Consider the following 43326-nt stretch of genomic DNA (forward strand, 5'->3'; position numbering starts at 1 on the left):
GTGGCGGCCTCTCGTGGGGTGTCAGACACTTGGCGCCAACGGGTGTCAGGCAGTTCGTGCCAAGGTTGTGTCTGACACCCGGGCGGCAATATCGCAAGCAGTGGCAGCCTCTCGTGGGGTGTCAGACACTTGGTGCCAACGGGTGTCAGGCAGTTCGTGCCAAGGTTGTGTCTGACACCCGGGCGGCAATATCGCAAGCCTTGGCGGCCTCTCGTGGGGTGTCAGACACTTGGTGCCAACGGGTGTCAGACACTAGGATGCCAGACGCTCCCGCAAATCAATCCTGTACCGCGGCGGCCTCTTCCGTCAGCATCCTGACGCCGGGCAGCTCGCAAGCGTAGACCGCTTGCGCCAAGGCCTCGATGGCGGCCAGGCGCGGGAAGCTGCGGCGCCACGCCAGGACCACGCGGCGTTCCGGCACCTGGCCTTCGAACGGCAGGTAGCGCAGCAGGCTGTTGGCGGGGGGATGTTCGGGCACGGCGGTCACGGGCAGGACGGTGACGCCGATGCCCGCCGCCACCATGTGGCGGATGGTTTCAAGCGAGGAGCCCTCGAACGTGCGCTGAATGCCGTCACTGGCGGCCGAGAAGCGCGACAGTTCGGGACAGACTTCAAGCACCTGGTCGCGGAAGCAATGGCCGCTGCCGAGCAGCAGCATGGTCTGCTGCTTCAGGTCCTGCGCGTCGATCGCCTGGCGGCGGGCCAGTTCGTGGTCGTTGGGGACGGCCACGACGAAGGGCTCGTCGTACAGCGGCTGCATCACCAGGCCGGCTTCGGGCAGCGGCAAGGCCATGATGGCGCAATCGATTTCGCCTTGGCGCAACAGCTCCACCAGGCGGACGGTGAAGTTTTCCTGCAGCAGCAGCGGCATCTGCGGCGTGCGGCCGATCTGCACGGGAACCAGCTTGGGCAGCAGGTACGGGCCGATGGTGTGGATGACGCCGACGCGCAGCGGCCCCGCCAGCGGATCGTGCCCCTGGCGCGCGATTTCCTTGATGCTGGCGCTTTCTTCCAGCACCTTCTGGGCCTGGGCCACGATGCGCTGCCCGATGGGCGTGACGCCCACTTCGGCGCCGCCGCGCTCGAACAGGGTTACGCCCAATTCGTCTTCCAGCTTGCGTATCGCGACCGAGAGCGTGGGCTGGCTGACGAAACAGGCCTCGGCCGCGCGGCCGAAGTGCCGCTCGCGCGCGACCGCGACGATGTACTTGAGTTCGGTGAGAGTCATGGTGGACTACGCCCCCGCGGGTTGCGCGCCGGCAAGATCGCCGGCGCTCGATAGATGGAAGTTCATGGCTGGCCGCATGCTCATGTGCGCAGGAAATCCTCGCGCCCGCGCATCCAGCGCGCCAGATGGGCCTCGACGGCCGCCGGATGCTCGGCGCGCAGCCAGACGGCCGCGTCGCGCGCGTCCTCGGCGATGGCGGCGTCCGTTTCCAGGTCGGCGAAGCGCAGCAGCGCCATGCCCGATTGGCGGGTGCCCAGGAATTCGCCCGGGCCGCGCTGTTCCAGGTCGCGCCGGGCGATCTCGAAGCCGTCGGAAGTTTCGAACATGGCCCGCAGGCGTTCGCGGGCCACCTGCGACAACGGCGTCTGATACAGCAACACGCAGACCGATTCGGCGGTGCCGCGCCCTACCCGCCCGCGCAGCTGGTGCAACTGGGCCAGCCCGAAACGCTCGGCGTGCTCGATCACCATGAGCGAGGCGTTCGGCACGTCGACGCCGACCTCGATGACGGTGGTGGCCACCAAAAGGTCCACTTCGCCGTCGCGGAACGCCTGCATCACGGCGGCTTTCTCGGCCTGCGGCAAGCGGCCATGCACCAATCCGATGCGCAGATCGGGCAGGTCCGCCTGCATGCCTTCATAGGTGTCTACGGCCGTCTGGAGTTCCAGCGCCTCGCTTTCCTCGACCAGCGGACAGACCCAATAGGCCTGTTGCCCGCCACGCGCGGCCTGGGCGATATGGGCAATGACTTCTTCGCGCCGCGCATCCGACACCAGCTTGGTCACGACCGGCGTGCGCCCCGGCGGCAGTTCGTCGATGACGGACACGTCCAGGTCGGCGAAGAAGGTCATGGCCAGCGTGCGGGGAATCGGCGTGGCGCTCATGTTGAGCTGGTGCGGCACGATACGGCCGCGCACGGTCTCGCCCTTGCGCGTGAGGGCCAGGCGCTGCCCCACGCCAAAGCGGTGCTGTTCATCGACGATGGACAGGCCCAGCCGGTGGAATTCGACGTGATCCTGGATCAGCGCCTGCGTGCCCACGACCAGCTGCACGCTGCCGTCGGCGGCCGCGGCGGCGGCTTCGCGACGCGCCTTGGCGCTCAGGCTGCCGCTCAGCCAGGCCACGTTCACGCCCAATGGCTGCAGCCACGAGACCAGCTTGCGGAAATGCTGTTCCGCCAGGATCTCGGTGGGCGCCATCAGCGCAACCTGGGCGCCGCCGGCGATGGCCTGCGCCGCGGCGATCGCCGCCACCACGGTCTTGCCGCTGCCGACGTCGCCTTGCAGCAGGCGATGCATGGGATATGGCTTGGCGAGGTCAGCGGAAACTTCCCGGACCACCCGCTCCTGCGCCCCCGTGAGCTTGAACGGCAACGCCTCATACAGCCTGGCGACCAGCCCGCCGGGTTCGTTGCGCACCGGCAGGGGCTCCGCCTCTTTGATCCGGCGCGCCGCCCGCGCCGCCGCCAGGGACAGCTGCTGGGCCAGCAGCTCGTCGAATTTGATGCGGCGCCAGGCGGGATGCACGCGGTCCAGCAGGGCCGCTTCGGATTCCCCCTGAGCGGGCGTGTGCAGGGCGCGGATCGCGGGTTCGAATGGAGGCAGATCGTAACGCGCGCGCGCTTCGTCGGGCAGGGTGTCGGACAGGTCCGCGCGATCCAGCGCCTGGGCGATGGCGCGGCGCAAGGTCAGCTGCGGCAGCCCTTCGGTGCTGGGATACACGGGAGTGAGCGCGGTGGGCAGCGGCGCATCCGCGTTCGTCATGCGGGGGTGGACCATTTCGCGGCCGAAAAGCCCCCCGCGGACCTCGCCGCGCGCGCGCAGGCGCTTGCCCACGCTGACCTGCTTCTGCTGGCTGGGATAGAAATTCAGCCAGCGCAATTGGAGTTCGCCGCTATCGTCCGCCAAGGTGGCAGTGAGCTGGCGCCGAGGCCGGTACAGCACCTCGGATTTGGTGATTTCGCCTTCGACCTGGGCGGCGAAGCCCGGCCTCAGCGAGCTGATGGGCACGACACGGGTTTCGTCTTCGTAGCGCAGCGGCAGGTGCAGCACGAAATCCTCGGGCAGCACCAGACCCAGGTTACGGAGCTTGCGCTCCGTATCCGTCATGGCCTTGCCGGCGCCTTTGGTGTCGGCGCCGGATCGCTTGGAAGCCGCGGCCGCGGCCGGCATGAAAGAACGAACCCCTGGTTCGAAACGTCCCGGGTACGCCCTAGAGGACCAGGATGGCCTCGACCTCGAACTGGGCGCCCTTGGGCAGGCTGGCCACGCCGATCGTGGAGCGCGCCGGGAACGGCTGGGGAATGATCTCCGCCATGATGGCGTTGGCCGCCGTGAACTTGCCGAGGTCGGTCAGGAACAGCGTCAGCTTGACGACGTTGTCCAGCGTGCCGCCCGCGGCGGTGATGACTTCCTGCATGTTGGCGAACGCCTGGCGCACCTGGGCGTCGAAATTCTCGGAAACCAGGTCGCCGGTGCCCGGCTCCAGGCCGATCTGGCCCGAAAGGTAGACAGTCTTGGTGCCGCTTGCGGCAACCGCTTGCGAGTAAGGGCCGACCGCGGCGGGCGCGGTGTCGGTGTGGATGATTTGCTTGCTCATGGGCGGAATCCTTCAGATGACGGATAGAAGCTACAACTATCGAAGTTTAATCAGCAATAGACATTTGCGAAAGTACCGGGAAGCCGTAGGACGGATGCTGGATTGCTGGGTGGGGCCGGACTGACGATTCAGGGTGTCAGACACCCTTGTGGCGGTGGTTGGCGGTGACGGGGATTGGACGGGTGTCAGACACTAGCTGTGGGCCCGCGTCAGACACTGGCTGTGGGCCGGTGCCAGACACTGGCTGTGGGCCGGTGCCAGACGGTACGTTGACGCCGCCCGGCCTGTCGATATCTCCCCGGTGTTCCCGCAGCAGGTCATACAGGGCCTGGGCGGCGACGGACAGCGTGCGGCCCTTGCGCTGCACCAGGTAGAGCGGGCGGGTCAGGGCCTTGCCGGCCAAAGGCACGATGCGCAGGTCCGGGCCGCCGAAATGGAACAGCGTCATCGCGGGCACCACCGAAATGCCCAGCCCCGCCCGCACCAGCCCGGTTGCCGTGGCCAGGTGTTCCACCTCGAACACCGGCGCCGGCGCATCCGCGCCGAACGCTTCGTCCAGATGCTTGCGCACGCTGCTGCCGCGCGCAAGCTGGATCACAGGATAGCGCAGGATATCGCGCAGCCGGACCTTGCCCGCGCCGGCCAGGGGATGGTCGGCGCGGCACACCAGGAAGTAGCGGTCCGCGTGCAGGAATTCGCTGTCCAGCTCGCTCATGTCCGGGCGCCGGGACGCCACCGCGAAGTCCACCTGCCCCCCATGCACCATGTCCAGGCAGGGATCCAGCAAGGCATCCCGCAGGTCGACCGCGATTCCAGGGTGGGCGTCGCGGAAACGGGCCAAAAGCTCCGGCAGCCAGCCCGCGGCCAATGAAGGCAAGGCCGCAAGCGCCACCCGCCCGCGCCTGCGGGCCGCATGGTCGCGCAGATCGCCCATGACGAGCTCCATGTCGGCCAGCAGCCGGCGGGCCGTGGCGTCCAGGACCCGGCCCTCGGCCGTCAGCTCCACGTGCCGGGTGTTGCGGTCGAACAGCCGCAGGCCGGCGCTGTCTTCCAGCTGCCGGATCAAGGCGCTGAAGGCGGGCTGCGTGAGATGGCAGCGCTGGGCTGCCCGGGTGAAGTGTTTCTCATCGGCCAGGGCAACGAAGGCGCGCAGTTGGCGGGCAGACAGATTCATTGGTTTTATCTATGAATTGATCCGATCTTTCTATTTTACTGATCATCTACCCGTGCCTATAGTGATTCCGGACACCTCTTCACGCACAGACCCAGGCCCCTCATGCCCCAATCCCCCCTGCTCATCGGCTGCGCCTCCGGCTTCTCCGGAGACCGCAGCGACGGCGCCGCGGCCGTGGTGCGCACGCTGGCCGCCCGCGGCGGCGGCGCGCTGATCTTCGAAACGCTGGCCGAGCGCACGCTGGCGCTGGCGCAACTGGCCCGCAACGAGGATCCGGCGCGCGGCTATGAGCCGCTGCTGGACGAATTGGTCGGGCCGGTGCTGGGCGACTGCCTGCGCCACGGCATCAGCATCGTCGGCAACTTCGGCGCAGCCAATCCTTCCGGCGCCGCCCGGCGCATTGCCGAACTCGCCCGCCAACAGGGCCTGCCCCCTCCCCGCATCGCGGTGGTCCATGGCGATGCGCTGGCCAGCGCGTCGCAACGGGACCTGCTGCGCCAGCGCCTGGGCGGCGCGCTGGACGGGCTGGACGTGGTCAGCGCCAACGCCTATCTGGGCGCGGCCGAGATCGCGCAGGCCCTGTCCGCCGGCGCCCAGATCGTGGTGGCGGGCCGCGTGGCGGACCCCTCGCTGACGCTGGGCCCTGCGCTTGCCCACTTCGGCTGGAGCCTGGACGATTGGCCCCGCCTGGGCCGGGCCACGATGGCCGGCCACATGCTGGAATGCGGCCTGCAGGTGACGGGCGGCTATTTCTGCGTGCCGGGCCTGAAGGACGTGCCGGACGTGCACGCCGCCGGCTTTCCCATCGCCGAGATCCACGAAGACGGCGAATTCGTCATCGGCAAGGCCGACGGCACCGGCGGCATGGTCGATGCGCGCACCGTCAAGGAACAGCTGCTGTATGAAGTGCATGACCCCGCGCGCTATCTGACGCCCGACGTGGTCGCGGACCTCAGCCGGGCCAGCGTGGCCGAGCTGGGCGCGGACCGCGTGGCGGTGCGCGGCGTTACGGGCCATGCGCGCCCGGACGAGCTCAAGGTCAATGTCTGCTACCGCGGAGGCTGGCTGGCGGAAGCCGAAATCTCCTATGCGGGAGTGCAGGCCGAGGCGCGCGCCCGCCTGGCGGCCGACATCGTGCGCAAGCGCGTGGACCCGGCGCTGCGCCTGCGGGCCGACCTGATCGGCGCCATCAGCATCCTTGCCGACGATGCGGGCGAGATGCGCCGCGCCCTGCCCGAAGGCCTTGCGCGCGACGTGCGGCTGCGCATCGCCACGGAACACCAGGACCGCAAGCTGGCCGAGAGCGTGCTGCGCGAAGTCAATGCGCTTTACACCTGCGGCCCGGCCGGCGGCGGCGGCGTGCGCACCGCGCTGCGGCCTCGCCTGAACATGATGTCCTGCACCCTGCCCCGCGCCGCCGTGCCCAGCGGCTGGACCTTCCTGGAGGAGGCCGCGCAATGAGCCCCCGATCGATTTCCGTTCCCCTCTACCGCCTCGGCCACAGCCGCTCCGGAGACAAGGGCGACATCTCGAATCTCAGCCTCATCGCCTGGGATCCGGAGTGCTACGAAGTGCTGGCGGCGCAAGTGACCGAGGAGCGCGTCGCGGCCTGGTTCGCCTACCGCCATCCCCGGCGCGTGACACGCTACGCGCTGCCGATGCTGCATGCGATGAACTTCGTGCTCGAGGGCGTGCTGGACGGCGGCGTCAACGACGCCCTGAACCTAGACACGCACGGCAAGAGCCTGTCCTTCAGATTGCTGGACATGACGGTGGAGGTCAGCCCCGCGCTGGCCAGCCGGCTGCCAGACATACCCGGCGACCGTCCCGCGGCCGCCTGATTTCAGTTCCCCATAAAAACACCACAGGAGACACACATGCGCATCGCTTTCAAGGGCCGCCTGGCCCTGCTGGTGGCCGCGGCCCTTCCCTTGCCGGCGCTGGCCCAGTTCCCCACGAAGCCCATCACCTTCATCGTGCCCTTCGCGGCCGGCAGCGCCACCGACCAGATCGGGCGCGCGATCGGACAAGGCGTCACCGAACAGACCGGCCAGGCCGTGGTCATCGAAAACAAGCCCGGCGCCAGCGCCATGATCGGCGCGGCCGCGGGCGCCCGCGCGGCTCCGGACGGCTACACGGTGCTGATCACCACCAACACCACGCACGCCGCCAACGAACATCTGTACAAGAGCCTCACGTACGACCCCGTCAAGGACTACGCGCCGCTGACGCTGCTGGGCAAAGGCGGCCAGATCATGGTGGTCAATCCCAATTCGCCCGCCAAGACCGTCGGTGAATTCCTGGCGCAGGCCAAGCAGCAGCCGGGCAAGCTGAGTTTCGGCAGCGGCAGCTCCAGCAGCCGCATTGCCGGGGAACTGCTGCAGCAGATGGCGAACATCCAGTTGCTGCACGTGCCGTACAAGAGCAATCCGCTGGCGATCACCGACCTGCTGGGCGGCCAGATCGACATGATGATCACCGACACCGCCACCGGCCTGCCCCAGGTCAAGTCGGGCAAGCTGCGCGCCCTGGGCGTGACCGGCCAGGCACGGTCCGCGCTGGCGCCGGACGTCCCCACCATCGCCGAATCGGGCGTGCCGGGCTACGAGATGGGTTACTGGTTTGCCGCCTACGCGCCCGCCGGCACGCCGCCCGACGTGGTCAAGCGCCTGAACGAATTGCTGGTGAAAGCCACGCAGACCGCGCCCGCCAAGCAGTTCTATACACAGACGGGCACGGACCCCGCCACCTCCACGCCCACCGAACTCGCGCAGTTCCAGCAAGCGGAATCGAAGAAATGGGGCGGCATCATTAAGAAAGCGGGCATCCAGCCCGAGTAAGCGGCGGCCCCGGGAGGCCAGGGCGCCGCTACAGCGCGTCGCTGGCCGACAGCATGGGGCTGCCGGCGATGCGCTGCGTGATGGAGCGGCAGGCCTCCAGCAGCGGCGCGACATAGGCCGAAGCGGTATCGGGCTTCTGGCGGAAACGCAGCGTGCTGACGCTGATGGCCGCCACCGGCATGCCGTTCTGTCCGTAGATGGGCGCGCCGAAGCAATGGATCCCGGCCTCGTTCTCTTCTTCGTCCGCGGCCCAGCCCCGTTCGCGCACGCGCTCCAGCTGCAGGCGCAGGTCCGCCATGTTTTTCACCGTATTGGGCGGGTGCAGCGCAAAGGGCTGCGGCAGCAGCTCCAGCGCGGCCTGCAGCCCCGCCTCGTCCAGCATGGCCAGATAGGCCTTGCCTACCGCCGTCGAGTGCATGGAGACGTTGGTGCCGATGCGTGAATTCATCTGCACCACGCTGGGGCTTTCCAGCTTCTCTATATAGACCATGTGCGGCCCGTTGGGCACGGCCAGGTGCACGGTTTCGCCGGTAACGTCGCGCAGGCGCTTCAGGTCCTCGACTGCGGCGAGGCGCATCTCGGACCGCCCCCAGCTGCGGCTGGCCAGCTGGATCAGGCGCGGGCCCAGCGTGAGCTTGCCTGTGCCGGGATGTTCGGCCAGCAGCCGCTCGGCGACCAGCGCGGCCACGGTGCGGTAGACGGTGGGCCGCGGGTAGCCGCTGACCTTGCTGAGTTCGGCCACCGTCATGGATTCGGGCGTGTCCGCCACCACCTGCAATACATGCATGAACTTCGAGAAGGCGGCTGTCCCCGCCACCTGCGCGGCGGGCGGCCTGGAAACGGACTGGGATTCTGGCATGGCGGAAAGCGTGGCGTAGTCTGACGGACTGGATAAGCGAGGCCGCGCCGCGCTGGCGGGCGACTTCGCCATTATCCCCGCAAACGCCGGCCGGCGTGCATGAAGGCCGTCAGGCCGCCAGGTAGCCGCCGTCGATCGGAAGGATCACGCCCGTCATGAAAGCGGCCGCGGGCGCGCACAGGAATGCAACGCCGTCCGCCACGTCCTCCGGCCGGCCCCAGCGCCCGAGCGGAGTGCGCTGCAGGATGGGCCCCGAACGCTGGGGGTCGTCCTGCAATGCCTGGGTCAGCGGCGTCGCGATCCATCCCGGCGCCACGGCATTGACGCGGACGCCGTCCGCGGCATAGGCCAGCGCCAGCGACTTGGTCAATTGCGCCACGCCGCCCTTGCTGGCGGCATAGGCCGGCACGAGCGAGCCGCCGAAGAAACTCAGCATGGAGGCCGTGTTCACAATGCAGCCCGCGCGCCGCGCCAGGCGGTCGCGCGCGGCGCTGCATACGCGCATGGTGCCGGTCAGGTTGACGGCCACCACCTGCTCGAACACCGCCGGGTCGTGCTCCGCCCCGCGGCGGATCACGCCGGCGCAGTTGACCACGATGTCCAGCTCGTCCAGGCCCTCGAGCAGCCGCTCGACGTCGTCCGCGCGGCTCACGTCGCCGAACCGAGCTTCGATGCCTGGGTTCAACTCATCGGCCTGCGATGGCAGGCCCGCGGCGATGGTGCGCGCCCCCAGCGAGGCGAGCCGGTTGGCGACCGCCGCGCCGATGCCCTGAGTGGCGCCGGTGACCAGCGCCGTCTTGCCTGCGAATAGATCCGCTTTGAACGTCATGCCTGCTCGCTCAGAAAGTACCGGGATAGGCGCCGCCATCGGCCAGCACGTTCTGGCCCGTGACGTACGCCGCGTGCACGCTGCACAGGAAGGCACAGATGGCGCCGAACTCTTCGGCGTTGCCGAAGCGCTTGGCGGGAATGGCGGCCTCGCGCGCAGCGCGCAGCGCGTCGACGCCCTGCCCCGCCTTGGCCGCCGAGGCCGCCAGGCTCGACGCCAGGCGGTCGGTCGCGAAAGCGCCGGGCAGCAGGTTGTTGATGGTCACCCCGCGGGCCGCGATACTGCTGCGCGCCACCCCCGCCACGAAGCCGGTCAAGCCGCTGCGCGCGCCGTTGGACAGGCCCAGGATGTCGATGGGCGATTTCACCGAGCTGGACGTGATGTTGACGATGCGCCCGAAGCCGCGCGCGGCCATGCCGTCCACCGTGGCCTTGATGAGTTCGATAGGCGTGAGCATGTTCGCCTCGACCGCGCTCAACCAGGCTTGCCGGTCCCAGTCGCGGAAGTCGCCGGGCGGCGGCCCGCCCGCGTTGGTGACCACGATGTCATAGTCGCGATGCGCCGCGAAGACCGCGTCGCGGCCCTGCGGCGTGGTGATGTCCGCGGCCACGGCTTTCACGAAGCCGCCGCTGCGTGAACGCTCCTCCAGCAGGCGCTCGCGCGCGGCCTCCAGAGCCTCGGCGCCGCGGGCGACGATCACCACGTTCACCCCTTCGCGCACCAGCGCCAGCGCGCAGCCATAGCCCAAGCCCTTGCTGGCGCCCCCAACCAGGGCGGTCCTGCCTTCGATACCCAGATCCATCTTCTGCTCCTTGTGGTGTGGCGGGCGATCTATGGACGCATGCCGAACTTTTCGATCAACCCCTTGAAGGTCGCATTATCCCGCTCCATCAGCGCGGTGAAGGTCTGCTGGTCCGCCACCACGTACCCCAGGTTCTGTTCGGCCATGAATCGCTTCAGGCTGCCTTCCGCGGCGGCCTTGCGAAAGGCGGCGCCCAGCGTGTCCAGCACGGGCTGCGGCGTGCCCTTGGGCGCGGCGATGCCGCGCCAGGTGCCGATGGACAGATCTATATTGCGTTCCTTCAGCGTGGGCACGTTCTCGAACCCCGGCACGCGTTCATCGGCCATGACCGCCAGGGGCTTGAGCTTGCCGGCCTTCACGTACTGCATGACTTCGGCGGGGCTGACGGCCACCGCGTCGATGTGGCCGCCAAGCAGGGCCAGCACCGCAGGATTGCCGCCGTTGAACGGGATGTGATTGAACCTGGCCCCCGTCTTGTCCTCCAGCGCGGCCGCGGCCAGGTGCCAGATCGAGCCGATGCCCGCATTGCCCATCTGCAGGCTTTCCGGCTTGGCGCGCGCCGCGGCCAGGAACTCCTCGATGGTGTTGTACGGAGAATCGGCGCTGACCGTGATCGCCGACGGATCGGCGTTGAGCTGGATGATGGGCGTGAATTTCTCGTAGGTCGTCTTGGTCAGGCCCAGGTGCGGGATGATCACCATGTCCGCCGTCACCAGCGCCAGCTTGTAGCCGTCGGGGCTGCTGTTGGCCACTTCCGTCAACCCGATGCCGCCGGCGGCGCCTGGCTTGTTGAGCACCACGATGGGCTGCGACAGGTGCGTGCGCGAGGCATCGCTCATGGCCCGCGCCATCGCGTCGGTGCCCCCGCCCGCGGCAAAGGGCACGACGAGCTCGATGGCCCGGCCGGGAAAGTTCTGGGCGCTGGCCGCCGGAATGGCGGCCAGCGCGGCGGCGCCGCCGATGAGCGCAGAGAGAATGCAGCGATTGAACGCGCGACGTTTCATTGTGTCTCCGGTATGGTTTTTTTGCTGCGGGTGGGTGGCGGAAACCGCTGTCGGGGCCGCTACGGCCCCCCACGGTCAGCGGATGAATTGCTTCACGTAGTCTTCGCCCAGACCGACGTCGATGAAGTGCTTGCGGCACATGTCGATCTTGGTGAAGACGTCTTCGTATCCCATGCCCTTGCCCCAGGGGTCGGTGTAGTACATGACGCCGTTCACCTGGAAATACGTGATCATTTCCTCGACGTCCGGCGGCACGTACAGCGTGTGCGTCTCGCCCGGCGGCTCGAATACATAGCTGCCTTCGATCGCTTCCCAGTCATGCTCCAGGTACCGCCAGCGGCCTTTCAGCACAAAGCCATGCACGGCCTGCGGATGGCGATGGCGGCTGAGGACACCCGACTTGCGCACCCGCAGCAGATTCGTCCAGTAGCCCTGGCTGGCGTTCAGACAGAGCGGGCGGAACCACACGTTTTCGGCCTGCGGCACCCACAGCCTTTCGTCGGCAGGCACCGCCTGCGGGATCACGATCTCGGGCGAGGCTTCCGGAGGATTCGGGTACTGGTACGGGGTCAAGGGTTCAGCGTCAGGCCGGTCGATTGGCATCTCTGTTCATCCTTCCATATTGTGGACATATTGTTTATGTTATGGACGGATTATAGGAACAGGCTTCAGGCCGGCGACAGCAGGGGCTAACCCTTAGCTGCATCACAGCATGGGAGGTTTCGCGCCCCCAAACAAAAAACCCATCGCATGGCGATGGGTTTTCGTTCGAGCGAAGCGGCGCTGCGGCTTATTTGTCCACGAACGCCCGTTCCACGACGTAGTCGCCCGGCTGGCCTACGCCCGGAGACACCGTGAAGCCGCGCTTGTCCAGCATGGCGCTGATGTCGGCCAGCATATGCGGGCTGCCGCAGATCATCGCGCGGTCGGTTTCGGGATTGATCTGGGGAATGCCGATGTCTGCGCAGAGCTTGCCGTTTTCCATCAGTTCCGTGATGCGGCCCTGGTTGCGGAACGGCTCGCGCGTGACCGTCGGGTAGTACACGAGCTTCTCGCGGACCACGTCGCCGAAGAATTCGTTGTTCGGCAGTTCCTTCTCGATGAAGTCGGCGTAGGCCAGTTCGCTGACCCAGCGCACGCCGTGCACCAGGATGACCTTCTCGAAGCGTTCGTAGACGTCCGGATCCTTGATGATGCTCATGAACGGCGCCAGGCCGGTGCCGGTGCCGAACAGGAACAGGTGCTTGCCGGGCTTCAGGTCGTCCACGACCAGGGTGCCCACGGGCTTGCGGCTGACCAGGATGGTGTCGCCTTCCTTCAGGTGCTGCAGGCGCGACGTCAGCGGGCCGTTCTGCACCTTGATGCTGAGGAATTCGAGATTTTCTTCGTAGTTCGCGCTGGCGATGCTGTAGGCCCGCAGCAGGGGCTTGCCTTCGACTTCCAGGCCGATCATCACGAAGTGGCCGTTGTGGAACCGCAAGGCCGCGTCACGCGTCGTGGTAAAGGAAAACAGGGTGTCGTTCCAGTGGTGCACGCTCAATACGCGCTCAGTGTTGAAAGCAGCCATGTTGTATGAAGTAAGGGCGAGACAGAGTCGGACGGGTCTGGTTTCCAGGCGGGGCCGGCTTCGCATCGCGAGGTCGTTCCGCACCGCAAAAAAGGCGCGGGCGGCATTAGGGTTGACCCTATTCTACAAGGTCTCGTTGATAACTGCTCTCATTATTCCGTAATACCCTTATGCCGTATTGATGGGGATCAAGGGCAAGAACCCTAGACTTACTAGTAGTTGAACGGCGCAAGGCTTCCTGTTATCGTCGCATGCCAATTTGATAATCATTTTCGTTAGCAGACCGCTTTTTAAGCAGCGGAACCCGCGCCCCGCCGCGCTTTTCCGCTGCAGCCCTAGCCGGAGCACTTCGTCATGACCAAGCGTCCCCAATTGAATTCGCTGCTGCGCGCCCTGGCGCTGGCTGGCGCCGCCGCCTTCGCCGTGCCGGCCCACGCCGCCGAGGAAGTCAGCCTGTACACGACCCGCGAGCCCAAGCTGATCCAACCCCTGCTCGACGCCTTCACGAAGGAAAGCGGCATCAAGGTCAACACGGTCTTCGTCAAGGACGGCCTGCTGGAACGCGTCAAGGCCGAAGGCGCCAAATCGCCCGCCGACGTGCTCATGACCGTGGACATCGGCAACCTGCTGGACCTGGTGGACGGCGGCGTGACCCAATCCATCAAGTCGCAGACCCTGGAGTCGGTCATCCCCGCCAACCTGCGCGGCGCCGATGGCAAGTGGTACGCCCTGTCGCTGCGCGACCGCGTGCTGTACGTGGAAAAGGACCTGAAGCTCGAAAGCTTCCGCTACGAAGACCTGGCCGACCCGAAATGGAAGGGCAAGGTCTGCATCCGCTCCGGCCAGCACCCCTACAACACCGCGCTGGTCGCCTCCATGATCGCGCATGACGGCGCGGAAGCCACCGAGAAGTGGCTACGCGGCGTCAAGGCCAACCTGGCCCGCAAGGCCGCCGGCGGCGACCGCGACGTGGCTCGCGACATCCTGGGCGGCATCTGCGACATCGGCCTGGCCAACGCTTACTACGTCGGTCACATGAAGAACGCCGAGCCCGGCACCGACGCCCGCAAGTGGGGCGACGCCATCAAGGTCATCCGCCCGACCTTCGCCAATGCCAAGAGCGGCGGCACGCACGTGAACGTCAGCGGCGCCGCCGTTGCGGCCCACGCGCCCAACAAGGCCAACGCGGTGAAGCTGCTGGACTTCCTGGTGTCCGAACCCGCCCAGGCCCTGTACGCGCAGGCCAACTACGAATACCCCGTCCGCAAGGGCGTGAAGCTCGACCCCGTGATCGCCAGCTTCGGCGAACTGAAGGTGGACCCGCTGCCCCTGACCGAGATCGCCAAGCACCGCAAGCAGGCCAGCGAACTGGTGGACAAGGTCGGTTTCGACAACTGATAAGCCCATGGGCCGCGGCGCATTGCGGCGCGGTCACGCCATGCGGCAGTGACAAACGCGCGGATGATCTTGAGATCCGCGCGCAGGGCCTGCTTCCTGCTTTCCGGGGAAGCAGGCCTTGCCATTGATGCAATCGACTTTGAAGCATGCACACAGATTCCTTGCCCCGGCCGCTGCGTCTGCGCTGGACTGAACGCGGGGCCGGCTGGCTGGCCGGCGCCGCCCTGATCGCGCTGGCCGTATTGGCGCCCGTCCTGACGCTGGGCTGGTGGGCGCTGGGCGGCGAACTCGCCCACTGGCAGCATCTTGCCAGCTACGTCCTGCCCCAGGCGCTGGCGAATACCGCCATGCTGCTGGCCGGCGTCGGGGTGCTGGTCACGCTGCTGGGCACGGGCGCGGCATGGCTCGTGACCGCCTACGACTTCCCTACCCGCCGCGTCCTGACCTGGGCGCTGCTGCTGCCCCTGGCGGTGCCCACCTACATCATCGCCTTCGCCTACCTGGACCTGCTCCATCCCATCGGCCCGATACAGACCGCCATCCGCGCGCTGCTGGGCTACGACAGCCCGCGCCAGTTCCGCCTGCCCGACCTGCGTTCGATCCATGGCGCGATCTTCGTGCTGGGCTTCGTGCTGTATCCCTATGTATACCTCAGCACCCGCGTCATGTTCATGACGCAGGCCGCCAGCCTGCTCGAGGCCGCCCGCACGCTGGGGGCCGGCCGCGTGGCGGTCTTCTTCCGCGTCGCCCTGCCCCTGGCCCGGCCCGCCATCGTGGTCGGCGTCAGCCTGGCGTTGCTGGAAACCCTGAACGACATCGGCGCTTCCGAATTCCTGGGCGTGCAGACGCTGACCGTCTCGGTCTACACCACCTGGGTCACGCGGTCTGACCTGGCGGGCGCCGCCCAGATCGCGCTCACCATGCTGGCGATCGTGATCGGGCTGATCCTGCTCGAACGCCACGGACGCAAGCGCCAGCGCTATGCCAACACGCAGCGCATGCGCCCCATGCAGGCGCGCCGCCTGCATGGCCCTGCGGCCGCCGCCGCGGCGGTGCTGGGATGGATCCCGGTGCTAGTGGGCTTCGCCGCCCCCGCGCTGTATCTCGTCGTGGAAACCTACAAGCGCCTGCATCTGGTCGGCGGCGTGTCCGACCAATTGATCAACGGCCTGAGCAATACGCTGATCGTGGCCTTCAGCGCCACGGTGGTCACCCTGCTGTGCGGGCTGATCGTGGCCTGGGCCGGGCGCACGCTGCGCGAAAGCGCCGGCTTCAATCCCGGACGCGCCTGCGCCCGCATCGCCAGCCTGGGCTATGCGGTGCCGGGAACCGTGCTGGCCATCGGCCTGCTGACGCCTTTCGTCTGGATCGACGCGGCTGTCGCCAAGGTGTTCGGCGGCACGGGCCTGTTCCTGATGGGCTCGATGGGCGCGCTGGTCTGCGCCTACGCCATCCGCTTCCTCGCGATCTCCACCGGCGCGCTGGAAGCCGGCCTGGCCCGCATACCGCCATCGCTGGAACAGGCGTCGCGCCTGCTGGGCGAAAGCTCGGCGGGCACGCTGCGCCGCGTGCACCTGCCGCTGCTGCGCCCCGCCCTCGCGGCCAGCGCGCTGCTGGTGTTCGTGGACGCCATGAAGGAACTGCCCGCCACGCTGCTGCTGCGGCCCATGAATTTCGACACCCTTGCCACCTGGCTGTACGCGGAAGCCGCCCGCGGCACATACGAAGAAGGCGCCGTGGCGGCGCTGGCCATCGTGCTGGCGGGCCTGCTGCCCGTCATCCTGCTGGCGCGGACCAATCTGAAAATGGGACATTGATCATCGTGCCCGATCTGTTAGAACTCGATCACCTTTCCCTGGCCTACGACACTCCCGCTGGCCCGAAGCCCGTGGTGCAGGACCTGACGCTGGGTTTGCCCGTGGGGCATATCGGCTGCCTGCTGGGGGAATCCGGCTGCGGCAAGACCACCGTGCTGCGCGCCATCGCCGGCTTCGAACCGGTGCGCGCGGGACGCATCCTGCTGGACGGCACTGTCATTTCCTCGCCCACCGTGCAAGTGGCGCCGGAACTGCGCCGCGTCGGCATGATGTTCCAGGACTACGCGCTATTCCCGCACCTGACTGTCGCGTTGAACGTGGCGTTCGGGCTGCGCAAGATGACGCGGGCCGACCGCGCCCGCCGCGTCGAGGAAATGCTGGAGCTGGTGGGGCTGGCGCATGCCGCAAACAGCTATCCGCACGAGATCTCCGGCGGCCAGCAACAGCGCGTCGCGCTCGCACGCGCGCTGGCGCCCTCGCCCGACCTGCTGCTGCTGGACGAGCCGTTCTCCAACCTGGACGTGGATACGCGCGAACGCCTGGCCTTTGAAGTCCGCGACATCCTCAAGACGACAGGGCACACCGCCATCCTGGTCACGCACAACCAGGCCGAAGCCTTCGCCATCGCCGACCGTATCGGCATCATGTCCAAGGGAAGCATCGCGCAATGGGACACCCCCTATAACCTGCACCATCATCCGGCGAATGCCTTCGTGCGCGACTTTATCCGGAGAGAGGCGCTGGAGGAGCGGCGTGAGCAGGCTTATGCCCGGGGGAGGTAGGTTTTGTGCTGGCGGTGGGTGTCAGACACCCGGGTGGCGGCGGTTCAGATTGAAGGTTGTCTCGTAGGGGTGTCTGACACCTGGCAGGGCTTCTCAGGTGCCAGACACCTGGCAGGTCTTCTCAGGTGCCAGACGCCTGGTACGGCTTCTCAGGTGCCAGACGCCTGGTACGGCTTCTCAAGGTGTCAGACACCCCTACGAGACGCTCAGCGCCTTACGCCAACGCTCCACGGGTGTCTGACACCAAACAACATAAGCCACCCCCGCCCTGGTATCTGCCCCCCCTCAATCCACAGCCAACTTCACCTTCTGCGACAGCGCCTTGAAGGCCTCATGCTGGCTCTTGGTCAGGCGCTCCACTTCCTGGGGAGTGGACCCGTAGGGCATGAAGCCCGCCTGCTCCAGCTTGCTCTTCACTTCCGGCAGGCCCAAGGCCCATTGGAAGGCCTCGCTTAGCGCCTTGGTCGCCTCGGGCGGCATCTTCGCCGGGCCGTAGACCGCGAACCAGGGATCCACCACCGCCGCCTCAAAGCCCAGCTCGGCCAGCGTGGGAACGTCCGGCAACGCCGGCGCGCGCTTGCTGCCGGTGACCGCCAGTGCGTGCACCTTGCCCGCCTTGATGTGCGGCAGCGACGCCGGCAGATTGTCGAACATCACGGGCAAATGCCCGCCCAGCAGATCGTTCAGCGCCTGCGCGCTGCCCTTGTACGGAATGTGCTGCATGCCCGCGCCGGTCAACTGGTCGAACATCACCCCCGCCAGGTGCATGGACGTGCCCGTGCCCGGCGTGCCGAAGGACGTGCCCGGATGCTGTTTGGCGTATGCGACCAGGTCCTTCACGCTGCCTACCTTCAGGGCCGGACCGGTCTCCAGCACCACGGTGGATGCGCCCAGCATGCTGACGCCCGTGAAATCCTTGGTGGGATCGAAAGGCATGGACGGATAGACGAACGGATTCAGCGCGTTGGTGGAGATCGCGCCAAAGCCGATCGTGTAGCCGTCCGGAGCGGCCTTCGCCACCGCGTCCATGCCGATATTGCCGCCCGCGCCGGGACGGTTTTCCACGATGACGGGCTGGCCCAGCTTTTCGGCCACTTTCTGCCCCGCAGTGCGCGCCACCAAGTCGGTGGTGCCGCCCGCCGTATAGGGAACGATGAAGGTGATGGGCTTGGCCGGATAACCGGCGGCGAGCGCCGAAGAGGCGCCCTGGATCAGCGCCAGCGCGGCCAGGCCGCGCAGCGCGTTGAGGGTGTAGCGTTGCATAGTGTCTCCATCCCGGTTTGTTGTTGGGGTCGGGAGGCGCATCATACCGCCGCGCCAGGCGTGCGCGGCGGTCTGCCAGGCTCAGGCGCGCGGCTCGGGCAAGGGGATGTACTCGGTCTCGTCGCCGGGCACGACCTGGTCGAAACGGCTGCGCTGCCAATCCTGCTTGGCCTGTTCGATCCGGTCCTTGCTGCTGGATACGAAGTTCCACCAGATGAAGCGCGGACCGTCCAGGGGCTCGCCGCCCAGCACCGCGAAGCGCGCGGCGGTCTTGGCCCGGATCTGCACGGGGCGGCCCGGGGCGAACACCACCAAGCGGCCGCTTTCGAACTCCTGCCCATCGATCTCGACGCTGCCTTGCGCCAGATAGGCCGCGCGCTCTTCGTGCTCGGCCGGCAGGACCATGGTGGCGCCCGCCTGCAATTGCATGTCGCCGTAGAACAGCGGCGACAGCGTCTTCACGCCGGAAGTCTTGCCGAAGAGCGAGCCCGCGACGACCTGGGCGCGCACGCCCTCGCCTTCGATGACCGGCTGCGCGTCCAGCCCGTAGTGCGTGAAGCCCGGATCGGTTTCCTCGTGGGTCTTGGGCAGGCCGACCCAGATCTGCAGGCCACAGAGCCGCTGCGCGGCCTGGCGGCTTTCCGGCGAAGAACGCTCGGAATGCACGATGCCGCGGCCCGCCGTCATCCAGTTGACCTCGCCGGGCAGAATGGTCTGCGTATGTCCCGCGCCATCGCGGTGCACCATCGACCCTTCGTACAGATAGGTCACCGTGGACAGGCCGATGTGGGGATGCGGGCGCACGTCTATGCCGGAGCCCGGGGCGAACTCGACGGGGCCCATGTGGTCGAGAAAGACGAAAGGACCGACCGTGCGGCGCTGCGCCGACGGGATGGCCCGCCGGACGGAAAAGCCGCCCAGGTCGCTCGTGCGCGGGACCACGACGGTTTCGATCTGGCTTTCGCCTGCTTCGGATAGGGTGGACATGGTGGAATTCTCCGGATGTAAGGGCCAAGAACCATCTTAAAGTGCGCCGGGCGGAAAAATCCGCCCGGCAAGCGCGTCACGCAAGGTCGAACACCAGCACTTCGGCGTTCTTGCCGCCCGACACTTCGACACGGCTTTCGCCCGTGACCGCGGCCGCATCGCCGGCCGAGAGCTCGGCGCCGTTCACGACCACGCTGCCCCGGGCCACGTGCACCCAGGCGCGGCGGCCAGCGGCCAGGTCCAGGGAGGCGGACTCCGCCCCATCGAACAGGCCGGCGTACAGGCGCGCGTCCTGATGGATCTTCATCGAGCCATCGACCCCATCGGCCGACACCAGGGCTTGCAGCCGGCCGCGCTTTTGCGCATCGCTGAACGCGCGCTCTTCATACTCCGGCGCGATGCCGGCAACGTCGGGCTCGATCCAGATCTGCAGCATGTGCGTTTCGGTATCGGGCGACGGATTGAACTCCGAGTGCATCACACCCCGTCCGGCGCTCATCCGCTGCACGTTGCCGGGCTGAATGGTCGAGCCGCTGCCCATGCTGTCCTTGTGGGCGATCGCGCCGTCCAGCACATAGGTGATGATCTCCATGTCGCGGTGGCCGTGTGTCCCGAAGCCGCGGCCGGCGGCGATGCGGTCGTCATTGATCACGCGCAGCGCGCCGAAACCCATGTGGGCCGGGTCGTAGTAGTTGGCGAAAGAGAAAGTGTGAAACGAATCGAGCCAGCCATGGTTGGCGTGACCCCGTTCGGCAGCGCGGCGAATCGTAAGCATTGCGGACTCCTGTTTCAATAATGTGAATGGTGGCTTGGACCTGAACGTCGCCTGCTTCCTGAGGCAACTCGCCGCACCACCGGCATGAGTGATATTGTGCGCGTGCCCGGCCCGCTGTTTGGCGCTATAGTTTGACGGAACCATTCAAATTATTTGAACGCCCATTCCCCGATGCAGCCCATCACCCCAGAACTGCTCATACTCGTTGACGCCATCGCGCGCCACGGCAGCTTCGCCAAGGCCGCCCGCGAACTGGGCAAGGTGCCCTCGGCCGTCACCTATTCCATCCGCAAGCTCGAAGACGGCCTGGACGTCCTGCTGTTCGACCGCTCCGGCCACCGCGCGCTGCTGACCCCTGCCGGCGAAACGCTGCTGCGCGACGGCCGCCACGTCTTGCAATCGCTCGACGACCTGGCCTGCCGCGTCAAACGCATCGCCACGGGCTGGGAGGTGGAGCTGCGCATCGCCGTCAGCGCGGTGCTGCCCTGGCGCCCGCTCTACGACCTCATCGAAGAGTTCCAGGCGCTGGGCAGCGCCACCACGCTGCGCTTTTCCAGCGAGGTGCTGAGCGGCAACTGGGACGCGCTGACCTCGGGGCGCGCAGACCTCGTGATAGGCGCCGGGGCGGCCGGCGAACCGACGGGCCCCTACCGCTCGCAAGCCATCGGGCAGTCGCAATTCGCGTTCTGCGTGGCCGCCCATCATCCGCTTGCGTCCCTGCCGCAGCCGCTCAGCCGGGCCGACATCACCCGCTATTGCGCGGTGGTGGTGGCCGACACGTCGCGCAATCTCGCGCCGCAGACACGCGGCATCCTGGCGGAGCAACCCACGCTGGTCATGCCGACCATGCAGGCCAAGATCGATGCCCAAGTCCGCGGACTGGGTTGCGGCTACCTGCCGCTGACGCTGGCCGCGCCCTATCTGGCACAGGGCCTGCTGACCGTATGCGAAACCGACGAAGGCATGTCCCTGACGGAACACGTCGCCTACGCCTGGCGCGCGGAGCCGCCGGGCGAGGCCTTGAAATGGTGGCTGCAAAAGCTGAAATCGCCGCGCCTCTGCGAAAGCCTGCTCGGCCTGGGCTAGGCCCGCCAGGCGCTCGGCAACGCGTGAAGTTGCGAAACCACGTCCGGTTTTCGAACGAAGCCCAGCGGTGAGACTGAACGCCTCGGCGAATCAAACAACGTTTGAAACCCGCCTGGCAAGATCGTCCTGGAGCAACTCCGCCAATCGGGTCAGGCCGTGCGTCAGGCGATTTCGGTCTATGGCTCCGCCCAATGACACGCGAAGCGCTACGGGGCTGTAGGGCCCCGTGGAAAATGACTCCGAATCCGTGACGCTCACACCTTGTTGCAGCGCCGTTTGTGCAAGCCGGTAGAAGTCGATATGACGCGGCAACTGGAGCCAGAGGTGAAGCCCGTTCGGGTCTGCCTGAATATTCCCCGGGAGGATCGATGCTGCGATCGTCTGCCGATGCCGCAGCTCACTCTTGATCTGCGCGAGCCATTGAATGGCAGCGCCCGACTCTATCCAGGTCGACGCCATTTCAGTCATCCAGGGAGCGGGCATCAAAGCCAGCGAACGCAGCGCATCGAGAACCGGACTTAAGGGCTCGCCGGAAGGCACGACCAAGTAAGCTGTGCGCAGGCCTGGCGCTATGCATTTGGACAACGTCGAGACGTAGTAGACCGGAGTCGAAGACGTGTTGGCGGCCAACGAAAACATTGTGCTCGGCGGACGCTCGGCCAACAGCCAGTAAGGATCGTCTTCAATGACTGGCAGCGCGTATTTCTCTGCAATGCGCAACAGCTCCGTGCGTCGCTCGGTGGAGAGAGTCAGCGCAGTTGGGTTCTGGATCGTCGGATTCAAGTACAGCACTGCGGGACGATGCTGTTCGCACACTCGCTCGAGGTCGGCAGGATCCATTCCGAATTCATCCGACTTCACCCCTACGGCCAAGCGCTGGAGCAAGCGCGCTGCGGCCAGGAAGCCTGGGTAAGTCAACTCATCGCAAGCAATGGCATCTCCGGTCTGGCTTCTGGCCAGAAGCAGTGCCGCGATAGCGGTTTGAGCGCCAGGGCAAACCACGATCCGCTCGATGTCCGTGCTGCCTATCATGGGCTGCAGCCATTTCGCCGCTGCCGCACGATGCCGATTGGCCCCTGCACCCACGTGATAGCTCATCAGATCCATCGAGCTTGCCGCTACCTGCGTTGCGCCACTTCCTTGTGCAAGCATGCGCGAAAACTCCGCACAGCCAAGCAACGGAGGGATGTTCATTCCCAAGTCGATCGTCCCTCCTGCTTCCGCCCCGGAATAAGCCACATAGGTCCCGCCTGCCCCCTGGGCTTCCAAAATCCCTTTCTGGCGCACTTCCGTGTAAGCGCGAGTGACGGTCGTGAGGTCGACTCCCAATGTCTGGGCTAGTTCGCGCTGCGGGGGCAGCCGGTCCCCAGGCCGAAGCACACCGTCCTCCACCGCGGTAACGATTTGCGCGGCGATTTGCTGGTACCGAGAGCCCGAGCCCGCGGTAAGGGGGCGCACCCAAGACATGTTTGCTTTTTTCAGGCGACGAGAGAGAGACATGTCTTATCTTTATGTATGGGTTCCATGCCGCTGACGCAAGTACAAAACACAAACCATACAATTCAACTTCTTGTATGGATTTTAGCGGTAAAATTTGGAAATTCGTAGGGAGTATAACGCTCGCTCTGCCCGGGTTGTGCCTGCGCGGCACCTGCTGACAGCGCTGGCCGCGCCGAGCTTGTCTGGATGCGGAGCGTCCGTGCTTTCAACCCCGGAGCGGTCTTTGCCTGGCCCGCCAGTAGTAAATGAAGCTGCTGAAGCAGCGTTTTGAGGAAATGATGGATTATTGGGTTCCTGCAGTCTTCGGTGCGTTCAAGCTCCTCGTGTTGGGCACGTGCATGTTTCTCGCCATCAAGTCCCATCACGATGGCGCAAAAAAGGAGAAGGAGGCAAAGAAGGAGGCGAAAGGGCCGCAGTGAAGGCTTCGTTGCCATCGGGGACGCCCCGATGTCACGGCGCTTCACATCCCGGTTCGTGTGCGCAATCGTTGACCCGCGCGCCTCAGGGCCCCGGCGCGGACGGCGTCAAAAGAACGGGCGGCGTCCAAAACTGGACGCCGCCCGAAGAACAATGATGCTCAAGAAAGAGGCACCTAGAGGATCACTCGTCCTCGATCCCTAATTCCCGCAACTTCCGGGTAATCGTGTTCCGCCCGATCCCCAGCCGGCTGGCCGCTTCCACGCGCCGCCCCCGGCTGGCGTCCAGCGCGCTTTGCAGCAGGATCTTTTCGAACTGCCGCGTGAGCGTGGCCATGACCGCGGGCTCGCCCCGCTCCAGCCGGTACTGCGCATCGCGTAGCAGGGAATCCTGCCAGTTGCGCGGCGAGTCCTCGTCCACGGGCTCGGGCGCCCTCAGCACGGTTCCGGCGCCGGCCGCCGGCGCAACCGGACGCGAGCCAGGGCTCGCGTGCGGCTGGTGCTCCATGGCGCGGATCTCCGGCGGCAGGTCCGCGGGCTCGACCGTCTGCCCCGGCGCCATCACGGTCAGCCAATGGCAGAAGTTCTCCAGCTGGCGCACGTTGCCCGGGAAATCGAACTTGGTCAGCACCGCCAGCGCTTCGGGCGTCAGACGCTTGACCGGCACGCCCAGGGCGCGCGCGCTGGCGCTGAGAAAGTGGCCGGCCAGCGCCGGGATGTCCTCCACGCGTTCGCGCAGCGGCGGCAGGCGCAGCCGGATCACGTTCAGGCGGTGGAAAAGGTCTTCCCGGAACAGGCCCTGTTCGACGCGCTGCTCCAGCGGCTGGTGCGTGGCCGCCACGATGCGCACGTCCACCCGCACGGGCTGGGCGCCGCCGACGCGATAGAAGCTGCCTTCCGCCAGCACGCGCAGCAGGCGCGTCTGCAATTCGATCGGCATATCGCCGATCTCGTCCAGGAACAGCGTCCCGCCGTGCGCCTCTTCGAAGCGGCCGCGGCGCAGGTTGTTGGCCCCCGTGAAGGCGCCGCGCTCGTGGCCGAACAGTTCGGCTTCGAGCAGATCGCGCGGGATGGCCGCGGCGTTCAACGCCACGAACGGGCCGCCCGCGCGCACACCGTGCCCGTGCAAGGCGCGCGCCACCAGTTCCTTGCCGGTGCCGGACTCGCCCGTGATCAGCACCGTGACCTTGGACTGCGCAAGCCGGCCGATGGCGCGGAAGACTTCCTGCATGGCGGTGGACGACGACTGCGTCATCATCCAACGCTCGTTGTTCTGCGCGGATTCGCCCTGCCCTTCAGGGCTTTCGGGCTGCGTGGACTCCTGCACGGCGCGCTGGATCAGCGCAACCGCCTCGTTCACGTCGAACGGCTTGGCCAGGTAATCGAAGGCTCCGCCCTGGAAGGCGGACACCGTGCTGTCCAGGTCCGCGAACGCGGTCATCACGATCACCGGCAGGCCGGCATGGCGCTCCTTCAACTGCCGCAGCAGCTCCAGGCCGTTGCCGCCAGGCATGCGGATATCGGACACCAGGGCGACCGGGGTTTCGCGCGATAGCGCCTCCAGCACATCGGCCGCCTGGGAAAAGCTGCGCGTGGGAATGCCGGCGCGGGCCAGCGCCTTTTCCAGGACCCAGCGGATAGCCTGGTCATCATCGACGATCCATACGGGTTTCATCAGTGTGCAGGCTCCATCGGAAGGACCAGGCGAAACTCGGTGCGCCCTGGCCGGGATTCGAATTCGATGATGCCGCCGTGCTGCTGCACGAAGTCCTGGGCCAGGCTCAGGCCCAGCCCGGTTCCGCCGGCACGGGCCGTGACCAGCGGATGGAAGATGCGGTCGCGGATATGGTCCGGCACGCCGGGGCCGTTGTCGATGATGGACAGCACCAGCGCCAGGCGATGCTGCTTGTGCGCCAGCATGACCTGCCGCGCCACGCGCGTGCGCAGGGTGACGACACCGGGTTCGGTTTGCGGCCCCTGGGGCCGCGCGACCAGTTCCTGGGCGGCGTTGCGCGCCACGTTCAGGACGGCCTGCATCAGGCGGGCGGCATCGCCCTTCAGGTCGGGCATCGACGCATCGTAGTCGCGCAGCAGCGTGACGTCGTTGCGGAACTCGGCCTGGATCAGCGCGCAAACGCGTTCGCAGATCTCGTGGATGTTCACCGGCCGCGCGTTCAGCGGCACGCGCTGCGGGCCGCTCAGGCGGTCCACCAGCGCCTGCAGGCGGTCGGCTTCGGAAATGATGACCTGGGTGTACTCGGCCAGGGCCGCGCTTGGCAGCTCGGCCTCCAGCAATTGCGCGGCGCCGCGCAAGCCGCCCAGGGGATTCTTGACTTCATGCGCCAGGTTGCGCAGCAGTTCGCGATGCGCCTCGATCTCGTCGACCAGCCGATGATTGCGGTCGGCCAGCACGCGCTGCTCGATCTCGCGCGTTTCGATCAGCACCGGCCAGCGCTGGCCCGTCAGCCCTATCGTCGTCACCGACACCTCCACGGACTCGGCTGCGCGGCGCAAGGAGGCGAGCTGCCTCACGTCCGCGTAGCGCCCGGCGGCGGCGCGGTCGATGGAGGATTGGATGTTTTCCGGACTGTCGAACAGCGTGGCGGCGGAGTGCCCGCCCAGTTGCTTGCGCGAGCGGCCGAACAGATCCTCGGCGGCGGCGTTGGCGTATTCGATATGACCGCGTTCGTTGACCAGGAAAACGGACGTGGCTAGCAGATCGAGAGCTTCTACATTCATTTTTCAACATACCCGAATGTGAGGGGAAAGCGGAACGCGACGGCGCGGGCGCCCGCCCGGCCTGAGCCAGGCGGACCGTCCGTCGAACCGCGTCCTGGAAGTGCGCGCGATGCGGGCCCTGGTTTCTGCCTACATCATCGCGCCGCCCCCAGGCACAGCCTCAATGCATCAGAGGCTGTAGTACATGTCGAATTCGACCGGGTGGGTCGTCATGCGCAGGCGGTTCACATCGCCCATCTTCAGGTCGATATAGGCCGAAAGCATGTCGTTGCTGAACACGCCGCCGCGGGTCAGGAACTCGCGGTCGTTGTCCAGGGCTTCCAGCGCCTGCTCGAGCGACGAGCACACGGTCGGGATCTTCGCGTCTTCTTCCGGCGGCAGGTCGTACAGGTTCTTGTCGGCCGGATCGCCCGGGTGGATCTTGTTCTGCACGCCGTCCAGGCCGGCCATCATCAGCGCCGAGAAAGCCAGGTACGGGTTGGCCAGGGGATCCGGGAAGCGCGCTTCGACGCGGCGGCCCTTCGGGTTGCCGACGTAGGGGATGCGGATCGAAGCCGAGCGGTTGCGGGCCGAATAGGCCAGCTTGACCGGGGCTTCGTAGTGCGGGACCAGGCGCTTGTACGAGTTGGTGCCGGGGTTGGTGATGGCATTCAGCGCGCGGGCGTGCTTGATGATGCCGCCGATGTAGTACAGCGCGAATTCCGACAGGCCGGCGTAGCCGTTGCCCGCGAACAGGTTCTGGCCGTCCTTCCAGATCGACTGGTGCACGTGCATGCCGGAACCGTTGTCGCCGACGATGGGCTTGGGCATGAACGTGGCGGTCTTGCCGTAGGCGTGGGCCACGTTGTGAATGATGTACTTGGTGATCTGCGTCCAGTCGGCGCGCTGCACCAGCGTGCTGAACTTGGTGCCGATCTCGAGCTGGCCGGCGCCGGCCACTTCATGGTGGTGCACTTCGACCGGCACGCCCATCTGCTCCATCAGCAGGCACATTTCCGAACGCATGTCCTGGAAGGAGTCGACCGGAGGCACGGGGAAGTAGCCGCCCTTCACGGCGGGACGATGGCCGGTGTTGCCGCCCTCGAAATCCAGGCCGGTGGACCAGGAGGCCTCTTCCGACTTGATCTTGACGAAGGTGCCCGACATGTCGGTGTTCCAGGTCACGCCGTCGAACACGAAGAATTCGGGTTCCGGACCGAAGTAGGCGGTGTCGCCCAGGCCGGAGGACTTCAGGTAGGCTTCGGCGCGCTTGGCCAGCGAGCGCGGGTCGCGGTCATAGCCCTTCAGGTCCGAGGGTTCGACCACGTCGCACGACAGGATCAGGGTCGGCTCTTCGCGGAACGGATCCATGTTGGCCGTCGACAGGTCGGGGATGAGCAGCATGTCGGACGCTTCGATGCCCTTCCAGCCCGGGATCGAGGAACCGTCGAAAGCCTGACCGCTTTCCAGCTTGTCTTCATCGATAGCGCTGGTGGGCACGGAAACGTGGTGCTCGCGGCCAACCGTATCGGTAAAGCGGAAATCCACGAATTTCACTTCGTTGTCGGCCATCTGTTTCAGGACGTCTTTCGGGCTTGCCATGTCATCTCCATTAGATAAAAAGGTCGAGGGCCTTGCCCGTCGACTGGCATAAATCAGGGAAGCAATATGCGTGCCAGGTTTTGCCCCTGGGATTCCCGGGGGACGGCATCAGGGTCAGGAGGAAATGTAGCACCATTATGGTGCAAAGCATGGGGCACGCATGCCCCATGCTGGTGCAATACCGCTACAGGAACATTTCCTGCAGGTCATTGAGGAATCGCCAGCCCAGGGGTGTCGCCCGCAAGCGGGTGGGATCGGCGTCCAGCAGGCCCCGTTTCGAGGCTGCCTCCAATTGGTGCGCGATAACGGCGAGCGACAAACCGGTGCGTTCGCCGAATGCCGACGAAGCCACGCCTTCCTTAAGGCGCAGCGCGTTCAGCATGAACTCGAACGGCAGCTCGCCCGGGCCGACCTGCCGGCTTTCCGCGATATGGCTGCCGTCGCGCGCCATCGCGGCCTGCATCCAGGATTCCGGGCCGCGCAGCCGGGCCTCGCGCACGATCCTGTCGTGGAAAGACAGCTTGCCGTGGGCGCCCGGCCCGATGCCCAGATAATCGCCGAACTCCCAATAATTCAGGTTGTGCCGGCAGCGCGCGCCCGGCCTGGCGTAGGCGGACACCTCGTAGCGGCCCAGTCCGGCCGCGGCCAGTTCCGCCTCGACCGCGTCCTGCATTGCCGCGCTCGTGTCGTCGTCCGGCAGGTCCTCCGGCGGGAACTTCGCAAAGACCGTGTTCGGCTCCATGGTCAGGTGATAGAGCGAAAGATGCTCCGTGCCGAAGGCCACGGCCTGCCGCAGGTCGGCCAGACAGGCGTCCAGCGTCTGCCCGGGCAAGGCGAACATCATGTCCAGGTTCACGCGCGGCACGGCGCGCTGCGCCATCTCGATGGCCGCTCTGGCCTGGGCGGCGTCATGGATGCGCCCCAGCTTCTTCAGCTGGGCGTCGTCGAAGCTCTGGATGCCCAGCGAGAACCGGGTCACCCCGCTGGCGGCGTAGTCCCGGAAACGGCCGGCCTCGGCAGTGCCCGGGTTGGCCTCCATGGTGATCTCGGCGTCGGGCCAGAGGTTCAGGTAGGCGCGCAGCATGGCCAGCAATTCGTCGAGCCCGGCCGAAGACAGCAGGCTGGGCGTGCCGCCGCCGATGAACACCGACACCACTTGCCTCCCCCAGATGGAAGGCAGCGCCTGCTCCAGATCGCTGCGCAGGGCGTCCAGGTAGGCGCGCTCGGGAATCTCGCCCCCGGGCGCGGCGTGTGAATTGAAATCGCAATACGGGCACTTGCGCACGCACCAGGGCACGTGCACATAGACCGACAACGGCGGCAGGCTGGTCAGCGCCGCGCCGGCCGGCGCCTTCGGACGCGAAGATGGCGCACCCATGTCGTTGCGGATGGGAATGATGATGGACATGCGTAATTCCTGGACCCGGCGCCGCGCGGCGCCCTCCTCAAGCCTGGTTCAGCTTGCCCAGCAGTTCGCGCAGCGCGCGGGCGCGGTGGCTGACCTGGTTCTTTTCCTCGGGATCGAGGCTGGCGGCGGTCAAGGCCAGGTCGGGCAGGTAGAAGTGCGGATCGTAGCCGAAGCCGTTGGCGCCTTCGGGCTGGTCGATGATCTCGCCATGCCACAGGCCTTCGCCGATGAGCGGCCGCGGGTCGTTTTCCGAGCGCACCAGGGCCAGCACTGCAACATACCAGGCGCTGCGGTCGCCGATGCCGGCCAGCTTGCTCACCAGTAGCGCATTGTTGGCCTGGTCGGACTTTTCGCCGCCGTGCATCTGGGCATAGCGCGCCGAATACACGCCCGGCGCGCCCTCCAGCGCGGCCACGCACAGGCCCGAATCATCCGCCAGGGCCGGCAGCCCGGTCAGGCGGCTGGCATGGCGGGCCTTGGCCAGCGCATTCTCAACGAATGTAACGTGCGGCTCTTCGGCTTCCGGCACGCCGAGCTCGCCCTGGGGGACCAGCTCTATGCCCAGGGGCGCGAACAGGGCCGAGAATTCGCGCAGCTTGCCGGCGTTGTTGGACGCCAGCACGACGCGGCGCAGGGAATCGGGAATCTTGGGGGAAGTCATGGGGCAAATTGTATAGGCGGCGGCCCTCTCGCGCCGCCGATCCGCCCAATATCCCTGCCGGCCGGAAGGGCAAAACCAATTCGTTGTTGACAGGCCCAAGGCGACGGCTGAAGATTGCGCGCCAGTCGTCGGCGCAACAACGCAGACATATTTTGTTGTCAATATGGCCAACTTGTCACTGATCGTATCTGAACGCACCGGCGATGGACCCTATTCACGCTTTGCCCAGGCAGGCCGCGGCCCGCGCGTCCTCCTCCAACCCGGACAGCGCGTCCGCGCACGTGAACCTCGCCGGCATACTGCGCAAACGGCTGCTGCGCCCGCGTTTCCAGCCGGTCGTTGACCTGTCCCACAGCCGGGTCTATGGCCACGAAAGCCTGATCCGCGGGCCGGCCGATACCGCCCTGCACTTCCCCGACGCGCTGTTCGCCGAAGCCCGGCGCCAGGGGCTGCACCCGCAGCTCGAGTTGGCCAGCTTCCGCGCCGGCGCCCAGGGCTTCCAGCGGCACGACGCCTCCGGCATGCTGTTCCTGAACCTGTCGGGCTCGGCCCTGATCCATTACTGGACGCTGTGGGGCGACGAAATGCCCCAGCGCCTGCTGAAGGATTGCGCGCTCGCGCCGTCCAGCATCATTGTCGAATTGACCGAGCAGGACCCGCTGTCCGACCACATGGAGGAAGTCGCCAGCGCATTCGCCTGCCTGCGCGAGCACGGCATGCGCGTCGCGCTGGACGACTACGGCGTGGGGAATTCCAATCTTCAGCTGTGGTCCGAGATGCAGCCGGACCTGGTCAAGATCGACCGCTATTTCTTCGACGGCATCGGCCAGGACGCACGCAAGCAGAACATGGTGCGCGCCATCCTGAAGGTGGCGCAGCACCTGGGCACCGCCATCGTGGCCGAGGGCATCGAAACCGCCGAAGACCTGGCCGTGGTGCGCGAGCTGGACATCCGCTACGCCCAGGGCTGGTTCCTGGGCCGGCCGGACGAAATGCTGCTGACCGAGCTGGCCCCGCCCCTGCGCGATTCGCTGCGCGTGCGCACGCCCGCGGCTACGCCGCAACGCGCCGTCGGCGGCACCGCCGCCAGCCTCCGCGTCGAGGCGCCGGCCGCCCTGCTGCCCGAACACACCAACGATGACGTGCACCGGCTCTTCATCGAGCACAAGGGCATGCACGCGGTGGCGGTGGTGGATGCCGACAACCGCCCGGTCGGCATCATCAACCGGCGCGACTTCCTGGAGCATTACGCGCAGCGCTATACCCGCGAGCTGTTCGGCCGCGACGCCTGCTCGACCTTCATGAACGCGGAGCCGGTGCTGGTGGACTTGAACGTGTCCATCGACCAACTGAGCCACGTGCTGATTTCCGAGGACCAGCGCTACCTGATGGACGGGCTGATCATCACCCGCGAGGGCCGCTACGACGGCCTGGCCACCGGCGAGACGTTGGTGCGCTCCGTGACGGAAATGCGCATCGAAGCCGCGCGTTACGCCAACCCGCTGACCTCGCTGCCCGGCAATATCCCCATCAGCCGGCATATCGCCACCCTGCTGGAGGACGCGGACGATTTCACGATCTGCTATGGCGACCTGAACAATTTCAAGCCGTTCAACGACGTCTATGGCTACTGGCGCGGCGACGACATGATCATGCTGACCGCCGAGGTCATCAAGCGCCACTGCGATCCGCAGCGCGATTTCGTGGGCCACGTGGGCGGAGACGATTTCGTCGTGCTGATGCGCAGTTCAGACTGGATGGACCGCGCCCGCCGCATCATCGCGGAGTTCAACGAGCGCGCCATCGACCTGTATGACGACGAAGGCCGCCGCAACGGCGGCATCGAAGCCGAGGACCGCTACGGCGTGCCGCGCTTCTTCCCGTTCGTGACGCTGGGGGTGGGCGCCCTCACCGTCACGCCCTCACTATGCGAGCGCATCCGCCCGGAGGACATCGCCTCGGCCGCCGCCCACGTCAAGCACAAGGTCAAGCATGGGAACCTGTCGCTGGTGACCGAGCGCTACGCCGGCGCCCCTTTGCCGCAGCTCGACGGCTGAGGCCTGCTCCGCGCCGCCCGGCGCGGCGATCCGGAACACCGCGACGGCCCTGCGCAGGCCCTGCGCCTGGGCTTCCAGGGCCGCGGCCGCCGCGGCGGTCTGCTCCACCATGGCGGCATTTTCCTGGGTGGAACGCTCGATGTCGGCCACCGCGTCGTTCACCGATGCGATGCCTGCGGCCTGTTCTGCGGTGGCGTTGGAGATATCGGCCACGATCTGCGTGACCCGGTCCACCGACACGACCATGTCGCGCATGGTGTCGCCCGCCAAGCCCACCTGGCGCACCCCGGCCTCCACCCGCGAGGCGGAGTCCTCGATCAGGCCCTTGATTTCCCTGGCCGCCTGCGCGCTGCGCTGGGCCAGCGAGCGCACCTCGCCCGCCACCACCGCGAAGCCCTTGCCCTGCTCGCCCGCGCGAGCCGCCTCCACCGCGGCGTTGAGCGCCAGGATATTGGTCTGGAAGGCGATGCTATCGACCACCCCCACGATCTCGCCGATCCGGCGCGCGCTGTCGGCGATGCCGCGCATGCTTTGCACCACTTCCTCGACGGCCTGTCCGCCGCGCTGCGCCAGTTGCGTGGCGCCTTGCGCCTGCCGGCTGGCCTGGTCGGCATTGCCGGCGGTCAGCTGCACCGTATGCGCCAGCTGCGTCAGGTTGGCCGCCGCTTCCTGCAGCGAGCCGGCCTGGCGGGCGGTGCGGTCCGACATGTCCGCGCCGCCGGCGGCGATCTCGCCCGAGCCGGCGTGGATTTCCTCCACCCCCTGCCGCACCGACGACACGGCGGCCGACAAGCCGGTCTGCATGCGCCGCATGGCGGAATACAGCACGCCGATCTCGTTGTCGCCACGCATGGCGATCGAGCCCGTCAGGTCGCCATCCGCGATGCGATCGAAGTGCGAGCCGGCCTCGTTCAACGGCCGCAGGATGCCGCGGCGGAACGCCAGCCGGATCAGAAGCGCCAGCACAGCCACCAGCCCCAGCACGCCGGCGGCCACCGCGATCACCCGTTCCAGGGTGAGGCTCGCGCCCGCCACCGCCGCCTGCCCCTGCTGACGCGCATACGCCTGGTACGCGTCCGCCTGCTTGACGTAGCCCGCGCCGCTGGCGGGCAGCACCTTGTCCACCAGCCGATTCACCTCGATGCCGTTCCAGCCCTTGATGGCGGCCAGCATGGGCGCCAACGTCTGGTCCGCGAAGGCGGCATACGCCGCCAGCACCCCGTCGAACAGCAGCGCGCCCTGCGCACTGGTGTCCGGGTTCGCGCGCAGGCGGGCCAGGCTGGCCGCGGCCTGCTTGAGCAGCGCGTCCGCATGGCCCAGCGACTGGTCGCGGGCTTCTTGCAGGCCGCTTTCCATCGCCGTCTTCGCATCCGTCAGCGCGGCGCGGGCCTGGAACAGCCTGCTCGTCAAGTCCGACAGGTCGCTGGCCCGCTCGATGCTGCCCCGGCCCAGCGCCTCGATATCCGCGCGGTTATCGCGCAGCACGGCAATGCCGGCCGCCGCCGCGACGGCGAACAGCACCACAAACAACGCAAGAATGGCTGACAACGCCGTTGTGACCCTGATGTTTTTCCGCATATCCGTCCGTGTGTTACCTCGCCGCCCGCGGCGGCCCTGGCCGGAATTATGGGCACCCAGTTTGGCAATTTCTTGACACAACCCCGGAGCCGGGCTGACAAACTCCCGTCATGAAACCGCGCTTTTGCGAACAGGAACCCCGTATTAACCAATTGTGAATTGGCATGGGCTGCGCCTTGCGGCACATTCAACCCTGTACCGAACCATCACCCATCCAGAAACAGCCTCATGCACAACGCCTCCCACGCCTACCAGGACATCCGCGAAGCCGTGCGCGATCTCTGCGCCCAGTTCCCCTCCGAATATTTCCGCAAGGTCGACGAAGAACGGGGCTACCCCGAAGCGTTCGTCAACGCCCTGACCGAAGCGGGCTGGCTGGCGGCCCTGATTCCGCAGGAATACGGCGGTTCGGGCCTGGGATTGACCGAAGCCTCGGTCATCATGGAGGAAATCAACCGCAGCGGCGGCAACTCCGGCGCCTGCCACGGCCAGATGTACAACATGGGCACCCTGCTGCGCCATGGCTCGGAAGCCCAGAAGCGCGAGTACCTCCCGCGCATCGCGGCCGGCGAGCTGCGCCTGCAATCCATGGGCGTCACCGAACCCACCACCGGCACCGACACCACCAAGATCAAGACCACCGCCGTCAAGCGCGGCGACCGCTACGTCATCAACGGCCAGAAGGTCTGGATTTCGCGCGTGCAGCACTCCGACCTGATGATCCTGCTTGCCCGCACCACGCCGCTGGAGCAGGTCACCCGCAAGTCGGAAGGCATGTCCATCTTCCTCGTCGACCTGCATCACGCCGTCAAGCACGGCATGACGATCCGGCCCATCCCCAACATGGTCAACCACGAGACCAACGAGCTATTCTTCGACAACCTTGAAATCCCCGAAGAGAACCTGATCGGCGAGGAAGGCAAGGGGTTCAAGTACATCCTGGACGGCCTGAACGCCGAGCGCACCCTGATCGCCGCCGAATGCATCGGCGACGGCTACTGGTTCGTGGACAAGGTCACCGCCTACGCCAAGGAACGCATGGTGTTCGGCCGCCCCATCGGCCAGAACCAGGGCGTGCAGTTCCCCATCGCCCGCGCCCATATCAACGTGGAAGCGGCCAGCCTGATGCGCTACGAGGCCTGCCGCCTCTTCGACGCCCACCAGCCTTGCGGCGCGCAAGCCAACATGGCAAAGCTGCTGGCCGCCGACGCCTCCTGGGAGGCGGCCAACGCCTGCCTGCAGTTCCACGGCGGCTTCGGCTTCGCCAACGAGTACGACGTCGAGCGCAAGTTCCGCGAAACCCGTCTCTACCAGGTCGCGCCCATTTCGACGAACCTGATCCTGTCGTACGTCGCCGAACACATCCTGGGCCTGCCCCGCTCCTTCTGATACGCCCATCCATGACCGCAGCCAAAGATACCCCGCACCTGAGCGCCGAACTGGCGGCCTTTGCCGCCAACCTGCGCTACGAAGACATTCCCGCGCCGGTCCTGCGCCGCGCCGAAGACCTGCTGCTGGACTGCCTGGCCTCGATCCTGGCCGGCGCATCCGCCCGGGCCGTCCAGGCCATCGACCGATACGCCGCGGCCATGGGCCCGGCCGACGGCGCCAGCGAAGTCCTGATCACCCGCCGCCGCACCACGCCGCTGTTCGCCGCCATGGTGAACGCGGCGGCCGCCCACGTCGTCGAGCAGGACGACGTGCACAACGGCTCCGTGTTCCACCCCGCCGCGGTCGTGTTCCCGCCCGCGCTGGCCGTGGCCCAGGCTCTGGGCCGCTCCGGCCGCGACCTGCTGGTCGCCGCCGTCGCCGGCTACGAGATCGGCATCCGCGTGGGCGAATTCCTCGGCCGCTCGCACTACAAGATTTTCCACACCACCGGCACCGCCGGCACGCTGGCCGCCGCCGTCACCACCGGCCGCCTGCTCAACCTGTCGCCGGAAGCCATGCTGAACGCGCTGGGCTCCGCTGGCACGCAGGCCGCGGGACTGTGGGAATTCCTGCGCGACGCCGCCGACTCCAAGCAGCTGCACACCGCCAAGGCCGCGGCCGACGGCATCACCGCCGCCTACCTGGCGCAGGACGGCTTCACCGGCGCGCGCCACATCCTGGAAGGCCCGCAAGGCATGGCCGCCGGTATGTCGACCGACGCCGACCCGAGCCGCCTGTGCGACCGGCTGGGCGAGCGCTGGGCGCTGATCGAAACCTCGTTCAAGTTCCATGCGTCGTGCCGCCATACCCATCCGGCAGCCGACGCGCTGCAGCAGGCGCTGCGCGACAACAACCTGACCGAGGCCGACGTCGAGCGCGTCGTCGCCCACGTGCACCAGGGCGCCATCGACGTGCTCGGCCCCGTCGTGAATCCGCAGACCGTGCACCAGTCCAAGTTCTCCATGGGCACCGTCCTGGCCCTGATCGCCCGGCAGGGACGCGCGGGCCTGGCCGAATTCGACGCAGGCCTGGACGACCCGGGCGTCGCCGCGTTCCGCGGCAAGGTCGAAATGGAGCTGGATCCGGAAGTCGACGGCGCGTATCCCCAGCGCTGGATCGGCAAGGTCACCGTCTATACGCGCGACGGCCGCAAGCTGCACAGCCGCGTGGACGAGCCCAAGGGCGACCCGGGCAATACCCTCAGCCGCCCCGAGATCGAGGACAAGACGCTCAGTCTCGGCCGCTACGCCGGCGCCGCGACCGAACAGGAACTGCGCGGCCTGATCGACGCGATCTGGGGGCTGGAAAAGACGGAAAAGGTGGGCACGCTGCTACCATCGCCTAGTGTCTGACACCCCAAGCACCGCCCTGCCAGGCTGAAGCATCGTCTCAAGGGTGTCAGACACAGAAGCATCGCCAGTGTCTGACACCCCAAGCACCGCCCTGCCAGGCTGAAGCATCGTCTCAGGGGTGTCAGACACAGAAGCATCGCCAGTGTCTGACACCCTAAGCACCGCCCTGCCAAGCTCAAGCATCGTCTCAGGGGTGTCAGACACAGAAGCATCCCTAGTGTCTGACACCCTAAGCACCGCCCTGCCAAGCTGAAGCATCGTCTCAAGGGTGTCAGACACCGAAACATCGCCTAGTGTCTGACACCCCAAGCGCCGCCCTGCCAGGCTGAAGCATCGTCTCAAGGGTGTCAGACACAGAAGCATCGCCAGTGTCTGACACCCCACGCACTGCCCTGCCAAATTGAAGCATCATCTCAAGGGTGTCAGACACAAGCCAGCGCCGCCCGCTGGGCGCGCACCAGGCCGGCAATGCCGCCTTCGGCCAGTACCAGCATCGTATCCAGCTCGGCTCGCGTGAAGGTCGCGCCTTCGCCCGTGCCCTGCACTTCCACGAAGGCGCCACCGCCTGTCATGATGACATTCACATCCGCGTCGCAAGCCGAATCTTCCTGGTAATCCAGGTCCAGCACCGCGCGCCCATCCACCAGCCCGACCGACACCGCGGCGACGGCGTCGCGGATCGGGTTGGCGGCCAGGTCTCCTCGCTTCATCAGCAAGGCCACAGCATCGGCGGCCGCGACCCAGGCGCCGGTAATGCTCGCGCAGCGCGTGCCGCCATCGGCCTGCAGTACGTCGCAATCCAGGTGCAGGGTGCGCTCGCCCAACGCCTTCATATCGAACACCGCGCGCAGGCTGCGCCCGATCAGGCGCTGGATTTCCTGCGTGCGGCCGCTTTGCTTGCCGCGCGCGGCCTCGCGGTCGCCGCGCGTGTGCGTGGCCCGCGGCAACATGCCGTATTCAGCCGTTACCCAGCCTTCCCCCTTGCCCTTCAGGAATGGGGGTACCTTTTCCAATACGCTGGCCGTGCACAGCACATGGGTATTGCCGGCCTTCACCAGCACTGAGCCTTCGGCGTAGCGCGTGAATCCGCGTTCGAGGCTGAACGGGCGCAATTCGTCGACGGCGCGGCCCGACGGACGGGCGATGGAGGGGGCGATAGTCACAGGCAGGCTCCAGACGTGGCATTGATTGGCGGCATTGTACGGGGTGGCGCCGCAGGAAACCGCCGCTTGGAGTATCCTGCCGCGATATATCCGGTTCGACGCCCTCCGCCGGCACGGCGGGCATCGGCACGACCGGCCCCGACACAAGCATCACCAGGACACCCACACCATGATTCGCAGCATGACCGCCTTCGGCAACGCCCGAGCAGACCTGGAACAAGGCACGCTGGCGCTCGAATTGCGCAGCGTCAACAGCCGGTTCCTGGATCTGTATTTCCGCCTTCCCGACGAGTTGCGCCACGTGGAAACGCCGCTGCGCGAACTGCTGACCGCGAACCTCGGACGCGGCAAGGTCGAGATACGCGTTTCCTACACCCGCAACGCCAGCACCGACCTGTCCAAGTTGGATCCCTCGTGGCTGGAAAGCCTGGCCGAACAGTTGCAGGCGGCCCGCCGCATTGTCCCCGACATCGCTCCGCCCCGGCTGGTGGAACTGTTCAACTGGCCCGGCCAGCGCGCGAACGATTCGCTGGATCCGCAAGCCTGGGGCGCGGCCTGCATGCAGGCCGCCCAGCAGGCGCTGACCCAGTTGCAGGAAGGCCGCGCGCGTGAAGGCGAACGCCTGGCCGGCATGATGCGCGAATGCGCCGACGGCGTGGCGCGCATCGTCGAAACCGTGCAGACCCACCTGCCCCAGCTGCTGGCCGACCATCGCGACAAGCTCGCGGCCAAGCTGCGCGAAAGCGTGGAATCCGCCTTCCCCGGCGGCTTCACTCATATTTCCGGCGCCGAGCTCTCGGAACGCCTGTCGCAGGAAGCCAATCTGTTTGCGCTGCGCATCGACGTGGCTGAAGAATTGTCGCGCCTGCGCTCGCACCTGGAAGAACTGCGCCACCTGCTCGCCGACGGCGGCGGCAAGCCATCCGGCAAGAAGCAGGCCGGCAGCGCGGGCAAGCGCCTGGACTTCCTGTTCCAGGAAATGAACCGCGAAGCCAACACCCTGGGCTCCAAGGCCGGCAGCATGGACGTCACCCGCGCCGCCATGGACCTGAAGCTGCTGATCGAGCAAATGCGCGAACAGGCGCAAAACATCGAATAACCTGGGCAGGCGTTCACACGCACCGTAGGATGGGTGTAGCGCGAGAGCCCGAGCAGAAGAACGCCAGTGTCGAGCGCGCGCAACCCATGCGGCCGTGAGCAAACCATCCAGCCGCAAGCAATGCCGCCATGTTCACGGCCGCATGGGTTGCGCGCGTTGGATGATGGGGTTCTTTTGTCCTGTGTCTCGCGCTGCACCCATCCTACTGGTCGGTGGCTGCGGCCGGGGCGCCGCGCAGGGCCGAATCCAGGTATTCGCTGCGGGCGCGGGCGTCCGGAAAGCTCATGTCGCGGTAGCTGACGAAGCGCGACCCGCGCGCCAGGCGGTAGCCCGCCCAGATCAGCAGGAATAGCGGGATGCCGATGTAGGTGGCCACCACCCCGCCCCAGTCGATCTTGTCCTGCAGGAACGCCTGGTAGTTCTGGCCCAGGGTGATGATCAGGCACAGCACGAAGGCGAAGATCGGGCCGAATGGGAAGAACGGCGACACATAGGGCAGATCGGCCAGGTTGTGGCCTTGCTTGAGGTAGCCGCGGCGGAAACGGTAATGGCTGATCGCGATGCCCAGCCATGCGATGAAGCCCGTCATCCCCGACGTATTGAGCAGCCAGATGTAGACGGCGTTGGGACTGAAAACGAAGGTGAAGAAGCACAGGGCCGCGACGGCCGTCGTGGCAAGCAGCGCCCACAGCGGCACCCCGCTGCGCGAAATGCGGCCGAAGATGCGGGGCGCCTTGCCTTCGCGGGCCAGGCTGTACAGCATGCGCGTGGCCGCATACATGCCCGAATTGCCCGCCGACAGCACTGAGGTCAGCACCACGGCGTTCATGACCGAGGCCGCCCCCAGCAGGCCGGCGCGCTCGAAGATCAGGGCGAACGGGCTGACGCTGATGTCCTCGACCTCGTTGCGCAGCAGGTGCGGATCGGTATAGGGAATGAGCAGGCCGATCACCAGGATCGCCATCACGTAGAACAGCAGGATGCGCCAGAACACCTGGCGCACCGCGCGCGGCAGGTTGCGGGCCGGATCCTTGGATTCGCCCGCGGCGATGCCGATCAGCTCGGTGCCCTGGAAGGAGAAGCCCACCACCATCGCCACGCCGATCAGCGCGGCGAAGCCGCCGGCGAAGGGCGCATCGCCCACCGTCCAGTTGGCCAGGCCGCCGGTTTCCCCGCCGCGAATGATGCCGAGCAGCATCATCACGCCCATGGCCACGAAACCCAGGACCGCAACCACCTTGATCAGGGCGAACCAGAATTCCGCCTCGCCGAAGCCGCGCGCCGACATTGCGTTCAGGCCGAAGGTCAGCGCCAGGAACAAGGCGCTCCAGTAGAAGCCTGGCACGTCCGGGAACCAATATGCCATGACGAGCTGCGCGGCCACCAGGTCCACCGCCACCGTCACGGCCCAGTTGTACCAATAGTTCCAGCCCAGCGCGAAACCGAAGCCGTCCTCGACATAACGGGCGCCATAGGTGGAAAAGGATCCCGACACCGGCATGGCCGCGGCGAGTTCGCCCAGGCTGGTCATCAGGAAATAGACCATGATGCCGATCAGCACGTAGCCCAGCAGCGCGCCGCCCGGACCAGCCTTGGCGATGGTCGCCCCCGAGGCCACGAACAGCCCGGTGCCGATGGACCCGCCCACCGCGATCATCGTCAGGTGCCGCGCGGACAGCGAGCGGCGCAGCTCGGACGGCCGGCCGGCCTCCGCCCCGCGCGTGCCGCCTGCGCGGCGTTCATCGTGTTCCGATGGTGCCAAAATGCATTCCTTCAGGTCATGAAGGCACGGGCGCGAGACGCGCCGGGTGCCTTGGGATTTCCAAGCAACCGGCGAGAATAGCGCAAGACGCCCCTGCAGGCGAAATGGAAGTGTCTGGGGGACGGATCGAAGGGCCGCGCCCGCGGCCCTTCCCCGCGCCTACTGGAAGGCCGTTTCCATGAAGGTGCGCAGCTTGCGCGAATGCAGCCGCTCGGGCGGCATGCCCCGCAGACGCTCCAGCGCCCGGATGCCGATTTCCAGGTGCTGGTTCACCTGGCGGCGATAGAAAGCGCTGGCCATGCCGGGCAACTTCAGCTCGCCATGCAGCGGCTTGTCGGACACGCACAGCAAGGTGCCGTAAGGCACCCGGAAACGGAAACCGTTGGCGGCGATGGTGGCGGACTCCATGTCCAGCGCGATCGCGCGGGATTGCGCAAAGCGCTCCACCAGTTCCAGGTGGTCGCGCAGTTCCCAGTTGCGGTTGTCGATGGTGGCGACCGTGCCGGTGCGCATGATGCGCTTCAGGTCCCAGCCCGACAGCCCCGCCACCTCTTCCACGGCCTGCTCCAGCGCCACCTGCACTTCGGCCAGCGCCGGCACGGGAACCCACGTGGGCAGGTCGTCGTCCAGCACGTGGTCCTCGCGCACGTAGCCGTGGGCCAGCACGTAGTCGCCCAGCCGCTGCGAATCGCGCAGGCCTGCGCAGTGGCCCAGCATCAGCCAGGCATGCGGCCGCAGCACCGCGATGTGGTCGGTGATCGTCTTGGCGTTGGACGGGCCCACGCCGATGTTCACCAGCGTGATGCCGGAATGGTCGCCGCGCACCAGATGGTATGCCGGCATCTGCGGCAGGCGGACCGCCTGGTCCTCGTCGCCGGGCCCGCTTTCTCCGCGCCGCGTGATCCGATTGCCCGGCTCCACCAGCATTTCGTAGTCTTCGTTGCCGCTGGCCATCAGGGCGCGCGCGCGGGCGCAGAACTCGTCGACGTAGAACTGGTAATTCGTGAACAGGACGAAGTTCTGGAAGTGCGCCGGCGCGGTCGAGGTGTAGTGCTGCAGCCGGTGCAGCGAATAGTCCACCCGCTGGGCCGTGAACGGCGCCAGCGGCTTGGGCTCGCCCTCCTTGCCGCGCCATGAACCATTGACGATCGCATCGTCCGTCACCGCTAGGTCCGGCACGTCGAACAGGTCGCGCAAGGGGCGCTTCAGCGCCTCCAGATGCTCGCCCTCGACGTAGGCGCCCTCGGGAAAGGCGAAATGCAGGGGGATCGGGGAGTCGGACTCGCCCACTTCCACCGCCACGCGGTGGTTCTGCAGCAGTTGGCTCACCTGTTCGATGAGGTAATCGCGGAACAGCCCCGGCTGGGTGACGGTGGTCTGGTAGACGCCCGGCTCGGCCACATGTCCGTATGAAAGCCGCGTATCGATCGGATCGTAGGTTTCCACGACGATGCGGATGGCCGGGTAGTAGGCGCGGGCGCGCTCCCGGCCGTTGTTGCCTCCCCCTTTCAGGACGTCGCGGAAGGCGGCGCGCAGGAAGGCGGTATTGCGCGCATAGATTTCGATCAGCCGATCCACCGCCGACACGGCGTCCTGGAAAGGCTCGAAGGGCATGGGGTCGGGCCGGTTCATGGAGGACAACGGGTGTACTGCGTTCATCATCGAGCTCTGCTCCGCATTCTTATGTGTGTTTCAGCGGCCGCTCGCGGCTTGCCGTGCCGAGGAGGCCGTTCCTGCCGATTATGCACGAGCCCGCGGTAGAAATAGCGTCACACTCCCCGCCGGCGCCCGCCCGCCGCGCGCCCTTCTTCTCCCGGCGGCGGCCCGTAACGTCTCCGGACAAGAATGCTGCATTGCACTACAAATGTAATGAAACTTTATTCCATTACAATGTCATGGCATTCCGGGTCCATGCGTCCTGGAATCGCCCCTTTCCGCCGGCTTGCCTCCCAGGCAAAGCCATGCCGCCCACTCCGAGTTCTGAAGTGACGTAATGACGCCGCCCACGCGAAAAGCCCGAATTGCCAATTTCCGCATTCCCGTATTCCTGTCAGCGCCCATCCTGGCCCTGACCCTCTCCTGGATCCCCGACGCCGCCCAGGCTTCGCTCCGGTCCGAAGAAGCCCGTCCGACGCTCAACGGCCTGCGCCTGGCGCAAGAGCCTACCGTCCCCACCTTGCGCGAGCGTGTCGTGCAGGCTGGCCTGGAAGCGATCGGCACCCCCTACAGTTGGGGCGGCGACGACGCCGAAGGCTTCGATTGCAGCGGCCTGGTCCTGTACGTATTCCGCGAGATCGCCGGGCTGGAACTCCCCCGCACCGCCCGCGCGCAACGCACGGCCGGCGAATCCGTCGGCAACAAGAAGGAACTGCGTCCCGGCGACCTGGTCTTCTTCGCCACGCGCGGCCGCGGCGTGACCTCGCACGTGGGCATCTACATCGGCCAGAACCGATTCGTCCATGCGCCGCGCCGCGGCACCAAGGTCCGCGTGGATGAAATGCAGAATTCCTATTGGGCCAAGCGCTATGTCGGCGCCCGGCGCTACCTGGATACGAAGCAGGGCCAGATGCTGGCCCAAGCCTCTCCGCGCTGACCGCGGAAATCGGGCGGCGCGCAGCGCGCTGGCCAAGGGGCATCGCAGCCTGCGGCAGCCCGTCATGACTGACGGGCTGCCGCAGGCTGGACGCGTTTTCAGCCGCGCCCCACGAAGGGCATATTGGTGGCCATGATGGTCATGAACTGCACGTTGGCTTCCAGCGGCAGGCGCGCCATGGCGGCAACCGCCTGCGCCACGTGGGCCACGTCCATGCGCGGCTCGACCTTAGTGCTGCCGTCCGCCTGCAGGATCCCCGCCGCCATGCGCTCGGTCATGTCGGTCGCCGCGTTGCCGATATCGATCTGGCCGCAGGCGATGTTGTAGGGCCGACAATCCAGCGAGATCGATTTGGTCAGCCCAGTCACCGCATGCTTGGTGGCGGTATAGGCGATGGAGAACGGCCTGGGCGCATGCGCGGAGATCGAACCGTTATTGATGATGCGGCCCCCGCGCGGATTCTGCGCCTTCATCACGCGGATGGCGGCCTGCGCGCACAGGAACATGCCCGTCAGGTTCGTGTCGACCACGTCGCGCCAGACCGAGACCGGCAGCTCTTCGATGGGCATCGCCGGCGCGCCGCGCCCGGCGTTGTTGAACAGCACGTCCAGGCGGCCGTACTCCCGCTGCGTGGAGTCGAAGAGCTCGCGCACGGCCTGTTCGTCGGACACGTCGGTGGGAACCACCAACGCCCTCACGCCATCCTCGCCCGCCGCCGTGCGGGTGGCTTCCAGCGGCTCGCGGCGGCGACCGGCCAGCACGACCCGATAACCTTGCGCCAGGAATTCCAGCGCCACCGCGCGGCCTATGCCGGTACCGGCGCCGGTGACCAGCGCCACGCGCGGGTATTCGATCTCGTTCGCTTGCATCGGATTCTCCTTGTTATCGATCGGCGAAATGCTACCCGAATCATTCTGGCGATGCTGCAAGCGAAGGTTCCAGCCGTGACATATGCGTAGCCTTCACACGCAAGTAAA

Annotated in this window: 36 protein-coding genes and 1 pseudogene; 13 read left to right on the plus strand and 24 right to left on the minus strand. The window is 66.7% G+C overall.

Annotated elements, in window-relative coordinates:
* Positions 1-277 precede the first annotated feature (277 nt).
* From JL37_RS28945 to JL37_RS28960, 4 genes are all read right to left on the minus strand, one after another.
* The gene (locus tag JL37_RS28945) at positions 278-1228 is read right to left on the minus strand and encodes a LysR substrate-binding domain-containing protein (RefSeq protein WP_043548732.1); all 951 of its coding nucleotides are present in this window, start codon (positions 1226-1228) and stop codon (positions 278-280) included.
* 80 nt (positions 1229-1308) lie between these two features.
* Positions 1309-3399: an ATP-dependent DNA helicase RecG gene (gene recG, locus JL37_RS28950; protein WP_043548734.1), complete on the minus strand. Its 2091-nt coding sequence runs from the start codon at positions 3397-3399 to the stop codon at positions 1309-1311.
* A 40-nt stretch (positions 3400-3439) separates the two neighbouring features.
* Complete coding sequence (locus JL37_RS28955; RefSeq protein WP_043548736.1) at positions 3440-3826, minus strand: Rid family detoxifying hydrolase; 387 nt, start codon at positions 3824-3826, stop codon at positions 3440-3442.
* Positions 3827-3962: 136 nt separating this feature from the next.
* Positions 3963-5000 carry a LysR family transcriptional regulator gene (locus tag JL37_RS28960; RefSeq protein WP_231570453.1) on the minus strand — a complete coding sequence of 346 codons (1038 nt, stop codon included), beginning with the start codon at positions 4998-5000 and terminating at the stop codon, positions 3963-3965.
* Positions 5001-5102: 102 nt separating this feature from the next.
* Between JL37_RS28960 and JL37_RS28965 the strand changes: the two genes are divergently transcribed.
* From JL37_RS28965 to JL37_RS28975, 3 genes are read left to right on the plus strand one after another with little or no spacing between them, the layout of a single operon-like run.
* Entirely contained in the window at positions 5103-6461 is a 1359-nt protein-coding gene (locus JL37_RS28965; RefSeq protein WP_043548739.1) for an acyclic terpene utilization AtuA family protein, read from the plus strand.
* Positions 6458-6841, plus strand: coding sequence for a hypothetical protein (locus JL37_RS28970; RefSeq protein ID WP_043548740.1), 384 nt, complete (start codon positions 6458-6460; stop codon positions 6839-6841). The genes JL37_RS28965 and JL37_RS28970 overlap by 4 nt, the downstream gene beginning before the upstream one ends.
* Before the next feature lie 36 nt (positions 6842-6877).
* Positions 6878-7840, plus strand: a complete 963-nt coding sequence (locus tag JL37_RS28975; RefSeq protein WP_043548741.1) for a tripartite tricarboxylate transporter substrate binding protein — start codon at positions 6878-6880, stop codon at positions 7838-7840.
* A 28-nt stretch (positions 7841-7868) separates the two neighbouring features.
* Here JL37_RS28975 and JL37_RS28980 read toward each other — a convergent pair whose 3' ends face one another.
* From JL37_RS28980 to JL37_RS29005, 6 genes are all read right to left on the minus strand, one after another.
* Positions 7869-8699, minus strand: a complete 831-nt coding sequence (locus JL37_RS28980) for an IclR family transcriptional regulator (protein WP_043548881.1) — start codon at positions 8697-8699, stop codon at positions 7869-7871.
* A 109-nt stretch (positions 8700-8808) separates the two neighbouring features.
* Positions 8809-9528 (minus strand): SDR family NAD(P)-dependent oxidoreductase, encoded by a 720-nt coding sequence (locus JL37_RS28985; RefSeq protein WP_043548742.1) that lies wholly within the window; start codon positions 9526-9528, stop codon positions 8809-8811.
* Between the two features lie 10 nt (positions 9529-9538).
* A complete protein-coding gene (locus JL37_RS28990; RefSeq protein ID WP_043548743.1) occupies positions 9539-10330 on the minus strand; it encodes an SDR family oxidoreductase in 792 nt (263 codons plus the stop codon).
* A gap of 29 nt (positions 10331-10359) precedes the next feature.
* The gene (locus JL37_RS28995) at positions 10360-11334 is read right to left on the minus strand and encodes a tripartite tricarboxylate transporter substrate binding protein (RefSeq protein ID WP_043548744.1); all 975 of its coding nucleotides are present in this window, start codon (positions 11332-11334) and stop codon (positions 10360-10362) included.
* A gap of 75 nt (positions 11335-11409) precedes the next feature.
* Positions 11410-11937, minus strand: coding sequence for a 2,4'-dihydroxyacetophenone dioxygenase family protein (locus JL37_RS29000; protein WP_043548745.1), 528 nt, complete (start codon positions 11935-11937; stop codon positions 11410-11412).
* Positions 11938-12124: 187 nt separating this feature from the next.
* Positions 12125-12901 (minus strand): ferredoxin--NADP reductase, encoded by a 777-nt coding sequence (locus tag JL37_RS29005; RefSeq protein ID WP_043548746.1) that lies wholly within the window; start codon positions 12899-12901, stop codon positions 12125-12127.
* A 354-nt stretch (positions 12902-13255) separates the two neighbouring features.
* Here JL37_RS29005 and JL37_RS29010 point away from each other — a divergent pair, with 354 nt between their 5' ends.
* The 3 genes from JL37_RS29010 (at position 13256) to JL37_RS29020 (ending at position 16898) form a co-directional block, all read left to right on the plus strand.
* Entirely contained in the window at positions 13256-14299 is a 1044-nt protein-coding gene (locus JL37_RS29010) for a Fe(3+) ABC transporter substrate-binding protein (protein WP_043548749.1), read from the plus strand.
* A gap of 146 nt (positions 14300-14445) precedes the next feature.
* Entirely contained in the window at positions 14446-16116 is a 1671-nt protein-coding gene (locus JL37_RS29015) for an iron ABC transporter permease (RefSeq protein ID WP_043548751.1), read from the plus strand.
* Between the two features lie 5 nt (positions 16117-16121).
* Entirely contained in the window at positions 16122-16898 is a 777-nt protein-coding gene (locus JL37_RS29020; RefSeq protein ID WP_043548883.1) for an ABC transporter ATP-binding protein, read from the plus strand.
* 285 nt (positions 16899-17183) lie between these two features.
* On the opposite strand, the gene JL37_RS29025 is transcribed toward JL37_RS29020, so the two are convergent.
* The 3 genes from JL37_RS29025 to JL37_RS29035 form a co-directional block, all read right to left on the minus strand.
* The gene (locus JL37_RS29025) at positions 17184-18161 is read right to left on the minus strand and encodes a tripartite tricarboxylate transporter substrate binding protein (RefSeq protein ID WP_043548753.1); all 978 of its coding nucleotides are present in this window, start codon (positions 18159-18161) and stop codon (positions 17184-17186) included.
* A gap of 81 nt (positions 18162-18242) precedes the next feature.
* Positions 18243-19148 carry a pirin family protein gene (locus tag JL37_RS29030; protein ID WP_043548754.1) on the minus strand — a complete coding sequence of 302 codons (906 nt, stop codon included), beginning with the start codon at positions 19146-19148 and terminating at the stop codon, positions 18243-18245.
* Between the two features lie 76 nt (positions 19149-19224).
* Entirely contained in the window at positions 19225-19923 is a 699-nt protein-coding gene (locus tag JL37_RS29035; RefSeq protein WP_043548755.1) for a pirin family protein, read from the minus strand.
* A 171-nt stretch (positions 19924-20094) separates the two neighbouring features.
* Here JL37_RS29035 and JL37_RS29040 point away from each other — a divergent pair, with 171 nt between their 5' ends.
* Positions 20095-21009: a LysR family transcriptional regulator gene (locus JL37_RS29040; protein ID WP_043548757.1), complete on the plus strand. Its 915-nt coding sequence runs from the start codon at positions 20095-20097 to the stop codon at positions 21007-21009.
* 90 nt (positions 21010-21099) lie between these two features.
* Here JL37_RS29040 and JL37_RS29045 read toward each other — a convergent pair whose 3' ends face one another.
* A complete protein-coding gene (locus tag JL37_RS29045; protein ID WP_043548759.1) occupies positions 21100-22509 on the minus strand; it encodes a PLP-dependent aminotransferase family protein in 1410 nt (469 codons plus the stop codon).
* A gap of 245 nt (positions 22510-22754) precedes the next feature.
* On the opposite strand from JL37_RS29045, the gene JL37_RS30795 reads away from it, so the two are divergent.
* A complete protein-coding gene (locus JL37_RS30795; protein WP_197064665.1) occupies positions 22755-22928 on the plus strand; it encodes a hypothetical protein in 174 nt (57 codons plus the stop codon).
* A gap of 181 nt (positions 22929-23109) precedes the next feature.
* On the opposite strand, the gene ntrC is transcribed toward JL37_RS30795, so the two are convergent.
* The 5 genes from ntrC to rdgB form a co-directional block, all read right to left on the minus strand.
* Positions 23110-24600 (minus strand): nitrogen regulation protein NR(I), encoded by a 1491-nt coding sequence (ntrC, locus tag JL37_RS29050; RefSeq protein ID WP_043548760.1) that lies wholly within the window; start codon positions 24598-24600, stop codon positions 23110-23112.
* Positions 24600-25664, minus strand: coding sequence for a nitrogen regulation protein NR(II) (glnL, locus tag JL37_RS29055; RefSeq protein ID WP_043548761.1), 1065 nt, complete (start codon positions 25662-25664; stop codon positions 24600-24602). Before glnL ends, ntrC begins: the two co-directional genes overlap by 1 nt.
* A gap of 168 nt (positions 25665-25832) precedes the next feature.
* Positions 25833-27245, minus strand: coding sequence for a type I glutamate--ammonia ligase (gene glnA, locus JL37_RS29060; protein WP_043548762.1), 1413 nt, complete (start codon positions 27243-27245; stop codon positions 25833-25835).
* 184 nt (positions 27246-27429) lie between these two features.
* Complete coding sequence (gene hemW, locus JL37_RS29065; RefSeq protein WP_043548763.1) at positions 27430-28653, minus strand: radical SAM family heme chaperone HemW; 1224 nt, start codon at positions 28651-28653, stop codon at positions 27430-27432.
* A 37-nt stretch (positions 28654-28690) separates the two neighbouring features.
* Entirely contained in the window at positions 28691-29314 is a 624-nt protein-coding gene (rdgB, locus tag JL37_RS29070) for an RdgB/HAM1 family non-canonical purine NTP pyrophosphatase (protein WP_043548764.1), read from the minus strand.
* 203 nt (positions 29315-29517) lie between these two features.
* Between rdgB and JL37_RS29075 the strand changes: the two genes are divergently transcribed.
* On the plus strand, positions 29518-31371 hold the full coding sequence (locus JL37_RS29075) for an EAL domain-containing protein (protein ID WP_052097670.1): 1854 nt from the start codon (positions 29518-29520) through the stop codon (positions 31369-31371).
* Between the two features lie 144 nt (positions 31372-31515).
* Here JL37_RS29075 and JL37_RS30300 read toward each other — a convergent pair.
* Positions 31516-32949, minus strand: a pseudogene (locus JL37_RS30300) (methyl-accepting chemotaxis protein); the annotation flags it as partial.
* Positions 32950-33177: 228 nt separating this feature from the next.
* On the opposite strand from JL37_RS30300, the gene JL37_RS29085 reads away from it, so the two are divergent.
* The gene (locus JL37_RS29085; protein WP_043548765.1) at positions 33178-34338 is read left to right on the plus strand and encodes an acyl-CoA dehydrogenase family protein; all 1161 of its coding nucleotides are present in this window, start codon (positions 33178-33180) and stop codon (positions 34336-34338) included.
* An 11-nt stretch (positions 34339-34349) separates the two neighbouring features.
* Positions 34350-35732, plus strand: coding sequence for an MmgE/PrpD family protein (locus JL37_RS29090; protein WP_043548766.1), 1383 nt, complete (start codon positions 34350-34352; stop codon positions 35730-35732).
* Positions 35733-36154: 422 nt separating this feature from the next.
* On the opposite strand, the gene rph is transcribed toward JL37_RS29090, so the two are convergent.
* The gene (gene rph / locus JL37_RS29095) at positions 36155-36895 is read right to left on the minus strand and encodes a ribonuclease PH (RefSeq protein WP_043548767.1); all 741 of its coding nucleotides are present in this window, start codon (positions 36893-36895) and stop codon (positions 36155-36157) included.
* Positions 36896-37064: 169 nt separating this feature from the next.
* Between rph and JL37_RS29100 the strand changes: the two genes are divergently transcribed.
* Positions 37065-37994 (plus strand): YicC/YloC family endoribonuclease, encoded by a 930-nt coding sequence (locus JL37_RS29100; protein ID WP_043548770.1) that lies wholly within the window; start codon positions 37065-37067, stop codon positions 37992-37994.
* Positions 37995-38196: 202 nt separating this feature from the next.
* Here the strand turns inward: JL37_RS29100 and JL37_RS29105 are convergent, their stop codons facing one another.
* Together JL37_RS29105 and JL37_RS29110 are read right to left on the minus strand one after the other, a co-directional pair.
* Complete coding sequence (locus JL37_RS29105) at positions 38197-39684, minus strand: amino acid permease (protein WP_052097692.1); 1488 nt, start codon at positions 39682-39684, stop codon at positions 38197-38199.
* A gap of 231 nt (positions 39685-39915) precedes the next feature.
* Entirely contained in the window at positions 39916-41418 is a 1503-nt protein-coding gene (locus JL37_RS29110; RefSeq protein ID WP_369798638.1) for an AMP nucleosidase, read from the minus strand.
* A 331-nt stretch (positions 41419-41749) separates the two neighbouring features.
* Between JL37_RS29110 and JL37_RS29115 the strand changes: the two genes are divergently transcribed.
* The gene (locus JL37_RS29115) at positions 41750-42349 is read left to right on the plus strand and encodes a C40 family peptidase (protein WP_043548774.1); all 600 of its coding nucleotides are present in this window, start codon (positions 41750-41752) and stop codon (positions 42347-42349) included.
* A gap of 98 nt (positions 42350-42447) precedes the next feature.
* On the opposite strand, the gene JL37_RS29120 is transcribed toward JL37_RS29115, so the two are convergent.
* Positions 42448-43218: an SDR family oxidoreductase gene (locus JL37_RS29120; protein ID WP_043548887.1), complete on the minus strand. Its 771-nt coding sequence runs from the start codon at positions 43216-43218 to the stop codon at positions 42448-42450.
* Between the last annotated feature and the right edge of the window lie 108 nt (positions 43219-43326).

Source organism: Achromobacter sp. RTa (genome assembly GCF_000757485.1).
Classification (GTDB): domain Bacteria; phylum Pseudomonadota; class Gammaproteobacteria; order Burkholderiales; family Burkholderiaceae_B; genus Achromobacter.

What these genes read in the sequence shown, in the direction of transcription:
- JL37_RS28945 (WP_043548732.1), bottom strand. Translation starts at nt 1,228, where the DNA reads ATGACTCTCACCGAACTCAAGTACATCGTCGCGGTCGCGCGCGAGCGG.
- recG (WP_043548734.1), bottom strand. Translation starts at nt 3,399, where the DNA reads ATGCCGGCCGCGGCCGCGGCTTCCAAGCGATCCGGCGCCGACACCAAA.
- JL37_RS28955 (WP_043548736.1), bottom strand. Translation starts at nt 3,826, where the DNA reads ATGAGCAAGCAAATCATCCACACCGACACCGCGCCCGCCGCGGTCGGC.
- JL37_RS28960 (WP_231570453.1), bottom strand. Translation starts at nt 5,000, where the DNA reads ATGAATCTGTCTGCCCGCCAACTGCGCGCCTTCGTTGCCCTGGCCGAT.
- JL37_RS28965 (WP_043548739.1), top strand. Translation starts at nt 5,103, where the DNA reads ATGCCCCAATCCCCCCTGCTCATCGGCTGCGCCTCCGGCTTCTCCGGA.
- JL37_RS28970 (WP_043548740.1), top strand. Translation starts at nt 6,458, where the DNA reads ATGAGCCCCCGATCGATTTCCGTTCCCCTCTACCGCCTCGGCCACAGC.
- JL37_RS28975 (WP_043548741.1), top strand. Translation starts at nt 6,878, where the DNA reads ATGCGCATCGCTTTCAAGGGCCGCCTGGCCCTGCTGGTGGCCGCGGCC.
- JL37_RS28980 (WP_043548881.1), bottom strand. Translation starts at nt 8,699, where the DNA reads ATGCCAGAATCCCAGTCCGTTTCCAGGCCGCCCGCCGCGCAGGTGGCG.
- JL37_RS28985 (WP_043548742.1), bottom strand. Translation starts at nt 9,528, where the DNA reads ATGACGTTCAAAGCGGATCTATTCGCAGGCAAGACGGCGCTGGTCACC.
- JL37_RS28990 (WP_043548743.1), bottom strand. Translation starts at nt 10,330, where the DNA reads ATGGATCTGGGTATCGAAGGCAGGACCGCCCTGGTTGGGGGCGCCAGC.
- JL37_RS28995 (WP_043548744.1), bottom strand. Translation starts at nt 11,334, where the DNA reads ATGAAACGTCGCGCGTTCAATCGCTGCATTCTCTCTGCGCTCATCGGC.
- JL37_RS29000 (WP_043548745.1), bottom strand. Translation starts at nt 11,937, where the DNA reads ATGCCAATCGACCGGCCTGACGCTGAACCCTTGACCCCGTACCAGTAC.
- JL37_RS29005 (WP_043548746.1), bottom strand. Translation starts at nt 12,901, where the DNA reads ATGGCTGCTTTCAACACTGAGCGCGTATTGAGCGTGCACCACTGGAAC.
- JL37_RS29010 (WP_043548749.1), top strand. Translation starts at nt 13,256, where the DNA reads ATGACCAAGCGTCCCCAATTGAATTCGCTGCTGCGCGCCCTGGCGCTG.
- JL37_RS29015 (WP_043548751.1), top strand. Translation starts at nt 14,446, where the DNA reads ATGCACACAGATTCCTTGCCCCGGCCGCTGCGTCTGCGCTGGACTGAA.
- JL37_RS29025 (WP_043548753.1), bottom strand. Translation starts at nt 18,161, where the DNA reads ATGCAACGCTACACCCTCAACGCGCTGCGCGGCCTGGCCGCGCTGGCG.
- JL37_RS29030 (WP_043548754.1), bottom strand. Translation starts at nt 19,148, where the DNA reads ATGTCCACCCTATCCGAAGCAGGCGAAAGCCAGATCGAAACCGTCGTG.
- JL37_RS29035 (WP_043548755.1), bottom strand. Translation starts at nt 19,923, where the DNA reads ATGCTTACGATTCGCCGCGCTGCCGAACGGGGTCACGCCAACCATGGC.
- JL37_RS29040 (WP_043548757.1), top strand. Translation starts at nt 20,095, where the DNA reads ATGCAGCCCATCACCCCAGAACTGCTCATACTCGTTGACGCCATCGCG.
- JL37_RS29045 (WP_043548759.1), bottom strand. Translation starts at nt 22,509, where the DNA reads ATGTCTCTCTCTCGTCGCCTGAAAAAAGCAAACATGTCTTGGGTGCGC.
- JL37_RS30795 (WP_197064665.1), top strand. Translation starts at nt 22,755, where the DNA reads ATGAAGCTGCTGAAGCAGCGTTTTGAGGAAATGATGGATTATTGGGTT.
- ntrC (WP_043548760.1), bottom strand. Translation starts at nt 24,600, where the DNA reads ATGAAACCCGTATGGATCGTCGATGATGACCAGGCTATCCGCTGGGTC.
- glnL (WP_043548761.1), bottom strand. Translation starts at nt 25,664, where the DNA reads ATGAATGTAGAAGCTCTCGATCTGCTAGCCACGTCCGTTTTCCTGGTC.
- glnA (WP_043548762.1), bottom strand. Translation starts at nt 27,245, where the DNA reads ATGGCAAGCCCGAAAGACGTCCTGAAACAGATGGCCGACAACGAAGTG.
- hemW (WP_043548763.1), bottom strand. Translation starts at nt 28,653, where the DNA reads ATGTCCATCATCATTCCCATCCGCAACGACATGGGTGCGCCATCTTCG.
- rdgB (WP_043548764.1), bottom strand. Translation starts at nt 29,314, where the DNA reads ATGACTTCCCCCAAGATTCCCGATTCCCTGCGCCGCGTCGTGCTGGCG.
- JL37_RS29075 (WP_052097670.1), top strand. Translation starts at nt 29,518, where the DNA reads ATGGACCCTATTCACGCTTTGCCCAGGCAGGCCGCGGCCCGCGCGTCC.
- JL37_RS29085 (WP_043548765.1), top strand. Translation starts at nt 33,178, where the DNA reads ATGCACAACGCCTCCCACGCCTACCAGGACATCCGCGAAGCCGTGCGC.
- JL37_RS29090 (WP_043548766.1), top strand. Translation starts at nt 34,350, where the DNA reads ATGACCGCAGCCAAAGATACCCCGCACCTGAGCGCCGAACTGGCGGCC.
- JL37_RS29100 (WP_043548770.1), top strand. Translation starts at nt 37,065, where the DNA reads ATGATTCGCAGCATGACCGCCTTCGGCAACGCCCGAGCAGACCTGGAA.
- JL37_RS29110 (WP_369798638.1), bottom strand. Translation starts at nt 41,418, where the DNA reads ATGATGAACGCAGTACACCCGTTGTCCTCCATGAACCGGCCCGACCCC.
- JL37_RS29115 (WP_043548774.1), top strand. Translation starts at nt 41,750, where the DNA reads ATGACGCCGCCCACGCGAAAAGCCCGAATTGCCAATTTCCGCATTCCC.
- JL37_RS29120 (WP_043548887.1), bottom strand. Translation starts at nt 43,218, where the DNA reads ATGCAAGCGAACGAGATCGAATACCCGCGCGTGGCGCTGGTCACCGGC.